Below are 56,284 nucleotides of genomic sequence, written 5' to 3'. Positions count from 1 at the left end.
CTCAAGCGCTTCAAGGCGCTGACGCTGGGGCGCCCGGTGGTGATGGGCCGCAAGACATGGGCGTCGATCGGCAGGCCGCTTCCCGGCCGGCCCAATATCGTCATCAGCCGCGATCCGGCCTTCGTGGCGGAAGGCGCATTCGTCGCCCGCTCTCTGGACGCGGCGCTGGCCGAGGCGGGCAGGCGGGCCCGCGAACTCGAGGTCGATGAGGTCTGTATCATCGGCGGCGGGCAGATCTACCGCGAGGTCATGCCACGCGCCGATGTTCTGCATGTCACCGAGGTCGCGGCCCATATCGACGGCGATACGTTCTTTCCGTCCATCGACCAGGCCCTGTTCGACAAAATCGTGGACGAGCCCCTGCCGCAGGGGGAAAAGGACAGCCATGCCATGCATTTCACGACCTGGCGGCGGAAAAGCTGAGCAAAGCCAACTATTTTTCCGGATTTACGGTGAAGTTGGATCGGCCGCGTTGAAAGCCGTTCTTTAGATACCTATAACGGGATCACATCGAGGCCCGCGGCGCGTCCGCGGGGCTTTGATCCTGGAATTTTCTATGGAAGAGGTATGAATGCCCTGGAGCAATCAGAACGGCGGCGGCGGTGGTCCTTGGGGCGGCGGTGGCGGCAACAACGGCGGTAACAAGAATCCCTGGGGGCAGGGACCGAACCGCCCGCGTGGCGGCGGCGGTGGCCGCGGCAATGGCGGCCCGCCTGACCTGGAAGAAATCTTCCGGCGCGGTCAGGACCAGCTGAAGAGCGTTGTTCCGGGGGGCTTCAACGGCGGCGTCGCGGCCATTATCGGCCTTCTGATCGTCGGCTTCGTGCTGATCAACTCGATCTATACCGTCCAGCCAGATGAGCGCGGCGTGGAAATGCGCTTCGGCAAGCCGAAGGAAGAAATCTCCATGCCCGGCCTGCATTACCATTTCTGGCCGCTGGAAACGGTGGAAATGGTCAAGATCACCGAACAGCAGCAGAATATCGGCAGCAAATCCGGCACCGGCGACCAGTCGGCGGCCGGCCTGATGCTGTCGGGCGACCAGAATATCGTCAATGTACAGTTCTCGGTGCTGTTTTCGGTGACCGATCCGAAGGCCTATCTCTTCAATGTCGAGAACCCGGCCGACACGCTGCAGCAGGTCGCCGAAAGCGCCATGCGCGAAGTGGTCGGCCGCCGTCCGGCCCAGGACATCTTCCGCGACAACCGCCAGGCGATCGCCGAGGACGTCAAGACGACGATCCAGGCGACCATGGACAGCTATGGCGCCGGCATTTCCGTGAACACGGTGGCGATCGAAGACGCCGCCCCGCCGCGCGAGGTCGCCGACGCCTTCGACGAGGTGCAGCGCGCCGAACAGGACGAGGACCGTTTCGTCGAAGAGGCCAACCAGTATTCCAACCAGGTGCTCGGCAAGGCGCGTGGCCAGGCGGCGCAGATTCGCGAAGAGGCGGCCGCCTACAAGGGCCGGGTGGTGCAGGAGGCTCAGGGTGAGGCGCAGCGCTTCATTTCCGTCTACGAGGCCTACCTCAAGGCGCCGGATGTAACCCGCAAGCGGCTCTATCTCGAAACCATGCAGGGTGTTCTCGGCAAGTCGAAGAAGTTCATTCTCGACGAAAAGAACGGCCAGGGCGTGCTGCCCTACCTGCCGCTCAATGAAATCGGCAAGCCCGCTCAGTCGGGAGGGGCCCAGTAATGACCAATCGTCTTCCCTATATCCTGATCGCCTGCGGCGTGCTGCTGATGGTCGTCTATTCATCGATCTTCGTCGTCAACGAGCGCCAGCAGGCAATCGTGGTTCGCTTCGGCCAGATCCAGGACGTCAAGACCGAGCCGGGCCTCTATTTCAAGCTGCCTTTCGCCTTCATGGATGCCGACCGCGTGCAATATGTCGAGGACCAGGCGCTGCGCTTCGATCTCAACAATATCCGCGTGCAGGTTTCGGGCGGCAAGTTCTACGAAGTCGACGCCTTCGTCGTCTATCGTATCGCCGATCCACGCCGGTTCCGGCAGGTCGTCTCGGGCGATCGGCAGGCGGCTGAAGCGCGGCTGACCACCCGTCTCGACGCTGCATTGCGCCGGGTCTACGGTCTTCGCGGCTTCGAATCGGCGCTTTCGGAAGAGCGCGCCTCGATGATGCGCGAAGTGCGCGCCGACCTGAAGAACGACGCCGAATCGCTCGGTATCCAGATCGAGGACGTGCGCATCCGCCGGACCGACCTGACGCAGGAAGTCTCGCAGCAGACCTTCGAGCGGATGAAGGCGGAACGTCTGGCCGAAGCCGAACTGATCCGCGCCCGCGGCAATGAAAAGGGCCAGACCCGCCGCGCCGTGGCCGACCGCCAGGTGGTGGAGTTCATCGCCGAGGCACAGCGCGATTCGGAAATCCTGCGCGGTGAAGGCGAGGCGGAGCGGACGGCGATCTTTGCCGACGCCTTTACCCGCGACCAGCAGTTCTTCGAGTTCTACCGGTCGATGGCCGCCTATAGCTCGGCGATTGGCAGCCCGGATACGACGCTGCTGATCTCGCCGAATTCGGAGTTCTTCCGCTATTTCAACGATTCGGAAGGCGCTTCCACCCCACCGGCGACGCCGCCGGTGGCCGCAAACTGAGAAGCCATGCACGGTTTCAAACGGTTGTGAGTTTTTAAATGAACGAGGGCTGGTGTTTTCACCGGCCCTTTTTCGATATCTGGGCCATCACCGGCTTGCGATGGTTGAAAATGAAAATCGAATGCGAGCCGGGGTCGCCATCGGTGAAATTGGTATTATAGTCCGGATCAACGGGCCCGACGCCGGCCCGGCAGATGCGGTTTGCGGCAGTGATGGACTGACGGGTGCGAGGATAGAAAATGACCCATAAATTGCTCATTCGTCTTGTGGACGCGGAATATGCGATCACGCGGCTGACCATCGGCACGCCGGTGCCCGACTGGGTGGCCGGGGCAGGGTTCTGGACGATTTCCAGTTCGCGCGAGGAGATGACCGTCGTCTGCCGCGCCGCGCGGGTGCCCTCGAGCGTGCAATCTTCCGGCGGTTGGCGCTGTTTCCGCATAGAGCAGCATTTCACCATCGACGTTCCGGGTGTTCTCGCCTCCATCCTCGGCCCGCTGTCAGAGGCCGGCGTCGGCATTTTCGCCAATTCCACCTTCAGTACCGATTACATCTTCATTCCAGGCTCCGACCTCGACAAGGCGCTTGCCGCCCTGAAGACGCATGGCCATGAAATCATGAGCTGAAGCGCGACGGTGGTCCCAATCGTCGGGTTGCGCCGGTGACGAAAAGATGACTGGACGTGCCCCTGTTCCGCCTTATCTTCACGGCAGGTTTTGGGGCGCGGCGGGCCATGCAACCATCCCGGCGCCGCCTCCGTTTCGGCTTAGACACTCTCCTGGCCGCGGCCCCCAGCCGGCGTGCCGTTCCGATCGAAAGGACCCCCATGGGCATGTCCATCCGCGCTTCCTTCCTCCGCTCCGCCACGCTTGCGGCAGGCGCCGCCCTCCTGATCGCCAGCGGTCCGGTTCTTTCGGTGGCCATGGCGCAGACGACGGCGCCGGCGCCGACCCAAGGGGGCCCGGAATCGGTTGCCGACCTGGCGGCCGGGCTGCTTGACGCCGTCGTTAACATATCGACCTCGCAGAACGTCAAATCCGACGACCAGGCGCCGATGCCGCAGGTACCGGAAGGATCGCCGTTCCAGGATTTCTTCGACGAATTCTTCAAGGGCCAGGGTGGCGAGGGCGGCCGCCAGCGCACGGTCGATTCGCTCGGTTCCGGCTTCGTCATCGATCCCACCGGCTTCATCGTCACCAACAATCACGTGATCGAGGGCGCCGACGACATCGAGGTCAATTTCGCCAATGGCCAGAAGCTCAAGGCCAAGCTGATCGGCACCGACACCAAGACCGATCTTGCCGTGCTCAAGGTGGAGCCGAAAAAGCCGCTGACCGCCGTTCCCTTCGGCGATTCCCGGCAGATGCGCATCGGCGACTGGGTGATGGCCATCGGCAATCCCTTCGGTCTTGGCGGAACGGTGACGGTCGGGATCATTTCGGCCCGGGGCCGCAACATCAATGCCGGCCCATATGACAATTTCATCCAGACGGATGCGGCGATCAACCGGGGCAATTCCGGCGGCCCGCTGTTCAACATGAAGGGCGAGGTGATCGGCATCAATACGGCGATCATTTCGCCGAGCGGCGGCTCGATCGGCATCGGCTTCTCGGTCCCGACGGAACTCGCGGGCAATGTCATCCAGCAGTTGAAGGATTTCGGCGAGACGCGGCGCGGCTGGCTCGGCGTCCGCATCCAGCCGGTCACGGCCGATATCGCCGAGAGCCTGAAGATGGAAAGCCCGAAGGGCGCGCTGGTTGCCGGCATCATCAAGGGCGGGCCGGTCGATGGCGGCGCGATCAAGTCCGGCGACGTGATCGTCACCTTCGATGGCCGCGCGGTCAGCGAAATGCGCGACCTGCCACGCGCCGTCGCTGAAAGCCCGGTCGGCAAGGCCGTCGATGTGATGATCATCCGCGACGGCAAGGAGATGACCGTGAAGGTGACGCTCGGCCGGCTGGAGGATGGCGAGGACCTGGCGGAAGCAGAGGTCGCCCAGGATCCGCAGACCCAGGAGGGGACCGACCAGGCCGAGCCGCCGGCCAGCGACCTGCCCAGGGCCGATGTGGTTCTCGGCATGAAGCTTGCCCTTCTCGACGCAGAAAGCCGCAAGGCCCATGGCATTTCGGAGGATGTCGAAGGCGTTGTCATAACCGAGGTCGAGCCGCAATCGGCCGCCTCCGAGCGGCGGATCGAGGTCGGCGACGTGATCGTCGAGATCGGCCAGGAGGCAATGACGACGCCCGAGGACGTTTCGGCCCGGGTCGAGGAACTGAAGGCGGACGGGCGCCGCAACGCGCTGCTGATGATCGCCAACAAGACCGGCGAATTGCGCTTCGTGACGGTGCGGATCGAATAGGCCGCGCCGGCTTTTTGAAGATGCAGACAAAGGGCGTCAGGCTCGCCCTTGCCGTTTCAGCCAGGCATCCCGGGTAATGGCATGGACCAGGTGATGCCGCAGATGCGGTGCTGTGGCCGGGACCCTCGGATGATCGAAATCGCGGGCCGGATCATGGCGCAGGCCGAACCTCTGCATGACGGCGATCGAGCGGGTATTTTGCTTCACAGCAAAGGAAACGATTTCGGCATGGCCATGCGCGACGAAACCATGGTGGAGCATGGCCTCGCCGGCTTCGGTGACATAGCCTTTCCCCCAGACGCGGTGGGCAAGGCGCCAGCCGATTTCGACCGTGCCGGCTGGCAGGAAAGGCTCGAGTTCGGTATAGGCCAGCCCGATAAAGCCGATCGGCTCGTCGGTTTGCCTATGTGCGAGCGCGAAAAAGCCGAAGCCGGTTTCGTCGATGCGCCGGCGTGCCTCGTCCATCAAGGCGTCGGATTCCTGCCGCGAGCGCCGGCGCGGGAAAAACTCCATCACCTTCGGATCGTTATTGATTTCGGCAAACAGCGGCCGATCGTCGTCGCGCCAGTTGCGGATGCGCAGGCGCGGCGTCTCGATGGGGATCAAAGGACGAAATCCGTCTTTCGATAGCCCTGGATATAGAGAAGGGCGGTGAGATCGGCGTGATCGATGCGGATGCGTGCCTGGGCGGAGACCACCGGCTTGGCATGCAGGGCGACGCCGGAACCGGCGAGTTGCAGCATGCCGAGATCATTGGCGCCGTCGCCGACCGCCAGCGCCTCGTCCACGGAAATGCCGAGTTTTGCCGTAATCTCCTCCAGCGCATCGACCTTGGCCTGCTTGCCGAGTATCGGTTCGGCGACCTTGCCGGTAAGACGGCCGCTCTCGTCGAGAAGCAGGTTGGCCCGATGCTCGTCAAAACCGAGCATTGCGGCGACCGGGCCGGTGAAGACGGTGAAGCCGCCGGAGACCAGCGCCGTATGATAGCCCCTGGCCTTCATCGTCGCGACCAGCGTTTTTCCGCCGGGAGTGAGGGTGATGCGTCTTTCTATCACCTCGCCGATGACCCCTGTCGGCAGGCCCTCAAGCAAAGCGACGCGTTCGATCAGGGCCGGCTCGAAGGCGATCTCGCCATTCATGGCGCGCGCGGTAATCGCCGCGACCTTGTCCTTCAGGCCGACTTCGGCGGCAAGCTCGTCGATGCATTCCTGGCCGATCATGGTGGAATCCATGTCGGCGATCAAAAGCTTCTTGCGGCGCGTCTCGGCCGACTGGACGACGACGTCGACCGGCAGGTTGCCGACCACGCCGCGCAATGTTGCCTCCAGCCGTTCGGGATCGGCGCCGTCCCTCAGCGCGATATCGCAGGCAATGCCGTCGGCCAGCCAATAGAGCCCGGCCGCGTCGACAGTCTGAGCCGCCTTTTCGGCCAGGGGCGGCGTCAGTACCGGATTTGACGGATTGGCAACAAGCGTGGCAACGAAGGCCATGATGAAAAACCTTGAGATGGGACAGGATGCGATCCTGATAACCGGGCCGACCGCCAGCGGCAAGTCCGCTCTCGCCGTGGAACTGGCGAAACGGCACAATGGCGCGGTCATCAATGCCGACAGCATGCAGGTCTACGACACGCTGCATGTGCTGACGGCGCGGCCGTTCCAGGCCGATATGGACGGGGTCTCCCATCATCTCTACGGCCATGTCCCGGCATCACGCGCCTATTCCACCGGCGACTGGCTTCGCGATGCCGAGCCGGTTCTGGAGGCGGTGCGCGGCGAGGGGAAAATTCCGGTCTTCGTCGGTGGCACGGGGCTCTATTTCAAGGCGCTGACCGGTGGCCTGTCGGACATGCCGCCGGTGCCGGCCGATATCCGCGAGGATGTCAGGCGCCGGCTGGAGGAGGAAGGCCCTGCCGCCCTGCATGCGGCCCTGCAGCAGAAGGACTCTGAGACCGCTGCCATTCTGAAACCAAGCGACGGCCAGCGCATCGCGCGGGCGCTGGAGATCGCCGAGGCGACCGGCCGGCCGATCAGCCATTTCCAGGCGCGGCGGGGGCGAGCGGTGGTCGCGCCGGAGCGGGCTTTGAAAATCGTCGTGCTGCCGGAGCGCGACCTGCTGCGCCGGCGGATCGACCGGCGCTTTGCCGCCATGCTGGAAAAAGGCGCGATCGAGGAAGTGGAGGCGCTGCTGCGCCTTGGCCTCTCACCCGAAATGCCGGCGATGAAGGCGATCGGCGTGCCGCAGATCGCGGCACTTCTCGAAGGACGGATGGCGAAGGACGAGGTGATCGAAAAGGCATCGGCCGCCACCCGTCAATACGCCAAGCGGCAGATGACCTGGTTCCGCAACCAACTGGACGACAGCTGGCAGCGCCTGGATCCACAGGCCGAGGCGGCATAATCAGTCCAGTGCGCGGCGGTGGGCCGGAGCGATGCCCTATTTGCGGATGATGCTGCTCAGCGGCTTTTTCAACAGGCTTTCCCGCAAGGAGGGGCGCGGCTGGTCCGGCCGAGCCTGCTCGAGGCGAGATGGATCGGGCCGGGCCCCTTCCGTTCGGTAGGGATCAGGCCGCAAGGCATCGGTCCGCGAATCCATGCCCGGTTGCCCGAAGCTTGGAGGCGTGCGCTGCTGTGCGCGATAGGGGTCGGCCGGCGGTGCGGCAAGCGGTTGATCGGACAGAATCTGGCTGCGGATCTGGTTGAACCGCTCAAGCTGCGGATTGGCCGGCTCGGCGCGCGGCAGCATTGCCGGGTTGTAGGGCTCGGCCGCTGCCTGGACCTCCGTATTGGCCTGCGTGCGGAGGGGGGGACGGAACTCCGCCGGGCCTTCCTCCAGATAGTCGTCCTCGTCGATCAGCTCCCGTTCCAAGCCGCCGTTGCCTGTCGAATAGGATTGCTGGAAATTTGAAATATCAGGCCCGTTCATCGCCCGCATGCGCGACACGATCGAGCGCAGATCGACCGTGTCTGGGGTTTCGTCGGTAATCTTCACCGATACGCCGTTGGCTTTCGGCAGGTGCTTCTCGTCGACGCGGGTGAAGCGCATGCGCATGGGCACGGCAACGGCTTCGCCGAAGGCGATCGCCTCGCCATTGCCGATCGAGGAGATGAAGCTGGTGGTCGAGATCGACGAATTGGGGATTGCCGAGCGGATGATCTCCTGGTCCAGATCATTTGCAAGACGCATGGCGAAGACGGTCGAACACTGCGACAGGATGGTCGAATCGAGTTCTCCCGGGCGCTGCGTGATGATGCCCAGAGAAACGCCGTATTTGCGGCCTTCCTTGGCGATGCGGGCGATGGCCTGCCGGGTCGGGATGAAGCCGAGGCTGGCATCGGCGGGTACGTAGCGGTGCGCTTCCTCGCAGACCACCAGCATGTGAACGCCGCCATTGCTCCACAGGCCGATTTCGAAGGCCATGCGGCAAAGCACGGAGGCGACCGAATTGACCACTTCAGACGGGATGCCGGCGAGCTGGAAGGTGGTGATCGGGCGACCGTCGCCTGGAATGCGGAAGATCTTGGCAATCGTTTCCAGAATCGTATCGGTGATCGTGTTGGACGAGAACATGAAATTGTAGCGGGGATCGTTGATGGCGGCGATCACCTTCACCTTCAAAGAGCGCAGGAACGGTTTTTCGCTGCGCCCTTCGAGGCGCCCGATGCGCTCGTCGATCATGGCGAGAAGATCGGCCATGCGGTAAGGCACCGGCGTATCGGCGGTGATCGAGCTTTTTTCGCTGGTGCGGCGTGCAAGGCTTGATTCGCCCTTGAAGGCCTTCTTCGCCTCGGGAACGACATCGCGCAGGATATCGAGCTCCTCGGGCACGGGTGGGCGGCCGCGGAAGATCACCTCGGCGAATTCCTCCAGCTTCATCAGCCAGAAGGGCATGTCGAGATTGTCGGTGTCGATGACGACGGCGTGATCGGGAAAGGCGGCGGCGAACTCGTTGTGCGGATCGAGGATCAACACCCGCAGCTTCGGATCGGCGGCGATCGCCTTGTGGAGGAGGAGGGTGACCGCCGTGGACTTGCCGACGCCGGTGGTGCCGACGATGGCGAAATGCTTGGAGAGCATCGACGGCACATGGATGGTCGCATCGAGGCTTTCGTCCTGGGTCAGCTTGCCGATGATGCAGGTATCGTTCTTGCCGCTTTCATAGACGCGGGCGAGATCGGCGGTGCGGATGCGGTGGGCGATGGCGCCGAGATAGGGATATTGGCTGATGCCGGCGGAAAACTCCTCGCGGCCGGAGGGGCCGACCTGGACTTCGCCCATCAGTTCCACTTCGATGCGAAAGACGTTGTCGAGTTCCTCGCCCCATTCATTGGTGGCGGTCTGCATGGAATAGACAAGGGCGACGACGCGATTCTCGCCGACGGTGATCGAAATCAATCGGCCGACGGACCAGAGTTCGGTGAGCGATGTTTCGCCCTTTTCGGCCACCGCGGCGATCGTGGCGCGTGAACCGCTGCATGCGACGACGCGGCCGAGAAAGCGGTTGCCGCGCTTCAGGGTATCGCGCCGCTCCTGTTCGCCGGCGCTGATCGAAGAATGAAGGTCGTTGTTCAGCAATGCGAAACCTCTGCCTGGAGTTTGCACATTAACCAAAGGGATTTAACAAGTTGTTGCTTGTGTCTGCGGGCATGCGTGCCGTTTCGGGGCCGGTTTCAGGGCCAGTTCGTGTCTTTTTCGAAAAGCGTTGACGCCCGTGGCGTTTCTGGCTATCACTCTCGATCATGAACACGATCGTAGCAATTCTTGTGGTGGGACGGCGCATGGGCAGGATGGTATAACCATCCGGCGATAGCCACCCATGCGCAAACACGAGGCCCTGACGGGGCCTTTTTTTATGCCTTCAAACACGATACGCACAGCCAGAAATCGCAAATATGGGACGGAACAGGTCAATGAGCGGCACAGACAAGCAGACGCAGGATAGCCCGGCGGACGACACCCAGGCGCAGGACAACCGGATGACGGGAGCTGAAATCGTTCTCCAGGCGCTGAGGGACAATGGCGTCGAGCATATTTTTGGCTATCCCGGCGGCGCCGTTCTGCCGATTTATGACGAAATCTTCCAGCAGGAGGATGTCAAGCACATCCTCGTGCGCCACGAGCAGGGGGCCGGCCACATGGCCGAGGGTTACGCGCGTTCCACCGGCAAGGTCGGGGTCATGCTGGTAACCTCCGGGCCGGGCGCGACCAATGCCGTCACGCCGCTCCAGGATGCGCTGATGGACAGTATTCCGCTCGTCTGCCTGACGGGCCAGGTGCCGACCTCGCTGATCGGTTCGGATGCCTTCCAGGAATGCGATACCGTCGGCATCACCCGGCCCTGCACCAAGCACAACTGGCTGGTCAAGGATGTCAACGAGCTGGCCGGGATCATCCATGAGGCCTTCCGCATCGCACAGTCCGGCCGTCCCGGCCCGGTCGTCGTCGATATTCCGAAAGACGTCCAGTTCGCCACCGGCACCTATACGCCGCCCTCCGCCGCGCTGATCCAGAAGAGCTACCAGCCGAAGGTCCAGGGCGACCTGCGCCGCATCGAGGAGGCGGTCGAGCTGATGAAAAATGCACGGCGCCCGGTGATCTATTCGGGTGGCGGCGTCGTCAATTCCGGACCGGAGGCGTCCCAGCTGCTGCGGCAACTGGTGGAGCTCACCGGTTTTCCCATCACCTCGACGCTGATGGGTCTGGGCGCCTATCCGGCCTCGGGCAAGAACTGGCTCGGCATGTTGGGCATGCACGGAACCTATGAGGCAAATCTCGCCATGCATGACTGCGACGTCATGGTCTGCATCGGCGCCCGTTTCGACGACCGGATCACCGGCCGGCTGACGGCCTTCTCGCCCAATTCGAAGAAGATCCATATCGACATCGATCCCTCCTCGATCAACAAAAATGTCCGCGTCGACGTGCCGATCCTCGGCGATGTCGGACATGTCCTTGAAGACATGATCCGCCTGTGGCGTGCCTCCGCGCAGGGCGCAGACAAGGGCCGCCTCGACGACTGGTGGGCGGGCATTTCCCGCTGGCGGGCGCGCAATTCGCTTGCCTACAAGGCCAACGACGACGTCATCATGCCGCAATATGCGATCCAGCGGCTCTATGAGCTGACCAGGCACCGCGACACCTACATCACCACCGAAGTCGGCCAGCACCAGATGTGGGCGGCGCAGTTCTACGGCTTCGAACAGCCGAACCGCTGGATGACCTCGGGTGGGCTCGGCACGATGGGCTACGGCTTCCCGGCGGCGATCGGCGTCCAGGTCGCCCATCCCGAAAGTCTCGTCATCGACATTGCCGGCGATGCCTCGATCCAGATGTGCATCCAGGAAATGTCCTGTGCCGTGCAGCATAACCTGCCGGTCAAGATCTTCATTCTCAACAACCAGTATATGGGCATGGTGCGCCAGTGGCAGCAGCTTCTGCACGGCAACCGCCTGTCGAATTCCTATACGGAGGCAATGCCCGATTTCGTCAAGCTGGCGGAAGCCTATGGCGGCGTCGGCATCCGTTGCGACAAGCCGGCGGATCTCGACGGGGCGATCCAGGCGATGATCGATAGCCCGGCGCCGGTGATCTTCGACTGCCGCGTCGCCAATCTCGCCAACTGCTTCCCGATGATCCCCTCCGGCAAGGCGCACAACGAGATGCTCCTGCCGGACGAGGCCACGGACGAGGCGGTCGCAAACGCCATCGACGCCAAGGGTAGGGCGCTGGTTTAATCGATAGAAAAAGAGACAAGATTATGAGCGCACATCTTCAGCCGACCGGTTCGGCCTATTTCATCGCCAAGGAAACCGAGAAAGCCGAGAATCATACGCTTTCGGTCCTGGTCGACAACGAGCCGGGCGTGCTTGCGCGGGTCATTGGCCTGTTTTCCGGCCGCGGCTACAATATCGAGAGCCTGACGGTTTCGGAGACGGAGCACCAGTCGCATCTGTCGCGCATCACCGTTGTCACGCGCGGTACGCCGCATGTGCTGGAGCAGATCAAGGCGCAGCTAGAGCGCATCGTGCCCGTCCACCGGGTCGTCGATCTGACGGTGCGCGCCGCCGAGCTTGGTCATGACCGGCCGATCGAGCGCGAGGTGGCGCTGGTCAAGGTCAGCGGCGAGGGCGAGAGCCGGGCCGAGACCTTGCGGCTGGCCGATGCCTTCCATGCCAAGGTGATCGATGCGACGCTGGAGCATTTCATTCTCGAGATCACCGGCAAATCCTCCAAGATCGACCAGTTCGTGGCGATCCTCAAGCCGCTCGGCGTGATAGAGGTCTGCCGCACCGGCATCGCCGCGATGAACCGGGGTCCGCAGGGGATGTAGCCACAAGGGGCGACGGGTTCTCGTCGCCCGCCTCAAATCATCTCCAGCGGCATTTTTCGCGCCGGCGGCGGGTAAGCCTTGTCGAGGATGGCGAGATCGTCCGGGGTCAGGCGGATATCCGCCGCCTGACGATTTTCGCGGGCGCGCTCCTGCATCGCCGTCTTCGGGATGACGATGACGCCCGGATTGCGCAGCAGGAAGGCGAGCGCGACCTGCGCGACCGTTGCCTGGTGCGCCTTGGCGATATGAATGAGGTCCGGATGGCGCAGCAGCCGGCCTTCGTCGAGCGGCGAATAGGCCATGACGGCGATGCCGCGGGCCTGGCTATCCTTCAGAAGATCATATTCGATGCCGCGCCGGGCGAGATTGTAGAGCACCTGGTTGGCCGCCACATGCGCGCCGTCGGCGACGGCGAGAAGCTCGTCCATGTCGTCGGTATCGAAATTCGAGACGCCCCAGGCGTCGATCTTGCCGTTCCGTTTCAATGTCTCGAAGGCCTCGACCGTTTCGGCGAGCGGGTAGCGGCCGCGCCAATGCAGAAGATAGAGATTGACATGATCGGTGCCGAGCCGTTTCAGGCTGGCCTCGCAGGCGCGGATCGTGCCCTCGCGGCTGGCATTGGAGGGCAGGACCTTGCTGACGACGAAGGCATCGTCGCGGCGGCCCTTGATGGCTTCGGCGACGATCCGCTCGGCGCCGCCATCTGCATACATTTCGGCAGTGTCGATCAGCGTCATGCCGAGATCGAGCCCGTGGCGCAGGCTTCTCGCCTCCTCGGCGGCGCTCGTTTTCTTCTCGCCCATATGCCAGGTGCCCTGACCGAGCACGGGCACGCTGATGCCGGAGGGAAGGGAGATCATCGGAATGGGGTTTTGCATCGGCGGGGCCCTCGCTTGTCTGTTCAATGTCACAATCTCCCGGCGGAAAAATAGTTCCCTTTCCGGGCAGATGAAGTCAGGTCGGGAGGAGCCTGGAGACGATGTTGATGCAGCCGGCAGCAGCCATTGTTCGTCCACCGCTACAATCTCGCCGCAGGCGCTGAACCTTCTTGTCACCGTGACAAGTTTGACGTGGTTTTTGGCGAAGGGTCAAATAATTTGCACACGCCATCAGGGGGAGATTCCATGCAGGCCGACACGCTTCTGGCGCTGTTTCTTTTTGCGTTCACGACATCGATCACGCCGGGGCCGAACAATATGATGCTGTTCGCATCGGGGGTGAATTTCGGTTTTGTCCGCACCATCCCCCATATGTTCGGCATCGGCGTCGGGTTCCTCACGCTTCTGATCGCAACAGGACTGGGGCTCGGCGCCCTGTTGCATGCCGTGCCGCTGCTCTACACCGGGCTGAAATTCGCCGGCGGTGCCTATCTCGTCTGGATCGCCTGGAAGATCGCCTCGTCGCGCAGCCTTGCCGAGGGGAAGGCTGGTGCTGCGCCGATGACCTTCCTGCAGGCGGCGGCCTTCCAGTGGGTCAATCCGAAAGCCTGGGTCATGGCGGTGACGGCGATGGCGACCTATACGAGCGAGCAGCGCTATCTGGCCAGTGTCCTCGTCGTCGGCCTCATCTTCGCGATCGTCAACGTGCCGAGCGTCTCCACCTGGGCCGGCTTCGGTTCGGTGCTGCGGGCCTGGCTGTCAGACCCCGTACGGCTGAAATGGTTCAATATCACCATGGCGGCCTTGCTCGTTCTCAGTCTTTGGCCGATGCTGAAGTGATCAGGATGCCGGAACGGAAAACCATGACGTCACATCACCACCCGCACGATGATCATGATCATCACGACAATCATTTTTCCGACATGCAGGCGCGCGTGAAGGCGCTGGAGTCGGTGCTGACCGAGAAAGGGCTGATCGATCCGGCCGCCATCGACGCCATTGTCGAGACCTATGAAACAAAGGTCGGTCCGCGCAACGGCGCTCATGTGGTGGCGAAATCCTGGAGCGAACCGGAATTCGCCGAATGGCTGCGGCTCGATGCAACGGGGGCGATCGAAAGCCTCGGTTATGCCGGACGGCAAGGCGAGCATATGCGCGCCGTCTTCAATACGCCGGAGACCCACAATCTCGTCGTCTGCACGCTCTGCTCCTGCTATCCCTGGTCGGTGCTCGGGCTGCCGCCGGTCTGGTACAAGGCGCCGCCCTACCGCTCCCGCGCCGTGATCGATCCGCGCGGCGTGCTGGAAGAATTCGGGCTGGCGCTCGGTGCGGAGAAAAAGATCCGCGTCTGGGATTCGACGGCGGAATTGCGCTACATCGTCATACCCGAACGCCCGGCCGGTACGGACGGGTTGGGGCAGGAGGCACTGGCGGCGCTGGTGACGCGCGATTCGATGATTGGCACAGGCGTCGCGATGCCCCCCGGCGAACATGCGGGCGACAGGCCATGAACGGCGCCCAGGATCTCGGCGGTCAGCACGGCATGGGGCCGGTGGCGCCGGAGAAGGACGAGCCGATCTTTCACGCCGATTGGGAAAAACGCGCGCTTGGCCTGACGCTCTCCTGCGGCGCCTTCGGTGCCTGGACGATCGACGAAAGCCGCCATGCCCGCGAGAGCTTGGCTCCTGCCACCTATCTTTCAGCCAGCTACTACGAAATCTGGACGCGGGCGCTCGAGACGCTGTTGCAGCGGCACGGCTTTGTTTCGTCCGACGAGATTTCACAAGGGCGGATGCTGGAAAAGGGCAGGAAACCGAAGCGCATCCTGACGGCCGACAGGGTCGCGGCGGTTCTCGCGACCGGCGGCCCGTGCGACCGTCCGGCGCCGGCAGAGCCGGCCTTTGCCGTGGGCGAGCGTGTGCGCACAAAGAATTTCCACCCGCAGACCCATACGCGGCTGCCGCGCTATGCGCGTGCCAAGATCGGTGTGATCGAGGCGGTGCAGGGGTCTTTCGTCTTTCCGGACGACAATGCCCATGGCAAGGGCGAAAATCCGCAATGGGTCTATACCGTCGTCTTCGACGCGCCGGAAATCTGGGGCGAGGGGGCCGATCCTTCGCTTACCGTTTCGATCGACGCCTGGGAGAGCTATCTTGAACGCCCATGAACAGTCCCATTCCCTGGCGAGATCGCCCGGGCTGCCGGTCTCCGGCGAGGGCGACCCGGTCTTTGCAGAACCCTGGCAGGCCGAAGCCTTTGCGATGACTGTGCGGTTGCACGAAAAAGGTGTGTTTTCCTGGAGCGAATGGGCGGAAACCCTGTCGCAGGAACTCTACCGGCCTGGGCGCCGGCCGGATGGCGCCGATTACTACGAGTGCTGGGTCGCGGCGCTCTCGCGCCTCGTCACCGAATTGTCCATTACCTCGGAAGGCACGCTCGACCGGCTGACGCAAAGCTGGCAGCGTGCGGCGGAAGCGACGCCGCACGGACATCCGATCCTGCTGGAGAACGATCCGCAGCGTTGAATGTCGCCGTCAGGGGCCGTGCCGGCGGGTTGTCAGCTTTCGAACTGCCGGTAACATTCCTCGGCGACCGCCTGCAGCCTCTCGCGGCTGAGTTCGCCGGTGACGGCGTAGCCGATCGTTCCGTCGATCCAGTAGAAGGTTTCCAGGGCGTTGGCAGATTCGAATCTGAAGCTGGTTTCCCGGTTTTCAGGGTTTTTGCCGAGAAGGACCGTCAGCCGCTTTCCGGCGGTATCCTCATACATCAGCATGGCGCCGGCCTTGCCGTTGACCGGCAGAAGCCGGCCGCCGACCAGGGAAAATCCTTGCGGCTTCAAATCCGGCGCAACCAGCCGGTAATCGAGGCGTTTGCCCAGCCAGGCAACGAGATGCGCTTCCTGATCGGCGCCGACTTCGACCGGATGGCGCTTTTCGCTGGCATAGACGAGGAAGGCGGTTTTCGACTGGCCGGGCAGGCTTTCGAGACCGCCAGCACTTTCGAGCGGAGCCGGACCGCCGAGGAGATGGCCGCCGAAGACGCCGGCTGCCGCGCCCGAGAGGAAGAGCACCAGCGATGCTGCAAGGAGGGCCGCCTTTCGCCACTGTGGCAAGGACGAGCCGGCCGATCCTGCGGGTTTCAGCAGTTCGTCGTCGCCTTCGCGGGGCGTCGCATAGGCGGAGAACATGGTTTTCAATGCCGCCGCTTGGGCCTGCCATTGCCTGACTTCAGCGGTGGCGTCGGGATTGTCGCGCAGCCACAGTTCGACCTCGGCCTTGCGCGCCTCGTCGAGGCGATCATCGACATAGGCATGCAGATCGTCTTCGGTGACCGTTTTCCTGTTGTTCGTCATTTCGGTCTCCGCAACGAAACAATGTTGTTCCTGGCCAGTTGCACCGCCATCTGCCGGCGGGCTCGGGACAGCCGGGACATGACGGTGCCGATCGGGATGGCCAGCATATCGGCGACGTCCTGGTAGCCGTATTCCTCGATCACGACGAGCATCAGGACGGTGCGATATTCGGGGATGAGCGCGTTCAACGCCTGTTGCAGCCGGGTGCTTTCAAGCGGATCGGCGGAAAGCTCCTGTGCAGTCAGCCCCAGCGTCTCGTCCAGTTCGACGGAGGGATGGAGGCCGGAGCGGCGATGCCGGTCGCGATAAAGGTTGGTCATGATGGTAAAAATCCAGGCGCGCAGATTGCCCCCGCGCCATTGGCCACGGCGCACGAGCACCTTCTCGACGCAGTCATGGAGCAGGTCCTCGCCGTCGCTATCCGAGCCGGCAAGGCTGCGGGAATAGCGGCGCAAGGCCGGCACCAGCGAAAGAACCTGGCTTTCGAACGTTTCCGTGGAAGGGGGCGTGGCCCCCTTCGCGCGGAAGCCCTCGTCAGGGGCGTGCGGCATCCCAGACGCCTCCCACGCCATCACCGGTGGCGTCGCCCTTCTTGCCGTCCTTAACCCAGAAATAAAGCGGCATGCCCTTGAGAGCCCATTGCTTGGCGCCGTCCTTGCGTTCCACCAGCGTATAGTCGCCATCGGCTTTCGCGGCGGCATCGGCAAGGTAGGGCGGCCATTTCGCGGCGCAATCATCATAGCAGTTGGAGGTGCCTGCTTCATCCTTCTTGAACGTATAGAGCGTCATGCCGTTTTCGGCGGCGATCACCTTGCCCTTGTCCGTATCGACGGTCTCGACCGCGGGCGCGGCAAAGGCGCAGGTGGCCGTCAGGGTGAATGCGGTTGCAAGCGAAAGAAGCCTCATCGGAATGTCCTTTCTTGAAATCCTGATCGAGCCCGCCCGTGGCCGGCCCGACGATAAGACTGCCCTGGCGCAATTCCTATTCCCGCTTTTCCAGAAAAATTTATCGGCGTCGATATCGCAATGGCTGCCGGTTGGATGCCGGGCGACAGGCCGGTGCGAATCGGGCAATAGATCGGGGATGGAATTCGCACCGCAACAGGACGAGGCCCTCAAGGCCGTTTCACGCTGGCTGAAGGAAGGGCGCTCGCCGCTGTTTCGCCTGTTCGGCTATGCCGGCACCGGCAAGACGACGCTTGCGCGGCATTTCGCCGAACATGTCGATGGCGAGGTGCTGTTTGCGGCCTTCACCGGCAAGGCAGCGCAAGTGCTGCGCTCGAAAGGCGCCAGCAATGCCAAGACGATCCATTCGCTGATCTACCGGCCGCGCGGCGAGGAGGAGGTTTCCGACGAGGAGACCGGTCGGACCTCGATCGCGCCGATGTTCGCCATCAACCGGCAGTCGCCCGTTGCCAAGGCGGCGCTGATCATCGTTGACGAATGTTCAATGGTCGACGAGGCGCTCGGCAAGGACCTTATGAGTTTTGGGACGCCGATCCTGGTGCTGGGCGATCCCGGCCAGTTGCCGCCGGTCTCCGGCGGCGGCTTCTTCACCAATGAGGAGCCGGACTATCTTCTGACAGATATCCATCGGCAGGCGCGCGACAACCCGATCATCCAGCTGGCCATGCAGGTGCGCGAAGGCAAGGAAATCATGCATGGCGACTATGGCGCCGCCAAGGTGATCTCGAAGAACGAGGTGACGCAGAGCCTGGTGCTCGACGCCGACCAGGTGCTGGTCGGCACCAACAAGACGCGGCGGCGCTACAATATGCGGCTGCGCGAATTGAAGGGTTTTTCGACCGATTATCCGCAATCCGGCGACAAGCTGGTCTGCCTGCGCAACGATCCGGCCAAGGGCCTGCTCAACGGTTCGCTCTGGCAGGTGATGACCTCGTCGAAGGAGACGGTCAAGCCCGGCATCAACCTTATGATCCGCCCGGAAGACGACGACATGGATCGCGGCGCTGCCAAGATCAAGCTTCTGAAGACGGCCTTCGAGGATGTCGAGGGCGAGATCCCCTGGTCGACCCGCAAGCGCTACGACGAATTCGATTATGGTTATGCGCTAACGGTGCACAAGGCGCAGGGCTCGCAGTGGAACGATGTCGTGCTGTTCGACGAAAGCTGGGCCTTTCGCGATACGCGCGAGCGCTGGCTCTATACGGCCATCACCCGCGCGGCGGAAACGCTGACCATCGTACGATAGGTCAATCCGCCGAGACGAAGCCCATCAGCACGGCCTTGGCCACGGCCTGGAAGCGGTTGTGGCCATTGAACTTGCGGACGATACCGGATTCCAGCGTCAGCACTGCCGTCAGGTCCATGTCCATGAGGCCGGCGATGCGGTTTGCCGGATAGCCCTCGGCCATGAAGGCGAGGCATTTGATCTCGATGGGCGAGAGATGGATCGGGGGGAGCGCCAGCCGCTCCGCGTCGTCGCCCTGCGCGACGGATTCGATCAGTTCGCCGATCCGCTGCATCTGGCGGCGCAGGATCGATTGCTGGGCCGCCAGTTCGCGTTTGCGGGCCTGCAGTGCCTCCTCGAAGATGCGCGCGGCGTCCTCCTGGCTGACCGAGGCCGAAAGCGCTTCCATCAGGTCCTGGATATCGGCGATCGGCATGTCGATCTCGCGGCAGGCGTTGATGATCGTCATGCGGCGGATGTCACTCTCGCCATAGACGCGCATCGGGCCCAGTCGTTCGGCCGAAAGCAGGCCTTTTTCCTCGTAGAAATGCAGCGTCCGATGGGTGACGCCGAAAGCATCGGCCATGTCGGCGATGGCGACATGGTCATCGGCAATGGTTCCGGGCAGCGGCAGGCGCGGCAGAAATCCGCATGCCGCTTGCCGGGTCCGTATGGCCGGGATGATCTGTGACTGTTGTGGCATGCTTCTGAAATTTACCCCCGCTGGTCGCGCTTCAGGGGAAAACAACCCATTGGACAAATGCCGGGACAAGAACCGGACATATGTCGGATGCTCCTCGGGACCCCGCATGCCATCGACGATGGAACCAGAAACCAATCATGCCTGCCTGACGAGCGAACCAGGCCTCTTTCCACTTACCCGATCAGGCTACACGCGTGGCGTGAAAATGAACAGTCCATAACATTAGGGATAAAATCGGCTGTTTCCGGCGAAAAATCACCTTTTTCAGCCGGGAATGGCAGAAATTATCGACAATTTCTCTCAGTTCGGCTGCGCTGGAGAATTCGGTCAGCGGCGAAGCGTTTCCGGCAGGGCGGCGGCGCTGATGGTGAATTTCAGCCATTCGCGATCGTCGCCCGACAATGTTTCCTGGCAGGACCGGGCATTGTGGAACGCGTCGCGCGTGCGCGAATGGCGATAGTCTTCGGTCGCCGCCATGCATTTCATCAGCGGACTGTCGATGCCAACGGTGTCGGCATAGCGAAAGACCTCACCGGTGGCAGGAAAGGCCCTGGCTGCCAGGGCGAGGCTTTCAAAGAGAATATCGGCGTCGTCGGCCAGCCGTTCCGCGGGAATGAAACCAGCGAAAAGACTTTCGGAGGCGGCATCGTTGGAAATCGTCACCCGGAGGCCGGCGGGTGCATTCTGCTGCGTGACGGAGAGGGTGAAGGCCAGCGGATGGGAGGTTTGCCGCCGGCCCGTTTCGCGTGGCATTTCGACCGTCCTGTAATGCGCGGCCGCGTTGCGCAGGGCATCGACAAAGCGCGAGGCCGTCGCGGTTTGCGGGCCCTCGGCGTGCAGCCGGATCTTCGGCAGGTCATGGTCGGGCTGCGCCTTCTGCATCACGCTGTGCAGGCGCGAGCGAGCCGGGATATCGACATCCAGGGTGGGCGGCGCCATCGGCACGAAGATCAGCAGAGGCAGCACCGAGAGCACCGCGATGGGTGACGACAGCGGTGCGGGCAGCCAGGAGAACCGCTTGCCGGCATCGCGGCGTGACGGAGCGGAGGCATGGGCGGGCGTGCGATTCTGGGCAGAGGCCTGTGCGGGGCGCCGCCGATAGCAGGGGGCATAGCTGCCCTTTGGGATGTCGATCCGCCATTCATCGGCCATGCCCTGTCCGGCATAATAGGCGGCGATCAGTTTTCTGAGCTTGCCGGCATGGACGCGCACCAGGGGATCGCTGTCGGCATTGAAGGCCTGCGGCCTCTCGAATACGTCGATGCCGATCGTATAACCCTTCAACTGGTGACCGCAGCCCGCCATCTCCTTTTCCACGACATAGCCGAGGAAGGCGCGCAACCGTTCGGAGCGGGCAAAGACATCGCTCGAAAGGATGGCATCCAGCGCCTGGCGGATCGCCCGATCGTCCGGTCTTTCCCCGGCAGCCGTCATCGCACCGGCTCGCTTTCAGGGCCAGCCAGTCCGACCGTCATCGCACCGGGCGATCTTTTGCAGGAGACGCTGGCTTGGCCGGTGGTGTCATGGCATGGGCGTGGGGTCATCGGTTCCGATTTAGTGGGTGAAACGGGCATCTTCGCTTGCCGTTCGGGCAGGCCCTATCTGATTCGTTATTTAGTCGGAGTTTTCAAGCCTTGTCAGGCCCGATTGCCGCCTAAAGCGCATCCGTCGGGCATAAAACGCTATGAAATGGGCGGTTCTGCGTCATCCTGTCTCGCATCGCGGATTTGTTGCGGGTGATGGGAGGAACCGCTAGAAAGGGGGCCGAAACCCCGGACGGACATGTGGAAGGTGCTGGAATGGCTGCGAAACTCTCGGTGAACCTGAATGCCATCGCCATGCTGAGGAACCGGCGTGACCTTCCCTGGCCATCGGTTGTCGGGCTTGGGGAGATCGCGTTGCAGGCCGGGGCGAGCGGCCTGACGGTGCATCCGCGCCCGGACGAGCGCCATATCCGTTTTTCCGACCTGGCGCCGATCCGTGCGCTCATCGACGATCTCCATCCCGGGGCGGAGTTCAACATGGAGGGGTTCCCGACCGAGGCCTTCCTCGAACTGGTCGAGCGCCATCAGCCCGAGCAGGTGACGCTGGTTCCCGACGATCCGGCCCAGGCCACTTCGGACCATGGATGGGATTTCCGCAAGAGCCATAATCTTCTCGGCAATGTCGTCGATCGGCTGAAGAAGAAGGGGTTCCGCGTGTCGCTGTTTGCCGACGGCGACGGCGACCGGGAGGCGCTGCGGATCGCCAGCGACATCGGCGCCGATCGGATCGAGCTCTATACCGGTCCCTATGGCGGCTGCCACGACGATCCCGGGCGCGGTGCCGAAATTCTGGAGGCGCTTGGCCGCACCGCCGAAATCGCCGCCGAATTCGGGCTTGGGGTGAATGCCGGCCACGACCTGACGGTTGCCAATCTGCCGGCGCTGGCGGCGCGGATCACCAATCTCGACGAAGTGTCGATCGGCCACGGGCTGACGGCCGATGCGCTGGAATATGGCATGGCCGAAACGGTCCGCCGCTTCCGCCGCGCTTGCGGCCAGGATGTCTGAAGCAGGCTTGAAGGGCTCCGATTTCGCGGAGCCCTTTGCCTTTTAGCCGGCAAGCGCGGCTTGGTTTGCCTTGAGAAAGTCCGCAAGTGAAGTCAACGGCCGGCCGGAAAGCTGCTTTGTATCGCCGGTCACCATGTCGATATGGCCTTCGCGCGTATTGGTGTCGAAGGAGACGACGACGGGGATGAGGAAGCCGGGCAGGCCGGCTGCGGCAAGGCCCTTGGCAAGCGCGTCATCGGTGATGTGCACGACCTCGAGCGGCTTGCCGGTGACGTTCGATGCCAGGGCTGCGATTTCGTCCGTGTCGTGGCTGGCTTCGCCGGTCAGCGTATAGGTGGCGCTCTGCGTGCTGCCGGAGGAAAGAGCGGCAGCGGCCGCACGCGCGATATCCTGGCGGGCGATATGGGCGAGCCTGCCCTTGCCGGCGGCGCTGTACCATTTTCCTTCGGAAAGGGCATGCGGCAGAGCCATGAACAGGTTTTCCATATACCAGCCATTGCGCAGGATCGTATAGGCGATCCCCGTCCGTTTGATGGCGTTCTCGGTGCCCAGGTGATCCGGCGCGAAGAGAACGGCCGAGGTCTCCGGGTTCGGCATCGAGGTGTAGAGAATATGCTTGGCGCCGGCCTTGCGCGCCGCTTCTACGGCGGCAAGATGCTGGCGCAGGCGTTTTCCCGGCGCATCGAGCGCATCCGTGGAGACGATCAGGATGCGGTCGGCACCCTCAAAAGCCGCGTCGAGCGAGGCTGCGTCGTCGAAATCGGCGGTACGGATGGTGACGCCCTTTGCCGCGTAGTCCGCAAGCTTGCTCGTCTCGCGGCTGGTGGCGATGATGTTTTCCGGCGTAACCCGGTTCGAGGAAAGCAGTTCATCAAGGATGAGGCGGCCGAGCTTGCCGCTGGCGCCGGTGACGAGAAGAGTGTCGGACATGCGAATTCCCTTGCGTGAGCGAATGGACGGCGGCGTGTTGCCGGAACGTCCTAATTGAGATATGGTTCTCAAAAGAGACCTTCTCTAATTTCGTCATCCATTGGCGCATGTAAAGGAGGCAGGTTTTTCTGTGGTGGTTACGCGAAGGGAACCGATGCCATGAACAGAGTGACGGGCAAGGCCGAGGGCGAACGGGTGCTTTTCGTGAAGGGCGCCGTGGTTTCCATGAAGGATTGCCCGGTTCGCGATGTGATCGACAATATCGGCGGGAAGTGGAATACGCTGATGATCCTCGCTTTGGCCGAGGGGCCGATGCGGTTTTCAGCCCTGCGGCGGCTGATCCCGGATATTTCGCAGCGCATGCTGACCCAGACGCTGCGCGACCTGCAACGCGACGGATACATCGCCCGCCAGGTCTTTCCCACCCAGCCGCCGAGCGTCGAATACAGCCTGACCCCGCTTGGCCAGTCCTTTCTCGTCCTTGTCGAAGGGCTGGTGGACTGGTCGCTTGCCCATCACGACGCGATCCGTTCCGCGCGCGCCGCCTATGACGCGGCCGCCTGACTCAAGGCGAGCGGGCGGGACCGCGTGAGCCATCTTCCCTTGCGTCAGGCCGCCTGCTCATCTTTTTGCGGCAGACCTGCGAGCGCGAAATCGACGGCGGCCTCGGCATGGATGGCGGTGGAATCAAAGCCGGGAAGCGGCAGGTTTTTGGGGTCGAGGATCAGGCAGATTTCCGTGCAGCCTAAGATGATCGCATCGGCGCCCTTCGTTCTCGCCTGTTCGATCACGGCCATCAGCGTCTCGCGTGACGTGTCGAGAACCACGCCGGCACAGAGTTCATCGAAGATGATGTCGTGGACGAGGTTGCGCTCGTCGGCGTCCGGCACGAGGACCTCGATGCCGTGGCCGGCCATGCGCTGCGTATAAAAGCCCTGTTCCATCGTATAGCGCGTGGCAAGCAGCAGCGGACGCGCGGCACCGGCGGATTTCAGAGCACGTGCGGTCTCGTCGATGATGTTGATCAGGGGCGCTGATGTCGCTGCCTCGACCTCGTCGGCGATGATGTGCATCGTATTGGTGCAGATCAGCACGCAGGCGGCACCGGCTGTCTCCAGGCCCCTGGCGACTTCGGAAAGATGCCTTGCCGCGTCGTCCCAGCGGCCGGTCTTCTGCAGATCGACGATGGTCTGGAAATCGACCGAATGCAGCAGGACCTCGGCCGAATGAAAACCGCCAAGCCGCGCACGCACGGCCTCGTTGATCATCCGGTAATAGATGGCCGAACTTTCGAAGCTCATCCCGCCGATAAGGCCGATCTTGCGCATTATCCTGTCCTCTCGTCATAAAACATGCCGCAATTATCGGCTGAAAACGGCCGAGAGTCTTCTCCGTTTTATGGCTTGACGAGCGAGGCGCAGATAATTTCGTGATTTCTCTTAAGTGAAGGGATCGATCGAAATGCAACCTAGCCGTCGAAACTCCGGACATTGTCCTTGTCCGCAAGCGGCCTGAAATCGGTTTCCGGGGTCACCTGCGTGCAGAACTCCGCAAGAAGCCGGGCGCAATTGGCGACATCGTCCAGACTGACCACCTCGCAGGGTGTGTGCATATAACGCAACGGGACTTCCAGCAGTGCCGCGGCGACACCGCTGCGACTGGTTTGCAGAACTCTTGCATCCGTGGGGCTTGTGCCCGGCGTGGCGGTCACCTGATAGGGGATATCATTGTCCTTCGCCACTTTGACCAGCATATCGAACAGGACCGGGTTGGTGTTGGCGCCGCGCGGGACTCCCGGGCCCCGGCCGAGATAGAATTCGCCTTGATCCGCCGTGATGAGCTTGGGATAGTCGAGAGCCTGGCCCATATCGACCGCCAACGCCACCTGTGGGTCGATGTCGAAAGCGGCCGTCTCTGCGCCACGTGAGCCTATTTCTTCCTGAACGGTTGCCACGCTCCAGATGCCAACCTGCGGGTGCAGGCTTCCGCCTTCCTTTATCAACCTCAAAGCTTCCGCGACGACGAACACGCCCACCTTGTTGTCGAAGGCACGCGCCGTTGCCCGATTTTGCCGAAGCGGCTGGAATTCGGTCTGTATGGTGACGGTGTCTCCGATCGTCACGAGTTCGGCCAGTTCGTCTTTCGAGGCGGCGCCGACATCAACCCACAGCTCTTTGAGAAGAGGTCTCTGTTTCTGCTCTTCAGGCGACTTCAGATGCATGGCCTTGCCGCCGACGACACCGGCGATGCGTTCACGGCCGTGGACCCAGACGCGCTGTCCGTCGGCGATGACGCTGTCATTGCCTCCGATCGAGCTGATGTGAAGGAAGCCGTCGCTGCTGATGTAGTGAACCATGAAGCCGATCTCGTCCATATGCCCGGCGAGCATGATCCGCATGGGCGCATCCGGATTGAGAATGGCCGTGACATTTCCCATGACGTCATGGGTCACGCGATCGGCGAGGGGAGACAGGTATTGGCGGTAGAGCCGTGCGAGTTCTATCTCGCGGCCGCTGGGAGAGGGGGTATGGACGAAGGATTTCAACAGGTCGAGGGATTGGCTACGCAACGGAACCTCCTGCAATGATCCCCTAGAACCTCGATATCTCCCTATGGTTCCGTGGTTGAAGGCGGATTTCAGCGATTGCTTTATGAACCGCGCGAGGCGGAACCTCATGCCGAGGGTTGGTATTGTCTCCCGTGCGGGAGCGTCGATGCCGTCGATGGACAGTGGCTGATTGATATTGCCAGCCGAAATGCCGAGCCTGTTCAAAAGCCGCGGAGACGTTAATGTTCTCATGGCAGATGGCTGAAAGTGGAGACCAGGACAATGAGTTCATCACAGCGTCCACATCTGGTTATCGTCGGAGGTGGCTTCGGCGGGCTGCAGGTTGCGAGCGATCTGGAGGGCGCGTCCCTGGACATCACCCTCGTCGATCGGCGCAATCATCATCTTTTCCAGCCGCTGCTCTACCAGGTTGCCACCACGCTTCTGGCCACCTCGGAGATCGCCTGGCCGATCCGGAGGCTTTTTCGGGATCGGCGGGAGGTGACGACGATTCTGGCGGAGGTCGAGGGCGTCGATACCGGTGCCAAAACCGTGCGACTGACGGATGGCGCAAGCATTGGCTACGACATGCTGGTATTGGCGACCGGTGCTACCCACACCTATTTCGGCCATGACGAATGGGCGCGGGTGGCGCCCGGCCTGAAGACACTGGAGGATGCCACCACCATCCGCAGGCGTCTGCTGTCTGCCTTCGAGCGGGCGGAGATCGAGACCGATCCGGCGGTGCGCGACGCGCTTTTGACATTCGTCGTCATCGGCGCAGGCCCGACCGGCGTGGAACTGGCCGGCATCATCGCCGAGCTTGCCCATTCCACTCTGCCGAAGGAGTTTCGCCGCATCGATACGCGCGCGGCGCGGGTGATCCTGATCGAGGCCGGGCCGCGCGTGCTTGCCGGATTTTCCGAGGAGCTTTCGGCCTATGCGCATCGCGCGCTCGAGAAATGCGGCGTCGAGGTGCGCACCGGCCAGCGCGTCACATCCTGCACGGAGACCGGCCTTGCGATGGGCGACGAGGTGGTGGCAAGCCGCACACTGGTCTGGGCGGCCGGCGTTCAGGCATCGCCCGCCGCGCAGTGGCTCGGCATCGAAGCCGACCGCGCCGGCCGGGCGATCGTCGAAAAAAACTTGACGGCACCCGGTCATCCGGATGTTTTCGTCATTGGCGATACGGCGTCGCTCCTGCGCGAAGACGGCACGCCGGTGCCGGGCATCGCGCCGGCGGCAAAGCAGCAGGGCGCCTATGTTGCGCGCGTCATCCGCGCCAGGCTGGATGGCCGGGCCGAGCCGGGTTCCTTCCGTTATCGCCACCAGGGCAGCCTGGCAACGATCGGCAAGCGCTCGGCCATCATGGATTTCGGGCGTTTCAAGGTGAAGGGCACGCTCGCCTGGTGGATATGGGGCATCGCCCATATCTATTTTCTCATCGGCACGCGCAGCCGCTTTGCCGTCGCCTGGAGCTGGCTGTGGATCTATCTGAGCGGCCAGCACAGCGCGCGGCTGATCACCCAGAAGGAGATCGCCGAGGAGGACGGACCGGTGACGCCGCCAAAAGGTGCTCCCTGACTATTCGACGCGCTTGCACTCGAACATGTCGCCGCTCGCCATCGAAAGCCATTGCATCGAGGTGTCGGTGACGCTCGACAGGCCGATCTGGTAGTCGCCGTCGAGCGTCAGGATATAGTTTTCGCCTTCCTTCTCGACTTTTTCGACCGGCATCGGCCCTTCGCCGCTGTCATAGGTGTTGTCGGTGAAGATGAAGGTCGAGACCTCGCAATCCCAGGTCCCGGCATAGACGGGCTGGTCCGCCGCAAGAGCGACTGGTGCGGCGGAAGCGAGGAAGGCGGCGGCGATAAGTTGAATGCGCATGGCGTTCCTCTCGTTTCTCAGTTGTTGATGCCGATGACGGCCCAATGGGATGTGCTGCAATCGTCGTCATCGCAGACGGCGCTCATCCACACGGCGCCATCGGCCAGCATGACGCCGTCGCTGTTGACGAAGAGCGCGCCATAGGACTGGGCCGCTATCGCGTCTCGGGTTTCCTGCATCAGCAGTGCATCGAAATTGTTGACAAAATCTTCGGCTGTCTGGACATCATAGCTTTCGCCATTGGCGTTCACCCGCAGCGGATAGTCGCAGAGTTCGGCGATCCTGACCGCGTCGCCGTCGCGCATGGCATCGGCGAGGCGCCGGAATGGTTCGGCAAAGCCCTCGGCATTGCCGTGCAGCGCTTCGATCCGGTCACGGACCGTGTCGTCGGATTGGGCGGCGGCGGGAAGGGTGGCCAGGATGAGCGTGGTGAAAAGAAAAAGTCCGGCGGTTCTGCGGTACATGAAAACTCCGAAATTGGCCTGCGAGGCGGATCGACACTAGCCGAGGCGGTTGCCGAGCGAAACCGAGGCAAAGGCGGTGATCGCTGCCATTTTAGGGCTTGTTGCCCAGCGCGGGTCAGGATTGGGACAATGGTTTTTCCTGTTCCGGCCGCTTGCCTTCGACGGCCTGAAATTTTCATCGCCCAATCGCTTCGACAGGCTTGACCCATTCGGCGGACTGCGGCATAGAATTGCGAACCGTACCGTACGGTACTGACTGGAGACCTGATGCAATCCGCCGTCCACTCCCAACAGCCGGCCTATTCCGAGCGCCAGAGCGCGGTGCTCGACAGTGCCCTGCGGCTGCTGGTCGATGGCGGCGAGCGGGCGCTGACGACGGCGGGCGTGGCGCGGGCGGCCAATTGCTCGAAGGAAAGCCTGTACAAATGGTTCGGTGACCGCGACGGCCTGCTGTCGGCGATGATCGGTTTCCAGGCGAGCAAGGTGCGCACCTTCGATGATGCCGCGGATATGCTGACGGCCAGGGGGCTGCGCGAGCATCTGGTGCTGTTTGCGCGCGACCTTCTGGAGGTTCTGGCCGGCGAGGTCTCGCTGGCCTTGAACCGGCTGGCGATCGGGCAGGCGAGCCGCGAGGGCTCGAAGCTCGGCTTGATGCTGCAGGAGCGCGGCCGCCGCCAGATCGGCAAGCGGGCAGGGGTGCTTCTGGACGCAGGACGGCGCGCCGGGCTGCTTTCCTTCGACGACGGCGAGGAAGCCTATGACGCGCTCTACGGCCTGATCGTTTCCGACCTGCATCTGCGCATGCTGCTCGGCGAGGACAGCGGCCGGATGGCAAGAGATTTCGGCCACAGGGCGGAGCGGGCGGTTGCCGCTTTCCTTCGCCTTCATGGCCGCGAAAAGGGTTCGGCACAGCCCTGAGGGCGGCCGAAAGAATTTAGAGAAACACGCAAAGGGAAGGAAATTACAATGCGCGTCTATTACGATCGTGATGCAGATCTCAACCTCATCAAGTCCAAGAATGTCGTCATCGTCGGCTACGGCAGCCAGGGCCGTGCCCATGCGCTGAACCTGAAGGATTCGGGCGCAAACAATGTCGTCATCGCGCTCAAGGCCGGTTCGGCCACCATCAAGAAGGCCGAGGCCGATGGCTTCAAGGTCATGACCGTTGCCGAAGCCGCCAAATGGGGCGACCTTTTGATGATGGCAACGCCTGACGAACTCCAGGCCGACATCTACAAGGCCGACATCGCCGGCAATATTCGCGACGGCGCAGCGATTGCTTTCGCGCACGGCCTTAACGTTCACTTCGGCCTGATCGAACCGAAGGACACGCTCGACGTCGTCATGATCGCACCGAAGGGCCCCGGCCATACGGTTCGCGGCGAATACCAGAAGGGCGGTGGCGTTCCCTGCCTCGTTGCCGTTGAAAAGAACGCTTCGGGCAATGCGCTCGACCTCGCGCTTTCCTACGCCTGCGGCGTCGGCGGCGGCCGCTCCGGCATCATCGAGACCAATTTCAAGGAAGAATGCGAAACCGACCTGTTCGGCGAGCAGGTCGTTCTCTGCGGTGGCCTGGTGGAACTGATCCGCGCCGGTTTCGAAACGCTGGTCGAGGGCGGCTATGCGCCGGAAATGGCCTATTTCGAGTGCCTGCACGAAGTAAAGCTGATCGTCGACCTGATCTATGAAGGCGGCATTGCCAACATGAACTACTCCATCTCGAACACGGCCGAGTGGGGCGAATATGTCTCCGGTCCGCGCATCATCACTGCCGAAACCAAGGCCGAAATGAAGCGCGTCCTCACCGACATCCAGACAGGCAAGTTCACCTCCGACTGGATGCAGGAATACCGTTCGGGCGCTGCCCGCTTCAAGGGTATCCGCCGCATGAACGACAACCACCAGATCGAGGAAGTCGGCGCCAAGTTGCGCGGCATGATGCCTTGGATCGGCAAGAACAAGCTGGTCGACAAGGCCAAGAACTAAGCTTGCTGCATTGCAACTTTAGCAGTTTGCATTAGCGAAATACTGAGGCCGGGGAGAAAAACCCCGGCTTTTTCATGTCTTTCTGCCAGCGAAATTTGGAACTTTCGTGGTTTTGGAGTATTCTGTCTGTCAGGAGGATACTGCGATGCCAAGCTTCTTCTATCATTTCGCCATTTTCGACGCACTAATCATCGGTGCCATCCTGCTGCTGATCGCCGTCAGCATGTTCAGCCAGCACGAAGCCTAGATGGGTTTTAGCAGGCGGCAGTGGATTACGGCGCTGGCTGATGGCGAGCGGCGTAAGGGCTGTCTCGGAAACTTTTTCCGGCTGTGCGACCTGATCGGCAACTCGTTCCGGACCTGGTCGCCCGAGGAAACGGCGTGGTTGTGCGTGACACTTCCATCCAGAGACTGCTGCCTCCTCCGGAACAGGCTACCGCGTACGTTGCGGCAAGGGGTCGCCTGATCGTCGTTCACGCCCTCTCAAGACCTTCGCAGCCGGCGACGTCAGGCTTTCGTAATGAAATGATAAGCAATTCGGGCGGTTCAGGAGGCTCACGAGCGATTGCGCAAGGCGTCTGCAATCTCGTGTCGTGCAACACCGATAAGCTCTTCCATTGCCTGGCTAGCACTCTCCGGCTGGCGCATTCTGATTGCCTCCAGCACATCGTGATGCTTGCTGATGGCCTGTTCATGGGATTGGCTCGCACGATTCGTCAGGCGAAAGCTGGCGAGCAACGCGGCGCGTATGGCGGTTGCGAATTGCTGGTAAACCCAGTTTCCGCTCGCGTTGATGATCGCGGTGTGAAAGTCCAGATCTGCGCGGCTCCATCCCTCGGTGTCGCGCGCATTTGCCTCGACCATTTCCTCGAACGCTTTGGAAATCTGGAACAGCTGCCGGGCGGTGGCGTTTGCCGCCGCTTGCGCCGCCGCCGCGGGTTCCAGCAATTGTCGCGCGTCGATCAGCGATATGTAGAATCGCTCGTCGGCACCAAACTTCAGCATCGCGTCGAGAATAATCGGGTCGAGGTAGTTCCAGTTTTCCTTCGGAAGGATCGTCGTTCCGGCGCGTGTGCGTGAGCGAACGATCCCGAGGGCGGACAGATATTGCATGGCCTCACGCAACGTCGTCCGGCTCACGCCGAATTTTTCGGTCAGGTCGGCCTCGTTCGGCAGGACGGACCCTTCCGGCATTTCCCCGGAGATAATCAGGTCCACAAGTTGTTGCAACAATGCCTCGCGAACGCTTCGCTTGCCACTTTCCGCGATCGGAAAGCCATTGGCGGACACCATTCCTGCCGTTCTCGCAACTGTCATTCGGTCCTCCAGCATACCACCCGCCCGGCTGCAACATCCTGCCAGCTTTGACCGGGATTTGCATGGTTGTCAATTTTCGTGATGCGAAATGCCGGATAAATAGTATTTATACAAGGCCGGTTTTTTCAGTTGTTTCAAATTTAAATCTGTAAAGTGCTTTATTCAAGTCACTGTAAAATATGAGATATTTTACATTTTTAAAAAGAGAAAAACCGACATGCGATTTAGCTCGCGGCCCTGGTTGGACATTCTCAAAAAATACATCGTATTTATATTGACAATAATATGATGAACCCTATCCTGAGGGTGTCGCGCCGGAGGTGAAGGCGCGTTCGCGGGTTTTGCTCGCGTCGCGAAGAATTCGAATGGGAGGAGCATATGAAGCTCAAGACAACCGCCGCTTTGACGGCAATGACGATGTTGGCCTTTGGTGCGGCTACGGGGTTCGCCTCGGCTCAGGACAAAGACCTCAAGATCGGTGCGATCTACATGGATGCACAGGGCTTCTATGCCGGTGTTCGCAAGGGCATCCAGACCGGCGCAACCGATGCCGGGCGCAAGCTCGAGATCATCGAAACCAACGCGCAGGGCGACGTCAGCAAGGAATCCTCCTTCATCGACTCGCTGATCTCCGCCGGCGTGCAGGCCATCATCGTCTCGCCGGTTTCGGCCGATGGCTCTTACCGCGCCATCCAGCGCGCGCATGACGCCGGCATTCCGGTCGTTTGCTACAATACCTGCCTCGGCGAGAAGGACATGAAGGAATTCGTCTCGGCCTATGCCATTGGCGATCCCTATGATTTTGGCCACAAGCTGGGCGATGCCGCTGCCGAATATTTCCTGGCCGAAAAGAAGGACGCGCCGAAGATTGCCGTTCTCAACTGCGAATTCGTCGAAGTCTGCGTTACGCGCCGCAAGGGCTTTGAAGAAGCCTTGATGGCCAGGGTGCCGGGTGCGCAGATCGTCGCCAACCAGGAAGGCGCAACGCTCGACAAGGCGGTTTCCGTCGCCAGTACGATGCTGTCGTCCAATCCCGATCTCGACGCTTTCTTCGGTGAAGCCGGTGGCGCGACGCTGGGTGCTGCCCGTGCCGTCAAAAGCCAGGGCCGTGTCGGCAAGACTGTCGTCTTCGGTGGCGATATGACAACGGAAATCGCTCAGGAATTGGTAGATTTCACGGTCATCAAGGCGGTCGTCGATATCTCCGGCCAAGGGCTTGGCAAGCTGGCCCTGGCGCAGGCGATCAAGTCGATCGACGGACAGGCGCCGGCCGACATCAAGGTGCCCTACGAAATCGATCTCTACAATACGGCCGAATCCGGCAAGGCCTGGCTCGAAGCCCATTCCGACGGTATTCCGTGATCTCCCAAGCCGCACTGACCTAAGGGGACGTGCACTTGACCTGACCGGCCGGGCAGACATATCCGTCTGCCCGGCCGGGCCACGCCATGATAGCGATGGCGCAACACACTCTGAACTGGTTTAGCCATGATCAATTCCGCAGCCCGCCAAAGCTCCGCTCGTACCATTATCGCCTCGATCGAGGGTTGCACGAAACGCTACCCGGGCGTGCTGGCGCTCGATGATGCCAGCTTCGATGTTGCCGCCGGCGAGGTCCGTGCGCTGCTGGGCAAGAACGGAGCCGGCAAATCGACGCTGATCCGGATGCTGACGGGGGCGGAAGTCCCCGATTCAGGCACGGTGCGCATCAACGGCGAAGAACTGACCCAGACGGGCTCGGCCCGCGCGCAAGAATCTTTCTCGAAGGGTGTGCGCGTGGTCTATCAGGAGCTTTCCCTGGTGCCTGGAATGACGCTGGCGGAAAATCTCTTTCTCGGGCGCTGGCCGCGCAAGGCCGGTATCCTCAGCTATTCCGAGATGGAAGCGCAGGCGGAAGAGGCGATGAAGCGCCTTGGCCTCGATCTTCCGTCGTCCCGTCTCGTCGCGGGCCTCAGCCCCGCCGAGCGGCAGCTTCTCGAAATTGCCCGCGTCCTTATTGGCAAGCCGAAGCTCGTCATCCTCGACGAACCCACAAGCTCGCTCGCCGCCGCAGAGGCGGAAAAGGTCATGACCGCCGTCCAGCGCATTGCGGGGGAGGGCATCGCGGTCATCTATGTCAGCCACCGGATGAACGAAATCCGGCGGATTTCACAATCGGCAACCGTGATGCGCGATGGCCGGATCATCGACACGGTCGATGTGGCCGGGGCCGATACCCGCGAGATCGTGCGGCTGATGCTGGGTTCGGACGTGGCGCAGGCCGCTGCTCTTGAAACGAAAACACGCGAAACGGTCGTGCTGGATGTGGCGGACCTGGCGCTGGCGCCAAAACTCTCGTCGATCTCCTTCATGCTGCGCCAGGGCGAAGTCCTGGGCATTGCCGGGTTGCTCGGTTCGGGCCGAACCGAACTCCTGCAATCGATCATGGGTGTCCGGCCCTTTGATCGCGGCACTGTTTCTGTTGATGGAAAACCGGTGGGACGGCCGAAATACAAGGGCATGCTGGCTGCCGGCTTCGGCTATACGCCGGAAAGCCGCAAGGAGGAGGGCATCGTTCCCCTGCTCGGCGTCGATGAGAATGTCGTCGCCACCGATTTCGCAGCGGTCAGCAGCAAGGGCATTCTCTCGGCCAGCCGCATGGCGGAGGCAACGCGCAGGATCGTTCAGCGCCTGCACATCAAGACCGCAGAAACCGATACGCCGATCGGAACGCTTTCGGGCGGCAACCAGCAGAAGGTGGTCATCGGCCGCTGGGTCCACGCCGACAGCCGGATCCTCCTGCTCGACGAACCGACGCGTGGCGTCGATGTCGAGGCGAAAGCCCAGATCTACACCATCATCCGCCAGCTTGCCGCCGAAGGCCGCAGCATCATCTTCGTTTCCAGCGAGATCGAGGAACTGCCGCTCGTCTGCGATCGTGTCCTTGTCCTGCGCGAAGGCACGCTGAAGGAAGAATTCACATCACCCGATATCGATCAGGACGCCGTCATGGCCGCCTGCATCGCCGGGCACTGACGGAGAATACGGAATGTCCCTCGAACAGGCAGCACAATCACCCGCATCCGCGAAACGCCGGCGCGGCGGATTTTCGCAGCACATGAACGAAGTCAGCCTCTTCGTCGCGATTGCCGTGCTCTATATCGTCTTTACCGCCACGGCCGGCGGCTTCATGACGTTTAACAACCAGATCAACATCCTGCGCGACGCGGCAACCATCGGCATTGCCGCCTGGGCCGCCACCTTGATCATCATCTCCGGCGAGATCGATGTCAGCGTCGGTCCGATGGTTGCCTTCATCTCGGTGGCGCTCGCTTATCTCCTGCAATGGGGTATCCCGACGCCGATCGCCTTCGTGTTCGCCATCGCGATCGGGGCGGCGCTTGCCTCGATCGCCGGGATCCTGCGTGCCTATTTCGACGTGCCGTCCTTCGTCGGTACGCTCGGCCTGTGGAGCGCGCTGCGCGGCACGGCCCTGTTCGTCACCGACGCGCTGCCGGTCTCGATCGGCCGCAACGAGATCGTCGATATGCTTGACCGGCCGGTGCTCGGCGTGCCGCCGGCGGCGATCATCATGCTGGTGCTGTTTGCGGTCTTTGCCTTCGTCAGCCGCAGGACCGCCTTCGGGCGTTCGGTCTTTGCGATCGGGGGCAATCCACACGCGGCGTTCCTTTCGGGTATCAATGTTGCCCGCATCCGTGTCGCGCTGTTCGCCATTGCCGGCGCCATGGCTGCGGTGTCCGGCATCCTGCTCCTCTCGCGTCTCGGCTCGGGCAATGCGACGGCGGCAAGCGGCCTGGAATTTGACGTGATTGCTGCCGTCGTCGTCGGCGGGACGGCCCTTTCCGGCGGGCGCGGTTCCATGCTCGGGACATTGCTGGGTGTGTTGGTCATCACCTTGATCGGCAACGGGCTGGTGCTTCTCGGCATCAATCCGTTTTTCCAGCAGGTCGTGCGCGGCCTCATCATCGTCGTCGCGGTGCTTGCCAACATCCAGGCGATCAAGCGCGGTGCGGCGCGCAACAAGGGCTGAGGCGGTGACCGTTATCGATCTCAGCAGCGGCGATCTTCTTACCCGCATATCCACGCATGGTGGCATCGTGCTCGGATTCTGGTGGATGCGCGATGGCCTGCGTTTGCCGTTGCTGCGCGAAGCCCCGGGCGACGATGCGGATGCGCTCGCATCCGGTTGCTATCCGCTCGTGCCGTTCGGCAATCGAGTGAAGGACAACCGCTTTCGCTTCAACGGCAAGGATTACCTGTTGCGGCCGAATACCGACTGGGACAGGCACTATCTCCATGGCGAGGGATGGCAGGCGGACTGGAGCATCCGCCAGCAGGACGCCGCGATGGTGGAACTCGTCTTTCATCACGAAGCGGACGATGCGACCCCCTATAGCTATTCCGCAATTCAGCGGTTCTCCCTGCGGGCCGGCGCACTTGAGTTCACATTGTCCGTCACCAACCGGGGAGAAGAGGCGCTTCCCTTCGGTCTCGGCTGGCATCCTTATTTCCCGATGACGCCGGAGACGACATTGCTGGCGCCTGCCCGCAAATACTGGACCGAAGTGGAAGACTGGTTGCCCGGTGAGGCCACCGATATCCCCACGGACGTCGATTTCAACGAACCCCGGGGCTTGCCCCATCGCTGGGTGAACAACGGTTTTGAAGACTGGTGCGGCGAGGCGCAAATCGTCTGGCCCGAGCGGGCGGCGCAACTGTCGCTGACGGCCGATCCGCTTTTCCGCCATGCCTTCGTTTTCGTGTCCGACACGCGGTTCGATCCGGCTTTCCGGCGCGATTATTTCTGTTTCGAGCCGATGACGCATCTGGCGAATGGCCACAATCTGCCCGGGCTCGGTGATCTCGCCGTATTGCAGGTGGGCGAGACGCTCAGCGGCAGTCTTCGGATGACGCCGTCCACCACGCCCGACCGATAGCAGTTGCCGCCAATCGAAGCGGCTGGAGAATGGAACATGTCCCAAGGGACGGCATATGATTACATCATCATCGGCGGCGGCAGCTCCGCCTGCGTCGTCGCGGCGCGCTTGGTCAAGGACGGCAAGGCGCGGGTACTGATGCTGGAACGCGGGCCGCGCAAGGCCCATCCGATCATGCATTTTCCGGCCGGCTACATGAAGTTCCTCGCCAGGGACACCTATCTGTCGATGCACCAGACCAAGCCGCAAGAACAGTTGAACGGTCGCGGCCCGATCGTCCCGCAGGGCAAGGTTCTGGGTGGCGGCAGCACCGTCAATGCCATGGTCTATATGCGCGGACAGGCGGCCGATTACGATCGCTGGAACGAAGCGGTGACGGCCCCAGGTGCAGACAATGACGGTGCATGGTCCTACCGGGACATCCTGCCCTATTTCAAGGCGCAGGAAGACAATGATCATCTCGGCGGAGAATTCCACGGGGTCGGCGGGCCGCTGAAGATTTCGAACCTTGGCCATACCAGCCCGATGACGCGCACCTATGTGAAGACCCTGCAGAGCATGGGCATTCCCTACAATCCGGATTTCAACGGCGCCGAACAGTTCGGCGTCGGCTTCATGCAGCATACGATCGACTGGCAGACCCGTCGCCGCTGCAGCGCAGTCGATGCCTTCCTCGCGCCGGTGATGAACGATCCCCGGCTGACCATCGAGACCGAGGCGACGGTTACACGCATCATCCTGGAAAACGGTAGGGCTGTCGGTGTCGACTACATGCAGAACGGCTCCCGGAAGACGGCCAAGGCCGGCGTGGAAATCATTCTGGCAGCCGGCGCCTACCAGACACCCAAATTGATGATGCTCTCCGGCATCGGCCCGGAAGGCGGACTGTCCCGCCACGGCATCAGGACCGAAATATCCCTGTCCGGCGTCGGCCGGAACCTGCAGGATCACTACGAATGCCCGGTCGTTGCCACGACGAAGGGTTCGTTCGGCTATTATGGTGCGGATCGGGGCTGGCCGATGATCAAGGCCGGGTTGCAGTATCTGCTGTTCAAATCCGGTCCGGCGACCACGACGGGGGTCGAGACTTGTGCCTTCTACGATCCCGACGGCAACAATGCCGAACCGACGATCCAGATGTTCTGCGTTCCGACCGTCTATCTGGACCGCGATGTCATGGGCACCGATCCCGGCGACGGCGTGACGATCAACTCGCTGCTGCTGCGGCCCAAGGCACGCGGGAGCGTGACCCTTGCGTCCGCCGATCCTTTCGCCAATCCGGTCGTTGATACGCAGATTTTCAGCCACCCGGACGATCTGCGCCTGACGATCGCCGGTTTCCGCTTCGCCCGCACCGTGCTGGCGGCATCGCCGATGCGTGAACTGATCGACAAGGAAATCTTTCCCGGCGCTAGCGTGACCAGCGACGAGGCGATCGCCGATCATTGCCGCCGCACGGTCAAGACCGGCTATCACCCGGTTGGCACCTGCAAGATGGGTCATGATCTGGATCCGGACGCGGTGTTGACGCCTGACCTCAAGGTGCGCGGCGTCGATCGGCTGCGTGTGATCGACGCGTCGATCATGCCCAATATCGTCAGCGGCAACACCAATGCCGCTGTTCTCGGCGCTGCCGCAAAGGCCGCCGATCTCATTCTTGCGTAGACCTCCGTGATGCCCGGTCTCCGCTTCATCCCCGTTCCATTTGCGTCCGCCAGGAAGGCATGCCCCCGATGAAAATTACCAAGCTCACCACCTACATCGTTCCGCCGCGCTGGCTGTTCCTGAAGATCGAGACGGACGAAGGCATTGTCGGCTGGGGCGAGCCGGTGGTCGAGGGGCGGGCTCTGACGGTGCAGGCCGCGGTTCACGAACTGGAAGACTACCTTATCGGCAAGGATCCCTTCCTGATCGAGGATCATTGGAACGTCATGTATCGAGGTGGCTTCTATCGCGGCGGCGCAATCCATATGAGCGCCATATCGGGCATCGACCAGGCGCTCTGGGACATCAAGGGCAAGGCGCTCGGCCAGCCGATCCATTCTCTGCTCGGCGGGCAGGTGCGTGACAAGATCAAGGTCTATTCCTGGATCGGCGGCGACCGCCCAGCCGACGTCGCCAACAATGCCAGGGACGTGGTCGCCCGCGGGTTCAAGGCGATCAAGCTCAACGGCTGCGAGGAAATGCAGATCGTCGATAGCTGGGAGAAGGTGGAAAAGGCAGTGGAAACCATTGCCACCATTCGCGAAGCGGTCGGCCCCTATATCGGCATCGGCGTCGATTTCCACGGCCGGGTACACAAGCCGATGGCAAAGGTGCTTGCCAGGGAACTCGATCCCTACAAGCTGATGTTCATCGAGGAGCCGGTGCTGTCGGAAAACAAGGAAGCGCTGCGCGACATCGTCAATCACACCTCGACGCCGATCGCGCTGGGCGAACGGCTCTACTCGCGCTGGGACTTCAAGCAGGTTCTCTCGGACGGCTTCGTCGATATCATCCAGCCGGATCTCTCCCATGCCGGCGGCATCACGGAGTGCCGCAAGATCGCAGCCATGGCAGAGGCCTACGACGTGGCGCTCGCACCCCATTGCCCGCTGGGACCGATTGCCCTTGCCGCCTGCCTGCAGGTCGATGCGGTCAGCTACAACGCCTTCATTCAGGAACAGAGCCTCGGTATCCACTACAACAAGAGCAATGACATTCTCGACTACATCTCCAACAAGGAGGTCTTTCAATATGCCGACGGTTTCGTCAGCATACCGCAAGGCCCGGGCCTCGGCATCGAGGTTGACGAAGCTTATGTCATCGAGCGGGCCGAGGAAGGCCACCGCTGGCGCAATCCGATCTGGCGCCATGAAGACGGCAGCTTTGCCGAGTGGTGATGACGGGAGAATAGAGCGATGACGGACCGTCTCAACGGCAAGCGGATCATGATCACCGGCGCTGCGCAGGGCATCGGCCTTGCGATTGCGAAAGCCTGTGCGAAGGAAGGCGCGGCCCTGTTCCTGATCGATCTCGACCGGGAGCTTCTGGAGGCGGAGGTCAAAACTCTGCGCCTCTCCGGTGCAAGGATCGGGTTTTCCGTTGCCAGTATTACCGATGCATCGGCAATCGCGGCAGCGGTGGAGCAGGCGGCAGTTGAGGTCGGCCCGCTCAACGCCCTGATCAACAATGCCGGCGTCAATGTTTTTCATGAACCGCTCGAGACCAGCGATGACGAGTGGCGGCGCTGCTTCGACATCAATCTCAAGGGCGCCTGGAACTGCACAAAGACCATCCTGCCCGGGATGATCGCTGCCGGCGGAGGTGCTATCCTGAACATCGCATCGACGCATGCCTTCACCATCATCCCGCATACGTTCCCCTATCCGCTTGCCAAGCATGCCCTGTTGGGCATGACGAAGTCGCTGGGCCTCGAATATGCGGCACAAGGCATTCGCGTAAATGCCCTGGCGCCCGGCTATGTCTCGACCCGGAAGGTGATCGACTATTGGAACAGCTTTCCGGATCCGGCCGCCGCCAAGGCCGAGACGATGAAGCTGCATCCGGGCGGCCGCATCGCCTCGCCGGAAGAAATTGCGCTCGCCGCCGTCTTCATGATCTCCGACGAATGCCCCTTCATGAACGCCACCTGCCTGACGATAGACGGTGGAGTGAGCGTTCAACAGCATAACTGATCTCCGACGAAACCGCCGGGTCTTCGATTCAGATCGATCCATCGGAACGGCGCGGCAGTTACGTTGCGAGCCGGAGAATGTCCTACCAGTCCCGTCTCGTCTGGATATCCATCTTGATGAAATCGACGAAGGTCCGGATAAGCGGATTCTTGTATCGGCTTTGAAAATACATGGCGTAAAGCGTGTGGACGCTCGCCGGCGCGTAATCGGGCAGGATCACCTCGATCGTGCCATTGCCGATATGCGGGCTGGCCACATAGAGCGGAAGACAGGCAATCCCCTGATGCGCCAGGGCGAAATTCAGCAATGCCAGGCTGCTGTTGCATTCGAGTGCGGCTTCGACCCTGATCCGTTCGAGGGCGCCGTCGTGCCAGTAGGTCCATGCTCCATTGTTGGTCATGGCCGGATAAACCAATAATTGATGCCGCTGGCTGGTCAGATCCTGCGGTCTGTGCGGACGCCCGAATTTGTCCAGATAGGAAGGGGTCGCGCAATAGACCCAGCGGATCTGCGCCAGCTTGCGTGCCGCATAGGGGCCGTCGGTCGCGTCGGTGATGCGCAACGCCACGTCGATCTGGCCCTCGCTGAGATTGACGAGTTTGTCATCCAGGGTGATGTGGACATTGACCTCCGGAAAAGCCTGCTGGTAGCGGCCGACAATGCCGACGAGCTGCGAGCAGCCAAAGGCGATCGAACAGGAAATATGCAGATCTCCCTTGGCCTGGTTGCGCAGGCGGCCGACCTCGTCGAGCGTATCCTCCACATCCGCCAGGATGCGCGAAATGCGCTGGAAGAACAATTTTCCGTGGGTGGTCAAGGTCACCGCGCGCGTGGTTCGGCGCACCAGCGAGACGCCGAGCTGCTCCTCGAGAAGGGCCAGGCTTTTGCTGACTGCCGATGGCGTCATGCCCAGTTCGCGGGCGGCCGACGACAAGCCCCCGGTTTCGGCGATTTTTGCCAGGACGACAAATTGGGTGAGGGAGGTGGAGGGCTTCATTTGTGAAAATATATCATCATAGTTTGCTGAAATAAACTAATTCTCACAAACGGTGGCTTGGCTACTATGAGCGGCAACAGGGGAGGCCGCGCATTGACCACGCATTTTGATCTGGAGTTCGACCGTCGCCAGACGAGTTCGACCAAATGGGCTCCCCACAGAAACCTGGCCGCGGACGAGGCTGCCGCCGATCCCTTGCCCATGTGGGTTGCGGATATGGATTTTCGCGCGCCTCCGCCGGTTATCGAGGCGCTCGAAAAGGCCGTTCGTGATGGCATCTTCGGATATACGTTCCGCACCGACAGCTACGAGGAAGCCGTCTGCGGCTGGCAGAAGAAGCGGTTCGGATGGGATGCGCAGCCGCAATGGCTGGTGCAAATTCCAAGCGTGGTCACAGGTCTCACGCTGATCCTGAAGACCTTCAGCAATCCCGGCGATGGCGTCCTCGTCCAGCCGCCGGTCTATGGGCGTTTCTTCATCGATGTCGTTGAAAACGGCCGGCATATCGTCGAAGCCCCGCTTCAACTGGACGAAAGCTCGGGTTCGTACAGTTTTAACGCGGACGCCTTCGAAGCGGCCATCACGCCGAAGACCAGAATCTTCTTCCTGTGCAATCCGCACAATCCAACCGGCAATATCTGGTCGGAAGCCGATCTGCGCCGCATGGGCGAGATCTGTCTGCGCCATAATATTCTGGTCGTGGCGGACGAGATTCATCAGGATCTGGTCTTCAATCCGCGAAGGAAACATATTCCCTTTGCCTCGCTGGGCGACGTATTCGCGGAAAATTCGATCGTCTGCACGGCTCCAAGCAAGACATTCAACCTTGCGGGGCTGAAATGCTCCAACATGTTCATCGTCAACGAGAGGCGCCGGAAGGACGTGCAAAACGCGCTGGCCCGGGGCGGCATGAGCTTTGTCAATGCGCTGGGCGCGGTGGCCTGCGAGGCGGCCTATCGGGATGGCGAGCCGTGGCTGGATGGGCTTTTGGACTATATTCGCGAAAGTCAGCGGCATTTTGCAGCCGCGGTTCATCAGGCGATCCCGGCGTTGCGGGTCTTCAAGACGGATGCGCTTTACCTCGCCTGGATGGATTGCCGCGGCCTCGACATGCCAGCGCCGGAACTGGAGAAATTCATGCTGACCAAGGCGCGGGTCTGGTTCGATCGCGGGCTCAAGTTCGGCAGGCAGGGCGAGGGCTTCATGAGGGTCAATCTGGGTTGCCCGCGTTCGCGCGTCGATGAAGCCGTGGAGAGGATGAAGGCGGCTTTTGCCTCAGGGGAATAGCAGGGAGATGCCGGGTTTGCTGCTGTCGCATCATCCCGAGCTTATTCCGATGTTCCGGGGAGAGGAATATCGGGCTTCACACGCAGGAGGAATGCGCGGGACCGTGGAGGGTTCAGACGGGCGGTCGAAAGCGATCAGAATGCCCGTTGTGCAGGAGATATAGGCGAATAGCCGCGTAGCAACATCATTGCGGGCGCTCCCGATCAGAGGGATGTGCTGGCCGTCGAGTTCCATCGCGGCCAGATCGGCGCGGCTATGCCGGGAGCAGATGGGCGAAGCCGCATGCGAGCGTCGATCCGTGTCGGCTGCTCGACCCACCCGAGGACGGTGGACGGATTTTTTGGGAGGAGTTTGCAATGCACATCAATGCGATGAACTGGAGCCAGGTCGAGGAACGCCTCAAGACCGATGATCGCTGCATCGTGCCCCTTGGGAGCATCGAGCAGCATGCGGGCCTCAGTCTCGGAACGGATATGATCCTTCCCGAGAAGGTCGCGCTAGACGCTGCCGCGCCTTTGGGCGTCCCGGTCTTTCCCGTCATGCCTTATGGACTGACCGCCGGTTTCGCCGATTTTCCAGGCACGGTCACATTGCGCATCCGCACCTATATCGCGGTGATAGAGGACATCCTCGACAGCCTGTATCATACCGGCTTCCGGCGCATCCTGATGATCAACGGACATGGCGGCAATTCGCCGGCTGCGACGGTGATCGCCGAATGGCTGAACCGCAATCGCGATGCGAGCGTCAAGCTGCACGACTGGTGGCGCGCACCGAAGACCATGGCCAAGGTGCTGGAAATCGACAGTCGTGCCTCGCACGCGTCCTGGATGGAGAACTTTCCGTGGACGCGATTGGAGGGGATCGATCAGCCGCAAAATCCGAAAGACCGCGTCGATCTCGACGCCCTTGCCCGTGTCGATGCCGGCCGCAAACGCGACCGTCTGGGTGACGGCTGTTTTCATGGCCTCTACGAGCGGCCGGACACGGACATGCTGGCCATATGGAACATCGCGGTCGAAGAGACGCGCTTCCAGCTGGAGAACGGCTGGCACTGACTGGCCGCGCGACGGGCACGTCGCAGACCGCGAATTCGACCGAGCTGCCGCGCGGCGATGCGAAGGGGGAGAGGCTGATGACTGCATTTATCGTGCATAGAATATGGCAGGCGCTGCTGGTGATGCTGGTGATGTCGATCCTGGTGTTTGCCGGCGTCTTCCTCATCGGCAATCCCGTCGATGTGCTGATATCGCCCGACGCCACACAGGAAATCCGCCAGCAGGTGATCGCCCAGTACGGTCTCGATCTTCCGATCTGGCAGCAATATCTTCATTTCATGACCAGCCTGCTCCAGGGCGATTTCGGCCGGTCCTTCGTCTACAACATGCCGGTTTCAGAACTCGTCGCGTCGCGCTTCCCCGCGACGATGGAACTGGCGACGATCGCGGTCCTGCTCGCGAGCGTCATCGGCATCCCGCTCGGTGTCTATGCCGGCTACAGGCCGGACGGCTGGCCGTCCAAGATCATCATGGCGGTCTCCATTCTCGGATTTTCCGTACCCACCTTCTGGATCGGGCTGATGATGATCGTGGTCTTTGCCGTCGAGATCGGCATCATGCCGGCCGGAGGTCGCGGCGATGTCGTTTCGATCTTCGGCATGCCCTGGAGCTTTCTCACGATCGACGGCTTGCACCATCTGGTCCTGCCGGCCGTCAACTTGTCGCTTTTCAAGATGGCGATGATGATCCGGCTGGCCGCGTCCGGCACCCGCGAGATCATGCTGACCGATACGATCAAGTTCGCCCGCGCGGCCGGCATCAGTGAGCTGACCATCCTGCGCAGGCACGTGCTTCGGCTGATCTCGATCCCTCTGGTGACGGTGTTCGGGCTCGAGCTGGGCTCGACCATCGCCTTCGCCGTCGTCACCGAGACCATCTTCTCCTGGCCCGGCCTCGGCAAGCTGATCATCGACAGTATCACATCGCTCGATCGACCAGTGATGGTCGCCTATCTCATGCTGGTGTCTCTCCTTTTCATCACAATCAACCTGGCGGTCGATCTTGCTTATGCAGTGCTTGATCCGCGCATGCGGCAGAGAGGCGGAAAATGACCCTATCCTTGACAAAACCCCGTGCGGGCTCGGAGTTCTGGGCCGAGTTCCGCGGCCACCCGGCGGCGCTGACGGCCGCCTTCGTCGTGGCCGTGATCATCGTGCTGGCCATCCTCGCCCCGCTGGTGGCGCCGCAGGATCCTTATGACCTTGCGAGCCTGGTGCTGCGGGATGCACGGCGGCCGCCGGGCTATGTGGGGATGGGCGGGTACACCCATATTCTCGGCACCGACAGCCAGGGCAGGGACCTGTTTTCCGCCATCCTCTACGGCCTGCGGATTTCGCTGCAGATGGGGCTGGTGGCCGGCGGCATCGCGTTTGCGATCGGCGCGCTCGTCGGCTCGACGGCAGCCTATGTCGGCGGGCGTTTTGAAGCGTTCGTGATGCGCCTGATCGACCTTCAACTGTCGTTTCCGGCCATTCTGATGGCCTTCGTCGTGGCCGCTCTCCTCGGTCAGGGCAAGTCCCAACTGATCGTCGCCCTGACCTTTTCGCAATACGCCTATTTCGTGCGGACGGCCCATGGCGCCGCAGCTGCTGAACGCCGGAAGGACTATGTCGAGGCGGCGCTTTCCATTCCGATGAGCGGCTGGTTCGTGGTGACCCGCCATATCCTGCCCAATGCACTGCCGCCGTTGATCGTCGTCGCGACCGTGCAGGTGGCCAGCGCCATCTCGCTGGAGGCCACTCTGTCGTTTCTCGGAGTGGGCCTGCCGCCCACCGAACCGTCCCTCGGCATGCTGATTTCGGGCGGCTTCCAGTATCTCCTGTCCGGCCGCTACTGGATATCGATCTATCCGGGTGCCGCCCTGATCGTGCTCATCATGGCAATCAACATCGTTGGCGACCAGGTGCGCGACCAGCTTAATCCAAGGCTGAAAAAATGACCGCTCCCCTTCTCAAGGTTACCGATCTCCATACACATTTCGAAACCCGCGCGGGAACGGTGAAGGCTGTCGATGGTGTTTCCTTCCACCTCAACCGGGGAGAAGTGCTTGGCCTTGTCGGCGAGTCCGGTTCCGGAAAATCGATCACGGGTTTCTCGATCATCGGATTGATCGACAAGCCCGGCCGGATCACCCACGGGTCGATCACGATCGAAGGAAGGGAACTGGTCGGGCTCGGCGACGGATTGCGGCATGTTCGTGGCCGGGAAATCTCGATGGTCTTTCAAGACCCGATGATGACGCTCAATCCGGTCCTCACCATTCTCGATCAGATGACCATGGCGCTCAGGGCCCACGAAAGCATTTCCGATGCGGATGCGCGTATCCGCTGCGTCGAGGCGCTTCGGCAGGTGCGCATCGTCGATCCGGAACAGAAAATCGACTTCTATCCGCATGAATTCTCCGGCGGGATGCGCCAGCGGGTGGCAATCGCCATCGCCCTTTTGCACAGGCCGAAAGTGATCATCGCGGATGAGCCGACCACCGCTCTCGATGTTTCGGTTCAGGCCGAGATTCTTGTCGAAGTCAAAGCTCTGGTCGCGGAACTGGGCATTTCCCTGATCTGGATCAGCCATGATCTGGCGACGGTGGCTTCCATATCCAACCGCATCGCGGTGATGAGATATGGAAAGATCGTGGAAACCGGCCCGGCGGCGGAGGTGCTTGGCGCACCCGCGCATCCCTATACGCGCATGCTGCTCGACGCCCTGCCGTCGCGCTCCAGGCCGGGACAGCTCCTGGGCCTCGACGCGGGCGACAAGCAGGCTTCCGAGATGAGAATTGCCCACCGACCAGTGCAGTCACAGAGCGGATTCGTGACCGTGAAACACGCGGTCAAACGGTTCGAGTGGCCAACCAGCTTCTGCAGCCGGCTTGGCACCAGGATGAATCTGGTAAAGCCCAGATCCGCGGTTCTGGCGGTCAACGATGTCACTTTCTCCATCGCCCGGGGCGAGGCGCTGGGGCTGGTCGGGGAATCCGGCTCCGGAAAGTCCACGCTCGGCCGCATGGTCTGCGGAATTTATCATCCCACCGAAGGCGACATCAAAATCGATGGCGCTTCGGTCATATCGACGGGTCAGCAGGGCAGGAAGCTGACGACAAGGGTTCAGATGATCTTCCAGGATCCGTTCGCCTCTTTGGATCCGCGCCGGACCGTTGGCCAGTCGATTGCTGAAGGCCCCGTCGCCCACGGGCTGACGACACGCGCGGGTGCACGCGGCTATGTCGCGAAGTGGCTGGAAGCCGTCAGCCTGGACCCGGCGGTTGCCGATCGCTATCCGCATCAGTTCTCCGGCGGGCAGAGGCAGCGCATCGCCATTGCGCGGGCGCTTGCCATGCGCCCGGACGTGATCGTCTGCGACGAGCCGGTGGCGTCGCTGGATGTCTCCATCCAGGCGCAGATCCTCAACCTGTTGCTGACTCTGCGTAACGAACTCGGCCTGACGCTGCTCTTCATCAGTCACGACCTGAGCGTCGTCCGCCATCTCTGTGATCGGATCGTGGTGATGTACCGCGGAAGGATCGTGGAAGAGGGGCCGGCGGAAAGCATCTTCGAAACACCGAAGCAGCCCTACACCAGAATGCTGCTCGATGCGATCCCGCGGCTGGCTTCGGAAGAGCCCGTCCTGGAGGAGGCATGATGTCGCCGGAGCTTTGCAAGGCGCCGCCGCGACATGCCGACAAACCAAACCAAGAAGGGGAATGATCCAATGAGAAAGCAATTGCATGCGGCTTTGCTGGGTGCCGCACTTCTGATGTCGGTGGGCCACGCCAAGGCCGCCGATCTCGTCATGGCCGTCAAGGCGGGACCCGCCTCGATGGATCCGCATTTTACCGCCACGGCGGCCAATGCGGATGCCGTCAAGCATATTTACGATACGCTGGTCCGGTCCGGCAACAATCTTGAGCTGGAGCCGTCCCTGGCGCGCAGCTGGACCCCGCTTGACCAGACGACATGGGAATTCAAGCTCCGGCAGGGCGTCAAGTTCCACGACGGCTCGGACTTCACCGCCGAAGACGTCAAATTCTCGATCGAACGCATCCCGGATGTGACCGGCCCCAATCCGACCACCATTTTCGTGCGTCGTGTCAGCTCGCTGGAGATCGTCGATCCCTATACGATACGCATCAGGACCACCGATCCGGCACCAAGCCTGCCGAACGATTTCGTGCGCCTGTTCATCGTCTCGCACAAGGCTGCAGCCAATTATTCCACTCGCGATACCGCGACTGAAGGGTTCAACAGCGGCAAGGCGGCGGTGGGAACCGGCCCCTATAAATTCGTTTCCTGGGCCCCGACCCAGGATCTCGTGCTGGAGCGCTTCGACGGATATTGGGGTGGCGCCGAGCCGTGGGACCGTGTGATCCGAAAGGAAATTCCAAACGATGCCTCGCGCGTCGCTCAGCTGAAAGCCGGCCAGGTCGACATCATCTCCAAGGTTCCGGCGTCGGACGTTCCCGTGCTCGAGCAGGATTCGTCGCTCACGGTGGTCAAGAACGAGAGCATCTATGTCAGCTATCTCGAGTTCGATTTTCGCGAGGACAGTCCGGAGATCACCGCCAAGGATGGCGCAAAGCTCGACAAGAATCCCTTGCGCGATCCCCGTGTCCGGGAGGCAATTGACCTGGCGCTCGATCGCGAGACCATCGTGGACTATGCGCTCGAGGGACTGGCGGTCGTTCCGACCCAACTCGTCTCTTCCAATATCTTCGGGTACGACAAGGCGCTCGAGCCTTCGAAATATGACGTCGATCGTGCCAAGCAATTGCTCAAGGAGGCCGGTTACGAGGATGGGTTCAAGATCAGGCTGAGCTACGCCAATGACCGCATGCCGATGGAGCTCGGGCCCACGGTCGCCCAGATGCTGTCGATGATCGGCATCACGGTCGAGGTCAACGGCATACCGGCTGCCGTCTTCAACCCCGCTCGGACGCGTGGCGAATATTCGCTCAACATGGGAAGCTGGGGAACGCTGACGGGAGAGGCGAACTATACATTGTCCTCGCTGATGCACAGCTATGCTCCCGATCATGGGCTTGGCGCCTACAATGTGCGTGGATATTCCAACGCGGAAATGGACAGGCTGATCGAGAGCGCGGGCGCGGAAATGGACACGGACGCTCGTCGTGGCCTGCTCGAAAAGGCCAATGATCTGGTCGCAAGCGATCGTCCCAACCTGGCGCTCGCGACGCTGCTCACCGCATGGGCATTGAAAAAGGACAAGATCGTGCTGACGCCGCGGGCGGACGAGGATACGCTGGCCATGAATATTCGCCCGGTCGAATAATTCGGCTCACGCTGCAAGGCGCATCGATTGGAATGGCCGCATCGGAAAGGATGCGGCCATTTTCATGGGAGATGCGAAATGCCGGTTCCATTCTGCTCGAGGCAGCCCCCGAACGAAGCCTCAATCACGGGTCCCGAACTTCCGCAACAAGCCCGCCGATGCCGAGAACAGCACGATCAGGGTGCTGTAACCCAGCATCGTCGCCGTCAGCCCGAAGGTGCCAACGGCCATGCCGGCCAACAGGGTGGGGAGGCCGAAGGCGAGATAGCTCAGCGTGAACAGCGAAGCGAAGAGTTCGCCGCGCTCGTCCGGGCGCACGGCCGGGACGACGGAGCGCAGCACGCCGTAGAAGCAGGTGCCGAAGCCCGTTCCGGCAACGACCAGCGCCGCGAGATAGGCTGGCAGCGACTGCCAGGCGATCGCAGCCAGCGTTAACGCGGTGCCGATGGAGAGCGCCGAGGTTCCGTAAAGCGTCACCCGCCGGGAGGAATGGCCACGCGCGACATAGCAGGCGGCGGCGCCTGAAGCACAGAGCAGGACGATGACGCCAGCCTGCGTCAGATGATCTTCGGCGCCGAAGACGTGTCGGACGATCGGGGCGCCGAGCGAGAGGTAGAGGCCGCCCGTCGCCCAGCCTGCGATGACAGCCGGGGCGCTGCGCCAGAACGCCTTGGCAGCCGTGGCCGGCACGCCGATGCGTGGCCGGAGCGAGGCCCAGACGCCTTCGTGCCGCGGCGCGGTCTCGGGAATGACCCAGATCACAGCGGCAAACAGCGCATAGGCGATAACCAGCGTGCCGAACACGTCGGCCTCCGCCATCACGGTCACGTCCATCAGTATGCCCGCCACGAGAGCGCCCATGGCAAGCCCGCTGAGCGGAATGACCGAGTTCCACACCGAGGCGCTGCCTGGCCTGTCTTTCGGCTCGAGGTCGACGACGGCCGCGGACAGCGCCGAGAGCAGTAGCCCGGCCGCGATGCCCTGTAATAGCCGCGCCATGATCAATCCGGTCACGTCTGCCGCTTGCCAGAACAGCAGTAGACTTACCGCCATCAGTGCAAAGCCGCCCGATATCACCGGCCGTCGGCCGACATGATCCGACAACGAGCCCGTGACCAGCAAGGATGCCAGCAGCGCGACGGTATACACGGCGAAGATGCTGGTCAGCGTCGCCGCCGAAAAACCGATCTCCTGTTGCAGCGAGGGATAGAAGGGCGAGGGCGCACTGGCGCCGGCCATCATCACTGCCAGTCCTGCAAGCGTAATGCGGAAGCCCGCGAGGTTGCGAAGAGGGAGGGATAATATGTTATCGGTCACGAAACACCTGATGGTTCGAATATTTTCGAACAAATAACTACTATCATTCCGGGGACGGTTCAACTAAATTCGAACCATGGCATCCGACAATACAGAACTTCCCCATCCGGCTCGTGAAGACCTGCAGCTTACCAACGTGCTCTTTGCGTTGAGCGACCCCGAGCGTTTGACCATCGTACGCCAGCTTGCCAGCGGTCCGCTCGAAATGGCGCAATGCCATCTCTCCGACCCCTCTATGCCGAAATCGACCAAGTCGCATCTGATGAAGGTGCTGCGCGAGGCTGGCGTCATCCGCAACGAATCCCTGGGCCGCGGCCGCCGCCTCAGCATCCGCCACGACGACCTCGAGGCGCGGTTCCCGGGTTTGATCGGGTCGGTGCTGGCTGCTTCTGCCGATGACTAGAATAGCGGCCTGATGCACCGGAGTCTGGCTCTCTCGACGAAAGAATAGATGCTGAGAGATTTTTGTTGCCGCAGATAATAAATCTGATTTACTGCGAATTCATGACTTGGCATTTCGGGGGATCTTGCCGATGACTTGGACCCGTAGGGAGATTTTTCTGGGTGGCTTGGCGTCACTTGGCGCCAGCGTCGCCGGGCAATCGGCACTTGCCCAGGCGTCATCCTATTTCGACGGCAATGCCATCGACAATGGCGTGGCGTTTCGAAGAACAAACTTCGCCAGGATCGACCCGCGATGGCGCCGCCAGGTCGTCAAATATTTCAGCAGCGAGCCGATCGGTACCGTCGTCGTCGATACGCGGCACCATTTTCTCTATCTGATCATGGAGAACAAGACAGCCATCCGCTATGGCGTTGGTGTCGGCCGCGAGGGTTTCAAGTGGTTCGGCCGTGCAACGATCGATCGTAAATCGCTTTGGCCGCGCTGGACGCCGCCGCCGGAGATGCGCAAGCGCCATCCCGAACTGCCTGAATTCGTGGCGGGAGGCTCGGCGAAGAACCCACTTGGCCCGCGCGCCCTGTACCTGCATCGCGACGGCGTTGATACCGGCTATCGCTTCCACGGTACGCTGGAGCCGGGGAGCATCGGCAAGGATGCCTCCAGCGGATGCATCCGCATGTTCAACGAAGACGCCATCGATCTCTACCAGCGCTGCCCGATCGGCACGGCCGTGCAGGTTCTGCCGCATATTGCCGACCAGGCCGGAAATGCCGCGCAGACGAGCCAACCAATTCCGGTCGAGTGAGGTAAATCATCCTGATGTCTGCACCGATCGGATACAAGAAACTCCTGCTGGCCGCGTCCATGCTTCTGGCGCTCTCAGCCTGCACCACCCCCGATATCGCCTCCGTGGAGGAGCCGGCCGCGGTGCCGATGACGGGTGAGACCAACGATCCCGCGCCCGGTTTCGAGAAGGTCGCCGCGGGGAGCGAAGAGGATTTCATCCTCAATGTCGGCCGCCGGATCTATTTTACGCAGGATTCCGCGAAGCTCGATTCCGTCGCTATGGCGACATTGGACAGCCAGGCCAGTTGGCTCAACAATAACCCGGCCTGGCTGCTCAAGCTGCAGGGTTTTGCTGACGATTCGGGATCCGCGGCTCAAATGGTATCGCTGTCCCAGAAGCGCGCAGATGCGGCGATGGCCTATCTCGCCTCGAAGGGGGTCGATGCCAGCCGCATGTGGGCCAAGGGCTACGGCAATGATCGCGAAGTCCGCGACTGCACGGACCGCTCGTGCAAGGTGCAGAACCGGCGCGTCGTCACCAATCTGCGCAGCCAGCACGACGCGCCCTGATTGACGTTAGTCCGTATCAGGCGCGCCCGGCCGAATACCGCCCATGTTTTCGGGTTCCTCTTCTACTTTCGAAGTCTTTCTCCTGTGGGATCGAATGGGGCGCGCTCCAGGACGGTAGCCTCATGCGGCTGGCCAAGGATGGCGACGCTGACCTTGTCGCCGGGCTTCGCCGTGTCGGCATTGAGGTAGCAGAGCGCCAGAGACAGGCCGACGGTATAGCCATAGGCGCCGGAGGAAACCTGGCCGATCGGCGTGCCGTCGCCAAGGAAGATCGGTTCGCCGCCCGTCGCGTCCGCATCCCGTGCGTCGATCGATATCATGGCGATCGTCTGCCTCGGGCATTTCCCCGCTATCGCCTGATAGGCTTCCTTGTTCAGGAAAGTGTCCTTCTCAAGCTTGACGAGCCGGTCAAGCCCGCTTTCCTGCGGCCAGTATTCCGGGGAGTATTCGCGGCTCCAGCTGCCATAGCCCTTCTCGATGCGCAATGAAGCGAGCGCACGGGAGCCGACGGGGCCTGCACCCAGATCCTCGCCTGCCTCCAGCAATGCGTCGTAGAGCGCGACCTGCTGGTCCGCGTCACAGTGGAGTTCCCAGCCGAGATCGCCGGTGAAGGAGACGCGCAGCGCGACGACATCGATGCCGGCGACGGTCATCCTGCGCGAGCGCATGAAGGGGAAGCTCTCGTTGGAGAGGTCCTCATTCGTGAGGCGCATCAGCAATTCACGCGATTTCGGCCCGGCGATGTTGAAGGCGCAAAGGCGTTCCGTCATTGAGGTAAAGGTCGTATTCTCCGGAAGGGGAACCGCCTTGAAGAACCTCTGGTGGTAGCGTTCCGCCATGCCGGACCCAAAGATCATGAAATCCTCTTCGGCCAGCCTGGTGACGGTAAAGTCGCCGGCGATGCCCCCGCGCTTGCCGATGAGCGGTGTCAGGCACGAGCGCCCTATCTGTGTCGGCATGCGATTGGCAAAGAGCGCATTCAGCCAGTTCTCTGCGCCCGGCCCCTTCACGGCATATTTTGCGAAATTGGAGATATCGATGATGCCGGCGTTCTCGCGCAGCATGCGCGCCTCGCGGCCGACCGGTGCCCACCAGTTCTGGCGGGTGAAGCCGATCGTTTCTTCCTTCGGCTCGCCGTCGGCGGAGAACCAGAGGGGATGTTCCCAACCGAAATTGAGGCCGAAGACGGCACCCATCTCCTTCTGCCGCTCATAGGCGGGCCGGGTGCGGACGGGCCGGCCGGCGCTGCGTTCCTCGTTGGGGAAATGGATCTTGAACCGGTGGCTGTACTGATCCTGCACGCGCGCTTTGGTGAAGGCCTTGCTCGCCCATTGGCCGAAACGGGCCATGTCCCAACCGAACATGTCGAGCGATGGTTCGCCTTCGATCATCCATTCCGCGGCAAGCTTGCCCATGCCGCCCGATTGCGAGAAGCCGGGAATGATGCCGTTGCAACAGAAGTAGTTCGTCATTTCCGGCACGGGACCGAAAAGGACGGCGCTATCCGGCGACCAGATCATCGGCCCGTTGATCACGCGCTTGATGCCCGCCCTTCCGACGACCGGGACACGGTCGATGGCGCGCATCATGTTCTCCTCGATGCGCTCGATGTCGTCTGGGAAGAGCTCGTGACCGAAATCGGGCGGCGTTCCGTCCTCGGCCCAGAACCGCATATCGCGTTCATAGGCGCCGATCAGCAGGCCGAGTCCTTCCTGCCGGAGATAGTATTCCCCGTCCCGATCGGCCACGGAGGGGAGGCGGCGGTCGAGGCCGGCGATTTCCGGGATCGTCTCTGTGACGAAATACTGATGCTCCGTCGGCATCAGCGGGAGTTCCAGCCCGGCCATGGCGGCGACTTCACGCCCCCAGAGGCCAGCGGCGTTCACAACCCATTGGGTGTGGATATCGCCCTTCGGCGTGCGCACGATCCAGCTGCCGTCCGGCAGCGCCTCCGTGCCGGTGACCGGCGTGAAGCGGTGGATTTCGGCACCTCGCTGGCGCGCGCCCGTCGCATAGGCCATCGTCACGCCTGAAGGATCGACATTGCCGCCTTCCGGTTCGTACATGATGCAGCGGATGCCGTCGAAATCGACCAGGGGATGCAGGCGCTCCGCCTCGTCGCGACCGACTTCGTAGAAATTCATCTTGTAACGGCGCGCCTTGGCTTCTTGAAGCCGGAGTTGGTGTTCACGCGCCTCGGTCTGGGCAAGATAGAGCGAGCCCGGCTGGAAGATGCCGCAGCCTTGCCCCGTCTCCACCTCCAGTTCCTTGTAGAGCGCCATCGTGTAGTGCTGGAGCAGGCTGATATTGGTGGAGTCGTGAAGACCGTGGATATTGGCCGCCGCATGCCAGGTCGAGCCCGATGTCAGTTCGCTGCGCTCCAGAAGCACGACGTCGGACCAACCGAGCTTGGCAAGATGGTAGAGAATGGAACAACCGATGAGACCGCCGCCGATGACGACCGCTTGAGCATGGGAGCGCATAGAATTCCAGCCTTGAACTGATGACTCTGCCGCCGGCGATCTTGCCGACCAGCCTCAGTCTAGGGGTGGGCCGTTTCTTCCAAAAGGTGGCGAGATCGCGAAATCGGCCCGGTTTGGCAGTAAATGGATAAATAAAACGAGGTCATTGATCCCGTAATTCTCGCTTGTTGCCGGATCGGCCTTCGCTAGTCTGAAGTCGGCTATCTGCGTCTCGAAGCTCGTCAGCCGATCACCTTCTGGGCTTCCGACACAATCCAGTCGCGCACCTTGGCGACGGTCGTTCCCTTCGATGAAGGCCCCTCGGCGAGATAGTAGTTCCATGCGCTCTTGGTGCGTGTCGGGAACGGCTCGACGAGCAGGCCGCGATCGACGTAGATGCGGGCGAGCGACTGGGTGGTCACGATGCAGCCGGCGCCGCTTGCCGCCATTTCCAGTGCGATGTTGGTGGAATTGGTGGAAAGCCGCTTGTCGTTTGCGGAAGCATCGATGCGGAGCGCATCGGCCATGTCCTGCCAGAATTCCTGCCGTCCATGCACGGCGATCCAGTTGGACTTCAGAACATCCTCTGGCGTCCTGATCGCATTCTGGCCATGCACGAGCTGGGGGGCGCAGAGCAGGACAAGCCGGTCGTTCCAGAGTTGCATGCCGTGTGACGGCATATTGTCGAAGCGGCGGATCGAAATGAGGATATCGGCGATCTGCTCCGTGGAATCCTCCCAGATCGTGCCATGCAGGAGGATTTCCACCTCGGGATGTTTCCGGCTGAAGCCGGCGACGCATCTGGCGAGCCAGTTCTCGGCAAGGCTGGTGGGACAGGAAATGACGACGGTCTTGTTGCGGGCGGCTGCGAGCACGGTTTCCGTTGCGAAATCGATCTGGTTCAGCGCCTGGCGCAGCGTGGGAAGAAAGGCCTCGCCCACTTCCGTCAGCTTGAGGCTGCGCGGATAGCGGATGAAGAGCTGGCGGCCGAGATACTGCTCCAGCGCGCGAACATGGGTGCTGATGGCGGCCTGCGTATAGCCCAGTTCGTTGGCCGCTTCGGTGAAACTCAAATGCCGGGCGGAGCATTCGAAGGATCGGATATAGTTTAATGGCGGCGGCGGCTTCATTCCAGGCTCCCCTTTTTTCCGAGGCTAATCCGGTCGGTCCGCGGCGCGCAAGATGCAGATGCGTCATGACGTGGTTTTTCTTGGTCATTGCCGCCGAACTTATCATGTGAAGACCGGGGCGGGATTGGCCATAGTTTCAGCGAGGCGGAACATAAAAAGGCGCATGCCCAATGCCGGGATATTCGTTATCCCGAGTGGCGGTTGAGGCGCATGAAGGGAGTTCTTGATGAGTGAGAGACGGGGCGGTGGGCGGCGATCGCGTGCGGACCGAGGTGGCGGCGGCATTTCGCAGTTGCCGTGGCAGGAGGTGTTCAACACCTATCCGCCGACGCAACTTCTCGACGAGGAACGTATCGAGGCGCTTCATCGCAATTCGATGCGCGTTCTTTCCGAGATCGGCATCCGCGTGATGAGCGAGAAGGCGATGACGCTGTTCGAGGAGGCAGGTGCCATCGTCGATCGCGACACCATGACGATCCGAATCGACGAATCAATCGTCGATGCCGCGCTGGCCACGGCGCCATCCTCCTTCACGCTTACCAGCCGCAATCCGTCGAAACGCCTGACGATCGGCGGCAACGCGATGGCCTTCGGTCTTGTTGCCGGACCGCCAAACGTCCACGACCGGATCAACGGCCGGCGGCAGGGCAATTTCGCCGACTACCAGAACTTCACGCGGCTGGCGCACTACTTCAATGCAATCCATATCCTTGGAAATCAGGTGTGCGCGCCCATCGAGCTGCCGGCCAATTCGCGGCACCTTGATGCCTACAACGCAAATGTCTCGCTCAGCGATCTGTGCTTCCACTGCACGGCCATCGGCCGAGGGCGCGCCGTCGACGGCATCAACATGATGGCGATTGCGCGCGGCATCAGCGCCGAGGAGATGCGCCATTCCCCCGGCGTCATCACGATCATCTCCGTCAACTCGCCGCGCCTCCTGGACGACGCGATGACGGACGGGCTCATCGCCATGGCCGAGCACGGTCAACCGGTGACCATCACGCCGTTCACGCTCATGGGGGCGATGACGCCGGTGACGCTTGCGGCGGCGCTCTGCCAGCAGAATGCGGAAGCGCTGTTCGGCGTAACGCTTGCGCAGCTGGTCAATCCCGGCACACCGGTCATGTACGGCGCATTCACGTCCAATGTGGACATGCGCTCCGGCGCGCCCGCTTTCGGCACGCCGGAAAACGCCAAGGCGAACATCGTCGCGGGCCAGCTGGCGCGGCGCTACAAGCTTCCCTATCGGACGTCGAAC

54 protein-coding genes and 1 pseudogene (2 of these 55 only partly in view) are annotated in these 56,284 nt (G+C 61.9%); 36 read left to right on the top strand and 19 right to left on the bottom strand.

Annotated features, from left to right (window positions below; all coding sequences use genetic code 11):
• The 5 genes from ASD31_RS02110 to ASD31_RS02085 all read left to right on the top strand — a co-directional run.
• Positions 1-423 carry the 3' portion of a dihydrofolate reductase gene (locus ASD31_RS02110; protein ID WP_056328610.1) on the top strand. The gene continues 93 nt to the left of window position 1, outside the view, so only the last 423 of its 516 coding nucleotides appear in the window; its start codon lies off the left edge, out of view; the stop codon is at positions 421-423.
• Between the two features lie 148 nt (positions 424-571).
• Positions 572-1,696: an FtsH protease activity modulator HflK gene (gene hflK, locus ASD31_RS02105; RefSeq protein WP_056328607.1), complete on the top strand. Its 1,125-nt coding sequence runs from the start codon at positions 572-574 to the stop codon at positions 1,694-1,696.
• Positions 1,696-2,613 carry a protease modulator HflC gene (gene hflC / locus ASD31_RS02100; RefSeq protein WP_056328605.1) on the top strand — a complete coding sequence of 306 codons (918 nt, stop codon included), beginning with the start codon at positions 1,696-1,698 and terminating at the stop codon, positions 2,611-2,613. The genes hflK and hflC overlap by 1 nt, the downstream gene beginning before the upstream one ends.
• Positions 2,614-2,852: 239 nt before the next feature.
• Positions 2,853-3,239: an ACT domain-containing protein gene (locus tag ASD31_RS02090; RefSeq protein WP_056328600.1), complete on the top strand. Its 387-nt coding sequence runs from the start codon at positions 2,853-2,855 to the stop codon at positions 3,237-3,239.
• A 206-nt stretch (positions 3,240-3,445) separates the two neighbouring features.
• The gene (locus ASD31_RS02085) at positions 3,446-4,972 is read left to right on the top strand and encodes a DegQ family serine endoprotease (protein ID WP_082520386.1); all 1,527 of its coding nucleotides are present in this window, start codon (positions 3,446-3,448) and stop codon (positions 4,970-4,972) included.
• Between the two features lie 36 nt (positions 4,973-5,008).
• Here ASD31_RS02085 and ASD31_RS02080 read toward each other — a convergent pair whose 3' ends face one another.
• Positions 5,009-5,578, bottom strand: coding sequence for a GNAT family N-acetyltransferase (locus ASD31_RS02080; protein ID WP_056328595.1), 570 nt, complete (start codon positions 5,576-5,578; stop codon positions 5,009-5,011).
• Positions 5,575-6,462 carry a phosphoserine phosphatase SerB gene (serB, locus tag ASD31_RS02075; RefSeq protein WP_056328593.1) on the bottom strand — a complete coding sequence of 296 codons (888 nt, stop codon included), beginning with the start codon at positions 6,460-6,462 and terminating at the stop codon, positions 5,575-5,577. The genes ASD31_RS02080 and serB overlap by 4 nt, the downstream gene beginning before the upstream one ends.
• Here serB and miaA point away from each other — a divergent pair.
• The gene (gene miaA / locus ASD31_RS02070) at positions 6,461-7,372 is read left to right on the top strand and encodes a tRNA (adenosine(37)-N6)-dimethylallyltransferase MiaA (RefSeq protein ID WP_056329316.1); all 912 of its coding nucleotides are present in this window, start codon (positions 6,461-6,463) and stop codon (positions 7,370-7,372) included. The two genes, serB and miaA, sit on opposite strands and share 2 nt — an antisense overlap.
• Positions 7,373-7,408: 36 nt before the next feature.
• On the opposite strand, the gene ASD31_RS02065 is transcribed toward miaA, so the two are convergent.
• Positions 7,409-9,547: a helicase HerA domain-containing protein gene (locus tag ASD31_RS02065; protein ID WP_056328591.1), complete on the bottom strand. Its 2,139-nt coding sequence runs from the start codon at positions 9,545-9,547 to the stop codon at positions 7,409-7,411.
• Positions 9,548-9,882: 335 nt separating this feature from the next.
• Between ASD31_RS02065 and ASD31_RS02060 the strand changes: the two genes are divergently transcribed.
• Positions 9,883-11,706, top strand: coding sequence for an acetolactate synthase 3 large subunit (locus ASD31_RS02060; protein ID WP_082520367.1), 1,824 nt, complete (start codon positions 9,883-9,885; stop codon positions 11,704-11,706).
• Positions 11,707-11,729: 23 nt separating this feature from the next.
• Entirely contained in the window at positions 11,730-12,302 is a 573-nt protein-coding gene (ilvN, locus tag ASD31_RS02055; RefSeq protein ID WP_056328588.1) for an acetolactate synthase small subunit, read from the top strand.
• 32 nt (positions 12,303-12,334) lie between these two features.
• On the opposite strand, the gene ASD31_RS02050 is transcribed toward ilvN, so the two are convergent.
• Complete coding sequence (locus ASD31_RS02050) at positions 12,335-13,180, bottom strand: aldo/keto reductase (protein ID WP_056328585.1); 846 nt, start codon at positions 13,178-13,180, stop codon at positions 12,335-12,337.
• 246 nt (positions 13,181-13,426) lie between these two features.
• On the opposite strand from ASD31_RS02050, the gene ASD31_RS02045 reads away from it, so the two are divergent.
• Genes ASD31_RS02045 through ASD31_RS02030 form a run of 4 tightly spaced genes read left to right on the top strand, consistent with a single transcriptional unit; the run spans position 13,427 to position 15,705 of the window.
• A complete protein-coding gene (locus ASD31_RS02045) occupies positions 13,427-14,020 on the top strand; it encodes a LysE family translocator (protein WP_056328582.1) in 594 nt (197 codons plus the stop codon).
• 23 nt (positions 14,021-14,043) lie between these two features.
• Positions 14,044-14,691, top strand: coding sequence for a nitrile hydratase subunit alpha (gene nthA / locus ASD31_RS02040; RefSeq protein ID WP_056328581.1), 648 nt, complete (start codon positions 14,044-14,046; stop codon positions 14,689-14,691).
• Positions 14,688-15,347 carry a nitrile hydratase subunit beta gene (gene nthB / locus ASD31_RS02035; protein WP_056328579.1) on the top strand — a complete coding sequence of 220 codons (660 nt, stop codon included), beginning with the start codon at positions 14,688-14,690 and terminating at the stop codon, positions 15,345-15,347. Before nthA ends, nthB begins: the two co-directional genes overlap by 4 nt.
• Entirely contained in the window at positions 15,334-15,705 is a 372-nt protein-coding gene (locus ASD31_RS02030) for a nitrile hydratase accessory protein (RefSeq protein WP_056328576.1), read from the top strand. Before nthB ends, ASD31_RS02030 begins: the two co-directional genes overlap by 14 nt.
• Positions 15,706-15,737: 32 nt before the next feature.
• Here ASD31_RS02030 and ASD31_RS02025 read toward each other — a convergent pair whose 3' ends face one another.
• The 3 genes from ASD31_RS02025 to ASD31_RS02015 are packed head-to-tail and all read right to left on the bottom strand — an operon-like array spanning position 15,738 to position 17,438.
• Entirely contained in the window at positions 15,738-16,532 is a 795-nt protein-coding gene (locus ASD31_RS02025; protein ID WP_056328573.1) for an anti-sigma factor family protein, read from the bottom strand.
• Positions 16,529-17,083 carry an RNA polymerase sigma factor gene (locus ASD31_RS02020; RefSeq protein ID WP_056328569.1) on the bottom strand — a complete coding sequence of 185 codons (555 nt, stop codon included), beginning with the start codon at positions 17,081-17,083 and terminating at the stop codon, positions 16,529-16,531. The genes ASD31_RS02025 and ASD31_RS02020 overlap by 4 nt, the downstream gene beginning before the upstream one ends.
• On the bottom strand, positions 17,067-17,438 hold the full coding sequence (locus ASD31_RS02015; RefSeq protein ID WP_056328567.1) for a hypothetical protein: 372 nt from the start codon (positions 17,436-17,438) through the stop codon (positions 17,067-17,069). The genes ASD31_RS02020 and ASD31_RS02015 overlap by 17 nt, the downstream gene beginning before the upstream one ends.
• Positions 17,439-17,616: 178 nt before the next feature.
• Here ASD31_RS02015 and ASD31_RS02010 point away from each other — a divergent pair, with 178 nt between their 5' ends.
• Positions 17,617-18,744 (top strand): ATP-dependent DNA helicase, encoded by a 1,128-nt coding sequence (locus ASD31_RS02010; RefSeq protein WP_056329310.1) that lies wholly within the window; start codon positions 17,617-17,619, stop codon positions 18,742-18,744.
• A 1-nt stretch (position 18,745) separates the two neighbouring features.
• Here ASD31_RS02010 and ASD31_RS02005 read toward each other — a convergent pair whose 3' ends face one another.
• Together ASD31_RS02005 and ASD31_RS02000 are read right to left on the bottom strand one after the other, a co-directional pair.
• A complete protein-coding gene (locus ASD31_RS02005) occupies positions 18,746-19,426 on the bottom strand; it encodes a MerR family transcriptional regulator (protein WP_056328564.1) in 681 nt (226 codons plus the stop codon).
• 327 nt (positions 19,427-19,753) lie between these two features.
• A complete protein-coding gene (locus ASD31_RS02000) occupies positions 19,754-20,860 on the bottom strand; it encodes a hypothetical protein (RefSeq protein WP_056328562.1) in 1,107 nt (368 codons plus the stop codon).
• Between the two features lie 365 nt (positions 20,861-21,225).
• Here ASD31_RS02000 and ASD31_RS01995 point away from each other — a divergent pair, with 365 nt between their 5' ends.
• Positions 21,226-21,978: a pyridoxine 5'-phosphate synthase gene (locus ASD31_RS01995; RefSeq protein ID WP_056328559.1), complete on the top strand. Its 753-nt coding sequence runs from the start codon at positions 21,226-21,228 to the stop codon at positions 21,976-21,978.
• 42 nt (positions 21,979-22,020) lie between these two features.
• On the opposite strand, the gene ASD31_RS01990 is transcribed toward ASD31_RS01995, so the two are convergent.
• Positions 22,021-22,908, bottom strand: a complete 888-nt coding sequence (locus ASD31_RS01990) for an SDR family oxidoreductase (protein ID WP_056328557.1) — start codon at positions 22,906-22,908, stop codon at positions 22,021-22,023.
• Between the two features lie 159 nt (positions 22,909-23,067).
• Between ASD31_RS01990 and ASD31_RS01985 the strand changes: the two genes are divergently transcribed.
• On the top strand, positions 23,068-23,472 hold the full coding sequence (locus ASD31_RS01985; RefSeq protein WP_056328555.1) for a winged helix-turn-helix transcriptional regulator: 405 nt from the start codon (positions 23,068-23,070) through the stop codon (positions 23,470-23,472).
• A gap of 44 nt (positions 23,473-23,516) precedes the next feature.
• Here ASD31_RS01985 and ASD31_RS01980 read toward each other — a convergent pair whose 3' ends face one another.
• Together ASD31_RS01980 and ASD31_RS01975 are read right to left on the bottom strand one after the other, a co-directional pair.
• A complete protein-coding gene (locus ASD31_RS01980) occupies positions 23,517-24,236 on the bottom strand; it encodes an aspartate/glutamate racemase family protein (RefSeq protein WP_056328553.1) in 720 nt (239 codons plus the stop codon).
• A gap of 140 nt (positions 24,237-24,376) precedes the next feature.
• Positions 24,377-25,681, bottom strand: a complete 1,305-nt coding sequence (locus ASD31_RS01975; protein ID WP_244483729.1) for a M20/M25/M40 family metallo-hydrolase — start codon at positions 25,679-25,681, stop codon at positions 24,377-24,379.
• Between the two features lie 57 nt (positions 25,682-25,738).
• Here ASD31_RS01975 and ASD31_RS01970 point away from each other — a divergent pair, with 57 nt between their 5' ends.
• Entirely contained in the window at positions 25,739-27,040 is a 1,302-nt protein-coding gene (locus tag ASD31_RS01970; RefSeq protein WP_056328548.1) for an NAD(P)/FAD-dependent oxidoreductase, read from the top strand.
• Here ASD31_RS01970 and ASD31_RS01965 read toward each other — a convergent pair whose 3' ends face one another.
• Positions 27,041-27,343, bottom strand: coding sequence for a hypothetical protein (locus ASD31_RS01965; protein ID WP_056328545.1), 303 nt, complete (start codon positions 27,341-27,343; stop codon positions 27,041-27,043). It lies immediately after the preceding gene.
• Between the two features lie 17 nt (positions 27,344-27,360).
• Complete coding sequence (locus tag ASD31_RS01960) at positions 27,361-27,807, bottom strand: hypothetical protein (RefSeq protein WP_056328542.1); 447 nt, start codon at positions 27,805-27,807, stop codon at positions 27,361-27,363.
• Positions 27,808-28,074: 267 nt separating this feature from the next.
• Here ASD31_RS01960 and ASD31_RS01955 point away from each other — a divergent pair, with 267 nt between their 5' ends.
• From ASD31_RS01955 to ASD31_RS26580, 3 genes and pseudogenes are all read left to right on the top strand, one after another.
• On the top strand, positions 28,075-28,725 hold the full coding sequence (locus tag ASD31_RS01955) for a TetR/AcrR family transcriptional regulator (RefSeq protein WP_056328540.1): 651 nt from the start codon (positions 28,075-28,077) through the stop codon (positions 28,723-28,725).
• Between the two features lie 48 nt (positions 28,726-28,773).
• Positions 28,774-29,793 (top strand): ketol-acid reductoisomerase, encoded by a 1,020-nt coding sequence (gene ilvC / locus ASD31_RS01950; RefSeq protein ID WP_056328537.1) that lies wholly within the window; start codon positions 28,774-28,776, stop codon positions 29,791-29,793.
• A 306-nt stretch (positions 29,794-30,099) separates the two neighbouring features.
• Positions 30,100-30,258: pseudogene (locus ASD31_RS26580) on the top strand (short-chain dehydrogenase); the annotation flags it as partial.
• Between the two features lie 90 nt (positions 30,259-30,348).
• On the opposite strand, the gene ASD31_RS01945 reads toward ASD31_RS26580, so the two are convergent.
• The gene (locus ASD31_RS01945) at positions 30,349-31,110 is read right to left on the bottom strand and encodes a FadR/GntR family transcriptional regulator (protein ID WP_056328534.1); all 762 of its coding nucleotides are present in this window, start codon (positions 31,108-31,110) and stop codon (positions 30,349-30,351) included.
• 378 nt (positions 31,111-31,488) lie between these two features.
• Here ASD31_RS01945 and ASD31_RS01940 point away from each other — a divergent pair, with 378 nt between their 5' ends.
• From ASD31_RS01940 to ASD31_RS01910, 7 genes are all read left to right on the top strand, one after another.
• Complete coding sequence (locus tag ASD31_RS01940; RefSeq protein WP_056328533.1) at positions 31,489-32,472, top strand: substrate-binding domain-containing protein; 984 nt, start codon at positions 31,489-31,491, stop codon at positions 32,470-32,472.
• Positions 32,473-32,598: 126 nt separating this feature from the next.
• Positions 32,599-34,125 (top strand): sugar ABC transporter ATP-binding protein, encoded by a 1,527-nt coding sequence (locus tag ASD31_RS01935; protein WP_056328530.1) that lies wholly within the window; start codon positions 32,599-32,601, stop codon positions 34,123-34,125.
• A gap of 13 nt (positions 34,126-34,138) precedes the next feature.
• On the top strand, positions 34,139-35,140 hold the full coding sequence (locus ASD31_RS01930; protein ID WP_056328529.1) for an ABC transporter permease: 1,002 nt from the start codon (positions 34,139-34,141) through the stop codon (positions 35,138-35,140).
• Positions 35,141-35,144: 4 nt separating this feature from the next.
• Positions 35,145-36,047 carry an aldose 1-epimerase gene (locus tag ASD31_RS01925; protein WP_056329307.1) on the top strand — a complete coding sequence of 301 codons (903 nt, stop codon included), beginning with the start codon at positions 35,145-35,147 and terminating at the stop codon, positions 36,045-36,047.
• A 36-nt stretch (positions 36,048-36,083) separates the two neighbouring features.
• Positions 36,084-37,712: a GMC family oxidoreductase gene (locus tag ASD31_RS01920; protein WP_056328525.1), complete on the top strand. Its 1,629-nt coding sequence runs from the start codon at positions 36,084-36,086 to the stop codon at positions 37,710-37,712.
• A gap of 68 nt (positions 37,713-37,780) precedes the next feature.
• A complete protein-coding gene (dgoD, locus tag ASD31_RS01915; protein WP_056328522.1) occupies positions 37,781-38,929 on the top strand; it encodes a galactonate dehydratase in 1,149 nt (382 codons plus the stop codon).
• A gap of 18 nt (positions 38,930-38,947) precedes the next feature.
• Positions 38,948-39,724 (top strand): SDR family oxidoreductase, encoded by a 777-nt coding sequence (locus ASD31_RS01910; RefSeq protein WP_056328520.1) that lies wholly within the window; start codon positions 38,948-38,950, stop codon positions 39,722-39,724.
• Between the two features lie 82 nt (positions 39,725-39,806).
• Here the strand turns inward: ASD31_RS01910 and ASD31_RS01905 are convergent, their stop codons facing one another.
• Complete coding sequence (locus ASD31_RS01905; RefSeq protein WP_056328517.1) at positions 39,807-40,721, bottom strand: LysR family transcriptional regulator; 915 nt, start codon at positions 40,719-40,721, stop codon at positions 39,807-39,809.
• Between the two features lie 93 nt (positions 40,722-40,814).
• Between ASD31_RS01905 and ASD31_RS01900 the strand changes: the two genes are divergently transcribed.
• From ASD31_RS01900 to ASD31_RS01875, 6 genes are all read left to right on the top strand, one after another.
• The gene (locus tag ASD31_RS01900) at positions 40,815-42,008 is read left to right on the top strand and encodes a MalY/PatB family protein (RefSeq protein ID WP_244483728.1); all 1,194 of its coding nucleotides are present in this window, start codon (positions 40,815-40,817) and stop codon (positions 42,006-42,008) included.
• A gap of 356 nt (positions 42,009-42,364) precedes the next feature.
• Entirely contained in the window at positions 42,365-43,066 is a 702-nt protein-coding gene (locus ASD31_RS01895; RefSeq protein ID WP_056328512.1) for a creatininase family protein, read from the top strand.
• A gap of 77 nt (positions 43,067-43,143) precedes the next feature.
• A complete protein-coding gene (locus ASD31_RS01890) occupies positions 43,144-44,118 on the top strand; it encodes an ABC transporter permease (protein ID WP_056328510.1) in 975 nt (324 codons plus the stop codon).
• Positions 44,115-45,005: an ABC transporter permease gene (locus ASD31_RS01885; protein WP_056328507.1), complete on the top strand. Its 891-nt coding sequence runs from the start codon at positions 44,115-44,117 to the stop codon at positions 45,003-45,005. Before ASD31_RS01890 ends, ASD31_RS01885 begins: the two co-directional genes overlap by 4 nt.
• The gene (locus tag ASD31_RS01880) at positions 45,002-46,708 is read left to right on the top strand and encodes a dipeptide ABC transporter ATP-binding protein (RefSeq protein WP_056328506.1); all 1,707 of its coding nucleotides are present in this window, start codon (positions 45,002-45,004) and stop codon (positions 46,706-46,708) included. Before ASD31_RS01885 ends, ASD31_RS01880 begins: the two co-directional genes overlap by 4 nt.
• A gap of 69 nt (positions 46,709-46,777) precedes the next feature.
• Positions 46,778-48,355: an ABC transporter substrate-binding protein gene (locus ASD31_RS01875; RefSeq protein WP_056328504.1), complete on the top strand. Its 1,578-nt coding sequence runs from the start codon at positions 46,778-46,780 to the stop codon at positions 48,353-48,355.
• A gap of 120 nt (positions 48,356-48,475) precedes the next feature.
• Here the strand turns inward: ASD31_RS01875 and ASD31_RS01870 are convergent, their stop codons facing one another.
• Positions 48,476-49,600, bottom strand: coding sequence for an MFS transporter (locus ASD31_RS01870; RefSeq protein ID WP_274534248.1), 1,125 nt, complete (start codon positions 49,598-49,600; stop codon positions 48,476-48,478).
• A gap of 148 nt (positions 49,601-49,748) precedes the next feature.
• Between ASD31_RS01870 and ASD31_RS01865 the strand changes: the two genes are divergently transcribed.
• The 3 genes from ASD31_RS01865 to ASD31_RS01855 all read left to right on the top strand — a co-directional run bounded on the left by ASD31_RS01865 (position 49,749) and on the right by ASD31_RS01855 (position 51,431).
• A complete protein-coding gene (locus tag ASD31_RS01865; protein ID WP_056328502.1) occupies positions 49,749-50,075 on the top strand; it encodes an ArsR/SmtB family transcription factor in 327 nt (108 codons plus the stop codon).
• A gap of 130 nt (positions 50,076-50,205) precedes the next feature.
• Positions 50,206-50,880 (top strand): L,D-transpeptidase, encoded by a 675-nt coding sequence (locus ASD31_RS01860; protein WP_056328501.1) that lies wholly within the window; start codon positions 50,206-50,208, stop codon positions 50,878-50,880.
• Between the two features lie 14 nt (positions 50,881-50,894).
• On the top strand, positions 50,895-51,431 hold the full coding sequence (locus ASD31_RS01855; RefSeq protein WP_056328499.1) for an OmpA family protein: 537 nt from the start codon (positions 50,895-50,897) through the stop codon (positions 51,429-51,431).
• A gap of 62 nt (positions 51,432-51,493) precedes the next feature.
• Here the strand turns inward: ASD31_RS01855 and ASD31_RS01850 are convergent, their stop codons facing one another.
• Both ASD31_RS01850 and ASD31_RS01845 read right to left on the bottom strand, forming a co-directional pair.
• The gene (locus ASD31_RS01850) at positions 51,494-53,914 is read right to left on the bottom strand and encodes a GcvT family protein (RefSeq protein ID WP_056328498.1); all 2,421 of its coding nucleotides are present in this window, start codon (positions 53,912-53,914) and stop codon (positions 51,494-51,496) included.
• A gap of 221 nt (positions 53,915-54,135) precedes the next feature.
• Positions 54,136-55,023 carry a LysR substrate-binding domain-containing protein gene (locus ASD31_RS01845; protein ID WP_056328496.1) on the bottom strand — a complete coding sequence of 296 codons (888 nt, stop codon included), beginning with the start codon at positions 55,021-55,023 and terminating at the stop codon, positions 54,136-54,138.
• Positions 55,024-55,249: 226 nt separating this feature from the next.
• Between ASD31_RS01845 and ASD31_RS01840 the strand changes: the two genes are divergently transcribed.
• Positions 55,250-56,284, top strand: the 5' portion of a protein-coding gene (locus tag ASD31_RS01840) for a trimethylamine methyltransferase family protein (protein WP_056328495.1). The gene runs 501 nt beyond the window's last position; 1,035 of the gene's 1,536 nt are visible here — the first part of the coding sequence; the start codon lies at positions 55,250-55,252; its stop codon lies off the right edge, out of view.

Origin of the sequence: Rhizobium sp. Root482 (assembly GCF_001426565.1) — a bacterium.
Classification (GTDB): domain Bacteria; phylum Pseudomonadota; class Alphaproteobacteria; order Rhizobiales; family Rhizobiaceae; genus Pararhizobium.
This window is presented reverse-complemented; position numbering and strand designations above follow the sequence as displayed.

Excerpts from the sequence above, each read along its gene's own strand:
- hflK (WP_056328607.1), top strand. The coding sequence starts at position 572 with ATGCCCTGGAGCAATCAGAACGGCGGCGGCGGTGGTCCTTGGGGCGGC.
- hflC (WP_056328605.1), top strand. The coding sequence starts at position 1,696 with ATGACCAATCGTCTTCCCTATATCCTGATCGCCTGCGGCGTGCTGCTG.
- ASD31_RS02090 (WP_056328600.1), top strand. The coding sequence starts at position 2,853 with ATGACCCATAAATTGCTCATTCGTCTTGTGGACGCGGAATATGCGATC.
- ASD31_RS02085 (WP_082520386.1), top strand. The coding sequence starts at position 3,446 with ATGTCCATCCGCGCTTCCTTCCTCCGCTCCGCCACGCTTGCGGCAGGC.
- miaA (WP_056329316.1), top strand. The coding sequence starts at position 6,461 with ATGATGAAAAACCTTGAGATGGGACAGGATGCGATCCTGATAACCGGG.
- serB (WP_056328593.1), bottom strand. The coding sequence starts at position 6,462 with ATGGCCTTCGTTGCCACGCTTGTTGCCAATCCGTCAAATCCGGTACTG.
- ASD31_RS02060 (WP_082520367.1), top strand. The coding sequence starts at position 9,883 with ATGAGCGGCACAGACAAGCAGACGCAGGATAGCCCGGCGGACGACACC.
- ilvN (WP_056328588.1), top strand. The coding sequence starts at position 11,730 with ATGAGCGCACATCTTCAGCCGACCGGTTCGGCCTATTTCATCGCCAAG.
- ASD31_RS02050 (WP_056328585.1), bottom strand. The coding sequence starts at position 13,180 with ATGCAAAACCCCATTCCGATGATCTCCCTTCCCTCCGGCATCAGCGTG.
- ASD31_RS02045 (WP_056328582.1), top strand. The coding sequence starts at position 13,427 with ATGCAGGCCGACACGCTTCTGGCGCTGTTTCTTTTTGCGTTCACGACA.
- nthA (WP_056328581.1), top strand. The coding sequence starts at position 14,044 with ATGACGTCACATCACCACCCGCACGATGATCATGATCATCACGACAAT.
- nthB (WP_056328579.1), top strand. The coding sequence starts at position 14,688 with ATGAACGGCGCCCAGGATCTCGGCGGTCAGCACGGCATGGGGCCGGTG.
- ASD31_RS02025 (WP_056328573.1), bottom strand. The coding sequence starts at position 16,532 with ATGACGAACAACAGGAAAACGGTCACCGAAGACGATCTGCATGCCTAT.
- ASD31_RS02020 (WP_056328569.1), bottom strand. The coding sequence starts at position 17,083 with ATGCCGCACGCCCCTGACGAGGGCTTCCGCGCGAAGGGGGCCACGCCC.
- ASD31_RS02015 (WP_056328567.1), bottom strand. The coding sequence starts at position 17,438 with ATGAGGCTTCTTTCGCTTGCAACCGCATTCACCCTGACGGCCACCTGC.
- ASD31_RS02010 (WP_056329310.1), top strand. The coding sequence starts at position 17,617 with ATGGAATTCGCACCGCAACAGGACGAGGCCCTCAAGGCCGTTTCACGC.
- ASD31_RS02005 (WP_056328564.1), bottom strand. The coding sequence starts at position 19,426 with ATGCCACAACAGTCACAGATCATCCCGGCCATACGGACCCGGCAAGCG.
- ASD31_RS02000 (WP_056328562.1), bottom strand. The coding sequence starts at position 20,860 with ATGACGGCTGCCGGGGAAAGACCGGACGATCGGGCGATCCGCCAGGCG.
- ASD31_RS01995 (WP_056328559.1), top strand. The coding sequence starts at position 21,226 with ATGGCTGCGAAACTCTCGGTGAACCTGAATGCCATCGCCATGCTGAGG.
- ASD31_RS01990 (WP_056328557.1), bottom strand. The coding sequence starts at position 22,908 with ATGTCCGACACTCTTCTCGTCACCGGCGCCAGCGGCAAGCTCGGCCGC.
- ASD31_RS01985 (WP_056328555.1), top strand. The coding sequence starts at position 23,068 with ATGAACAGAGTGACGGGCAAGGCCGAGGGCGAACGGGTGCTTTTCGTG.
- ASD31_RS01980 (WP_056328553.1), bottom strand. The coding sequence starts at position 24,236 with ATGCGCAAGATCGGCCTTATCGGCGGGATGAGCTTCGAAAGTTCGGCC.
- ASD31_RS01970 (WP_056328548.1), top strand. The coding sequence starts at position 25,739 with ATGAGTTCATCACAGCGTCCACATCTGGTTATCGTCGGAGGTGGCTTC.
- ASD31_RS01965 (WP_056328545.1), bottom strand. The coding sequence starts at position 27,343 with ATGCGCATTCAACTTATCGCCGCCGCCTTCCTCGCTTCCGCCGCACCA.
- ASD31_RS01960 (WP_056328542.1), bottom strand. The coding sequence starts at position 27,807 with ATGTACCGCAGAACCGCCGGACTTTTTCTTTTCACCACGCTCATCCTG.
- ASD31_RS01955 (WP_056328540.1), top strand. The coding sequence starts at position 28,075 with ATGCAATCCGCCGTCCACTCCCAACAGCCGGCCTATTCCGAGCGCCAG.
- ilvC (WP_056328537.1), top strand. The coding sequence starts at position 28,774 with ATGCGCGTCTATTACGATCGTGATGCAGATCTCAACCTCATCAAGTCC.
- ASD31_RS01945 (WP_056328534.1), bottom strand. The coding sequence starts at position 31,110 with ATGACAGTTGCGAGAACGGCAGGAATGGTGTCCGCCAATGGCTTTCCG.
- ASD31_RS01940 (WP_056328533.1), top strand. The coding sequence starts at position 31,489 with ATGAAGCTCAAGACAACCGCCGCTTTGACGGCAATGACGATGTTGGCC.
- ASD31_RS01935 (WP_056328530.1), top strand. The coding sequence starts at position 32,599 with ATGATCAATTCCGCAGCCCGCCAAAGCTCCGCTCGTACCATTATCGCC.
- ASD31_RS01930 (WP_056328529.1), top strand. The coding sequence starts at position 34,139 with ATGTCCCTCGAACAGGCAGCACAATCACCCGCATCCGCGAAACGCCGG.
- ASD31_RS01920 (WP_056328525.1), top strand. The coding sequence starts at position 36,084 with ATGTCCCAAGGGACGGCATATGATTACATCATCATCGGCGGCGGCAGC.
- dgoD (WP_056328522.1), top strand. The coding sequence starts at position 37,781 with ATGAAAATTACCAAGCTCACCACCTACATCGTTCCGCCGCGCTGGCTG.
- ASD31_RS01910 (WP_056328520.1), top strand. The coding sequence starts at position 38,948 with ATGACGGACCGTCTCAACGGCAAGCGGATCATGATCACCGGCGCTGCG.
- ASD31_RS01905 (WP_056328517.1), bottom strand. The coding sequence starts at position 40,721 with ATGAAGCCCTCCACCTCCCTCACCCAATTTGTCGTCCTGGCAAAAATC.
- ASD31_RS01895 (WP_056328512.1), top strand. The coding sequence starts at position 42,365 with ATGCACATCAATGCGATGAACTGGAGCCAGGTCGAGGAACGCCTCAAG.
- ASD31_RS01890 (WP_056328510.1), top strand. The coding sequence starts at position 43,144 with ATGACTGCATTTATCGTGCATAGAATATGGCAGGCGCTGCTGGTGATG.
- ASD31_RS01885 (WP_056328507.1), top strand. The coding sequence starts at position 44,115 with ATGACCCTATCCTTGACAAAACCCCGTGCGGGCTCGGAGTTCTGGGCC.
- ASD31_RS01880 (WP_056328506.1), top strand. The coding sequence starts at position 45,002 with ATGACCGCTCCCCTTCTCAAGGTTACCGATCTCCATACACATTTCGAA.
- ASD31_RS01875 (WP_056328504.1), top strand. The coding sequence starts at position 46,778 with ATGAGAAAGCAATTGCATGCGGCTTTGCTGGGTGCCGCACTTCTGATG.
- ASD31_RS01865 (WP_056328502.1), top strand. The coding sequence starts at position 49,749 with ATGGCATCCGACAATACAGAACTTCCCCATCCGGCTCGTGAAGACCTG.
- ASD31_RS01860 (WP_056328501.1), top strand. The coding sequence starts at position 50,206 with ATGACTTGGACCCGTAGGGAGATTTTTCTGGGTGGCTTGGCGTCACTT.
- ASD31_RS01855 (WP_056328499.1), top strand. The coding sequence starts at position 50,895 with ATGTCTGCACCGATCGGATACAAGAAACTCCTGCTGGCCGCGTCCATG.
- ASD31_RS01850 (WP_056328498.1), bottom strand. The coding sequence starts at position 53,914 with ATGCGCTCCCATGCTCAAGCGGTCGTCATCGGCGGCGGTCTCATCGGT.
- ASD31_RS01845 (WP_056328496.1), bottom strand. The coding sequence starts at position 55,023 with ATGAAGCCGCCGCCGCCATTAAACTATATCCGATCCTTCGAATGCTCC.